We start from the raw sequence: 56568 nt of genomic DNA, 5'->3' as shown, positions 1-56568 counted from the left end.
CGTCGAACGTGCGCCGGTCCCAGCTCTGGCGCCGGTGCCACGGCATCGGGGTACGCGAGCCCTCCCCGTTCGTGCCGGTCAGGCCCAGCTCGTCCCCGGCGAAGACCACAGGCGTGCCGGGCATGGTGGCGAGCAGTCCGGCCGCCACCTCCTGCCGGGCCGCGTCGCCGACCACGGTGCGGATCCGGGCCGAGTCGTGCGAGCCGAGCAGCTGCCACGAGTGCGTGTACGACCGCCAGGACACCAGCGACCGGTAGGTGTTCATGGTGGCGAGCACCGCGCTCGCGTCGCGCCGCCGTACCCCGCCCGGGGTGCCGAGGAAGTTCGGCACCGGCTCGTCGCCGTGGCGCAGCCAGGACCAGACCGGGTCGGTGAAGCCGACGTAGTTCATCGTCCCGTGCCAGCCGTCGCGGTCCAGGTCACCTGTGTGGTCGTGGCCGTGCTCGGCGAGCAGCAGCCCGTCCGGCCGGGTCTCGGCGACCACCTCGCGCAGCAGCCGCGCCACCTCGTGGGTGTACGCGTCCGCACCGCGCCGCCCGGTCATGTTCGCCACGTCGACCCGCCAGCCGTCCAGCCCGTACGGCGGGCGCAGCCAGCGGCGCAGCAGCGAGTCCTCGGCGGTGGCGAACCGGCGGCGCAGTTCGGCGCTGCCCCAGTTCAGCTTCGGCAGCGACTTCACCCCGTTCCACGACTCGTAGTCCGAGCCGGGCAGGTCGAAGTAGTACAGCTCGCGCTCCGGCGCGTTGACGTCGGAGACGGCGGCGGTGAACCAGTCGTGGGCGTCGCCGGTGTGGTTGCTGGTGATGTCGCCGAGCAGCCGCCAGCCCCGGGCGTGCACCGCGTCGGCGAGCCGAGCTAGCGCCGCGTCGCCGCCGAGCAGCGGGTCGACGGTGTCGAAGCTCGACGCGTCATACCTGTGGTTGGACCGCGCCGGGAAGACCGGCGTGAGGTAGACGGTGTTGACGCCGAGCCGGTCCAGGTGGTCCAGGTGCTCGGTGACGCCGTCGAGGTCGCCGCCGTAGAACTGGCGGGGCGTCTCCGGGCCGCGGCCGACGACCGGGGTGTCCCAGTCGCATGGAATCGCCCAGTCCGGCGTGGTCCGGCCGTCGGCGGCGGCCGAGCGGGCGAACCGGTCCGGGAAGATCTGGTAGATCACCGCGTCCCGGGCCCAGGCCGGCGGCGGGGCGTAGCTGACCAGCTTGAAGTCGCCGTTGTCCGGCACGTCGTGGCCGGCCAGCCCGGCCGCGTTGAGCCAGCGGGTGCCGCGTTCGCCGTCGAGCAGGAAGCGGTAGTTGCTGACCGGGTTGCGGACCTCGACGTCGGCCCGCCACCACACGTCGCCGTTCTCGGTGCGGTCGATCCGCGCCTCGGCGAAGCGCGGCTCGCCGTCGCCGGTGGTGCGCACGTGTACCTGGGAGACGCCGGTTCCGGCCGGTACCCGGACGAAGACCGGCACGGTCTGCCCGAGCGCGGGCTCCTGCTCCGGGACGTAGGTTGCGGAGCCGTCGTGGTGCGGCTGAAGGGACATGGTGCTGCCTTTCGCGTCGTACCGACAGGGAGAGGGGGCGGGCACCCGCCGCGGTCGGTTCACCCGACCGCGGCGGTCCGCCCGAGAACCGCTCCGGTGTACGCCGACACGACGCCCTTGCCGCAGCGTGAGCCGAGGAGGCTCAGCCCTTGACCGCTCCGGAGGTGAGTCCGGAGACGATGTAGCGCTGGAGCAGTTGGAACACCAGCACCGTCGGGATCGCGGTGAGCAGCGTGCCCGCCGCGAACATCCCGAAGTTGTTGTTGCGCTCGCCCGCGACCAGGCCGAACATGCCGACCGCGAGGGTCTTCGACTCGGGTTCGGTGAGGAACACGTTGGCGATGATGAACTCGTTGATCGACCCGATGAACGCGAGCAGGCCGGTCACCGCCAGGATCGGCGCCACCAGCGGCAGCATGATCCGGAAGAAGACCTGCACGTGCGACGCGCCGTCCATGGTCGCCGACTCGTCCAGCTCCTTCGGCAGCGTGTCGAAGAAGCCCTTCATCAGCCAGGTGTTCGCGCCGAGCGCCCCACCCATGTAGAGCAGGAACAGGCCCCACGGGGTGTTGAACCCGATCACCGGGTAGAGGTCGGTGAGCGTGGTGAAGATCAGGAAGATCGCCACGATCGCCAGGAACTGCGGGAACATCTGGATCAGCAGCAGCGCGAGCAGGCCGACCCGGCGCCCGGCGAAGCGCATCCGGGAGAACGCGTACGCCGCGAGCGACGACAGGAAGATCGACGCGAAGCTGGCCACGCCCGCGAGCAGCAGCGAGTTGAGGAACCAGTGGCCGAACGCGGTCTTGTCGAACAGGTTCGTGAAGTTCTCCAGCGACGCCCCGGTCGGCAGCAGCTCGGTGGAGGAGAGCGTGCCGAGCGGGTTGAACGCCGCCGAGATCACGAACAGGATCGGGAAGAGGCTGAACGCCACCGCCAGCACTCCGACCAGGTGCCGCCAGCCCACCTGCGCGAACCAGCGGCCGCGCGAGCGGCGGGCCGGCCGGCGGGTGGTCGTGGGCGTCTCCGCGATGGTGGTCACGAGTACACCTCCTCCTGCTTGCGGGTCCGCCGGAAGCTGATCGCCGACACCGTCGCCACGATCGCGAAGATGAAGATCGAGACGGTGGCGGCCAGGCCGAACTCGGCGCCCTGTGCGCCGAACGCGAGCCGGTACGTGTAGGTGATCAGCAGGTCGGTGGCGCCGTTGGTCGGGTTGTCCGGCGCGAACGGGCCGCCCTCGGTGGTGAACAGGATCGCGTTGACGTTGTTGAAGTTGTACGCGAACGACGCGATCAGCAGCGGCGACAGCGCCACCAGCAGCAGCGGCAGGGTGACCGCCCGGAACGACTGCCAGGGCGACGCGCCGTCGACCGAGGTCGCCTCGGTCAGCTCCCGGGGAATGGCCTGTAACGCGCCGGTGGCGACCAGGAACATGTACGGGTAGCCGAGCCAGAGCTGCACCAGCAGCACCGCGATCCGGGCCGACCAGTTGCCGCCGAACCAGTCGACGTCCAGCCCGAACAGGTTGTTGAGCAGGCCGAAGTCGGTGTTGAACATGTCCCGCCAGATCAGCAGCATGGCGAACGACGGCATGGCGTACGGAAGGATCAGCACCATCCGGTACAGGTTGGTGCCGCGCATCCGGGGTGAGTGCAGCGCGAGCGCGATGGCCATGCCGAGCAGGAACGTCAGCCCGGTGGAGCCGATCGCGAACGCGAAGTTCCAGGCGAGCGTGCCGAAGAACGGGCCGGAGATGTTCGGGTTGGTGAGCACGGTGCTGAAGTTCTTCAGCCCGACGTCGACCTTCCATCCCTGGGCGAGGCGCTCGCCGTCGGCGGCGACGAAGGAGCCGGACTTCTCGTCGGCGGTCCACGTCCTGCCGGTCTCGCTGTCCTTGACGCAGTCGCATCCGGCGTCGTACGCCCGGATGGCCTTGCCCTCGTACGCCCGGGTCAGGCCGTTGGAGCGGATGGCGCCCTCGTCGGTGGGCACGATGAGCGCGGTGACGGCGTCGCTGCGGTTGCTGGCCTGCCCGATGTTCAGCAGGGTGTAGCCGTCCGCCGCGGTGATCTTGCCGCTGAGGCTGCTCACCTCGACGTCGGCGGCGTCGAGCTTGCGCAGCCCGTCCGCGTCGCCGGCGAAGACGTCCTTGGTCTTCGGGTCGCTGAGCAGGAAGGTCAGGGCGCCGGTCGCCGGGTCGCCCTTGGTGGCGATGGTGAGGTTGTACTCGGTCGAGCCGGGCACCTGCTTCACCGAGGCGGTCTGCACGGCGACGATCGCGTCGTCCTTGCTGCCGCGGTGGCCGTCGCCGAAGTTCGTGAACGCGGTGCTCGCGGTGTAGAGCACCGGGAAGACCTGGAACGCGATCAGGAAGAGCGTGCCGGGGACCAGGTACTTGGCCGGGATGTGCCGGCGGCTCAGGTAGAGGTAGAACAGGCCGGCGGTGGTGACCGCCAGGACGCCCAGCGCGAGCCAGTGTTCGGCCTCGATGAGCGGGAAGGCCGCCCAGATCGCGATCCCGGCCACCAGGCCGAGCAGGACCACCTTGACGACGAGGCCGGTCGCGGTGATCGGCGCGTGTTGCCGCGCGGTACGGGACGTGCGCGGGAGCCCACGGCGTACGGGCTCCCGGCCCGGGGCCTGCGGTGCAGACCCCGGGCCGGACAGCGGCGCGCTCATTACTTGATCTGACCCTGGATGGTCTTGCCGGCGGCCGTGATCGTCTTGGCCGGGTCGGCGCCGCCGATGATGGCGGCCTCCGCCTTGCCGAACGGATCCCAGATCGCGGCCATGGCCGGGATCGCCGGGAGCACCTGGCCGTTCTTGCCGGCCTCGGAGAACTTGGCCAGGTCCGGGTCCTCGCCCTTGACCTGGTCGAAGGCGGCGGTCAGCGCCGGCGGGCGCGGCTCGGCCTTGTACAGCGCGACGGCCAGCTCGGGCTTGGTCACGTAGTTGGTGACGAACTCCTGGGCCAGGGCCTTGTTCTTGCCCTTGGCGGCCACGTAGAACGCCTGGACGCCCACGAACGGCTGGGCCTCCTTGCCACCGGCGAAGCCGGGGACCGGGGAGATGTCGTAGGAGATGTTGGCCTTCTTGGCGTCGGCCACGGCCCACGGGCCGGAGACCAGGAACGCGCACTTCTTGCCGGTGAAGGTGGCGATGGAGTTCTCGCCGGTGATGGAGCGCTTCAGCGCACCCTCGCCCTTCTCACCCAGCTTGGCGATCTTCTGGAAGGCAGCGATCGACTCCGGCTTGCCCACGCCCAGGTCCTTCGGGTCGTAGTCGCCGTTCGCCGCGGTGCCGAACAGGTAGCCGCCGCCCGAGGTGTAGAGCGGGTAGATGTGGTAGGCGTCGCCGTTCTGGCCGGACTGCAGGCACAGGATCTCGCTGGCCTTCTTCTCCGCCTTGAGCTTCTTGCCGGCGGCGACCAGGTCCTCGATCGTCTTCGGCGCCTCGGGGGCCAGCTCGGTGTTGCGGATCAGCGCGACGTTCTCGGTGGCGTAGGGCACGCCGTAGAGCTGGCCGTTGAACGTGACGGCCTTGATAGCGGTCTCGTTGAAGCCGGACTTCTGCTCGGCCGGGAGCTGCACCGGGTCGATGGCGCCGTTCTGGACCAGGTTGCCGATCCAGTCGTGCGCGCCGACCACGACGTCCGGGCCGCTGCCCTGCTGCGAGGCGGTGACGAAGTTGGTCTGCAGGTCCTTGGAGACGGCCTGGACCTCGACGGTCACGCCGTTCTCCTTGCCGAACTCCTCGGCGAACGGCTTGAGGGCGGCCGTGCGCTTGTCGTCGGCCCAGATGACCAGCTTGCCGCCGGTCGCCTTGGCGGACTCGCCGGCGGCCGGCTTGTCGTCGCTGCCGCTGTCACCACAGCCGGAGGCGGCGAGCGCCAGGCCGAGGACGGCGACCACACCCGCGGTACGGATGCGCATCGGTACTCCTGTCGTCATGGCGGCCCGCCGGGGGAAGGGCGGCCCGCCAGTGGAAACCTCTGAAAGTTCTTGCTGACCGGCGCCGAGATGCTGCGCCGCTGCTCTCGCATGTTGCGGGGACGTTAGCAAGAGGTTGCAGAGAATGGAAGGGCTTGCAGAAGTGTACGCAAGACTTTGCCGTTGGGCTAAAGTGCCGCACATGCGCGCTCGACTGTCCGACATCGCCCAACAGGCTGAAGTCAGCGAGGCCACGGTGTCGCGGGTGCTCAACGACCGCCCCGGTGTGGCCCCCGAGACCCGGCAGGCCGTCCTCACCGCCCTCGATGTGCTCGGCTACGAACGACCGGCCCGGCTGCGCAAGCGCAGCGCCGGGCTGGTCGGCCTGGTCGTGCCGGAGCTGGACAACCCGATCTTCCCGGCGTTCGCCCAGATCATCGAGTCCGCGCTCGCCCCCACCGGCTACACCCCGGTGCTCTGCACCCAGACCCCTGGTGGCGTCCGCGAGGACGAGTACGTGGAGATGCTGCTGGACCGGCAGGTCTCCGGCATCGTCTTCGTCTCCGGCCTGCACGCCGACACCGCCGCGGACCACGACCGCTACCGCACGCTGCTGGCCCGGCCGCTGCCGATCGTCATGATCAACGGATACGCCCCGGGCATCCCCGCGCCGTTCGTCTCCTGCGACGACCGGGAGTCAGCCGAACTCGCCGTCGCCCACCTGGTCGCGCTCGGGCACCGCCGGATCGGCCTGATCACCGGCCCGGACCGGTTCGTGCCGGTGCAGCGCAAGGTCGCCGGCTACAAGGCCGCGATGGGGCGCCTGACCGACATCAGCGAGGACGAGCTGGCCGAGCTGACGGAGCTGTCCCTGTTCGGCGTGGAGGGCGGCGAGGCGGCCGCGGGCCGGCTCATCGAGCGCGGCGCGACCGGACTGGTCTGCGGCTCGGACCTGATGGCGCTCGGCGCGATCCGGGCCGCCCGCCAGCGCGGGCTGTCGGTGCCGGGCGACATCTCCGTGGTCGGGTACGACGACTCCCCGCTGATGGCGTTCACCGACCCGCCGCTGACCACCGTGCGCCAGCCGGTCGCCGCCATGGCCGTGGCCGCGGTGCGGGCCCTGGTCGACGAGATCAACGGCCACCCCTCCCCGAACTCGGAGTACCTGTTCCGGCCCGAGCTGGTGGTACGCGGCTCCACAGCGGTGGCCCGCCCCGCCGACCCTCCGAAGCGCCAGCGCTCCGCCACCCCCACCCCGTCCCTCCCCATCCCCGCCTGACTCCCCCCCGCGCCCTTGAGCGGGGCGATCATGAGGTTGGCGGGGACAAATCGGGCGACGAAGGCCGTCAACCTCATGATCGACGGGAGTCGGCGGGCGGTGAGGGTGGGTGGGTGTCCCGGGATGCGGGAGAGGGTGCCGGAGCAGCGGCGGGTGATGGCCGTCATTTCTTGCGCAAGGAATGCTTGACTCTTGCAGTGCGATGGCGGCATTCTGCTCAGACACCCTGCGCCGCACCAGAAGCCGCCACAGAACGGGATCGACACCGATGACCTCCGTCCCCAGCACCACCCCACGCACCGCCGACGACGACTGGTGGCGGTCCGCGGTCGTCTACCAGGTGTACGTCCGCAGCTTCGCTGATGCGAACGCCGACGGTGTGGGTGACCTCCAGGGCATCCGGCAGCGCCTGCCGTACCTGCGTGACCTCGGCGTGGACGCGCTCTGGCTGACGCCGTTCTACACCTCGCCGCAGGTCGACGCCGGCTACGACGTGGCCGACTACCGCGACGTCGACCCGCTGTTCGGCAACCTGACCGACTTCGACGAGATGATCACCGACGCGCACGCGCTCGGCCTGCGGATCATCGTGGACATGGTGCCGAACCACACCTCCAGCGCGCACCCGTGGTTCGCCGCCGCGCTGGCCGCCGGACCGGGTTCGCCGGAGCGTGAGCGCTACCTGTTCGCCGACGGCAAGGGCGAGCAGGGCGAGCTGCCGCCGAACGACTGGGAGAGCATCTTCGGCGGTCCGGCGTGGACGCGCGTGGTCGACGGCCAGTGGTACCTGCACCTGTTCGACCCGGCCCAGCCCGACCTGAACTGGCGCCACCCGGAGGTGCGGGCCGAGTTCGAGGACGTGCTGCGCTTCTGGCTGGACCGTGGCGTGGACGGCTTCCGGATCGACGTGGCGCACGGGATGATCAAGGCCGAGGGCCTGCCGGACGTGGGCTTCAACTCGATGACCACCGGCCAGCGCCAGTCCGAGCTGCTGGGCAAGGGCCGGCTGCCGTACTTCGACCAGGACGAGGTGCACGACATCTACCGCGCCTGGCGGCCGATCCTGGACAGCTACCCGGGCGGCCGGATGGCGGTCGCCGAGGCGTGGGCCGAGACGCCGCAGCGGCTGGCCCGCTACATCGGCCCGGACGAGCTGCACCAGGCGTTCAGCTTCGACTTCCTCGACGCCACCTGGTCGGCCGACTCGTTCCGCAAGGTGATCGACACGGCGCTGGCCGAGTCCACGATCGTGGGCGCGCCGACCACCTGGGTGCTCTCCAACCACGACCGGCAGCGGCACGTCACCCGGTACGGCGACGGCGAGGTCGGCCTGCGCCGTGCCCGTGCCGCCGCGCTGCTGATGTTCGCGCTGCCCGGCTGCGCGTACGTCTACCAGGGCGAGGAACTGGGCCTGCCGGAGGTGCTCGACCTTCCCGACGAGCTGCGTCAGGACCCGGCGTTCCGGCGCACCGGGGAGAGCCGGGACGGCTGCCGCGTGCCGATCCCGTGGGGCGGCGAGCTGCCCCCGTACGGCTTCGGGCCGGACGGCAGCGAGCTGAGCTGGCTGCCGGCGCCGGCGACCTGGCGGTCGCTGTCGGTGACCGCCCAGACCGGGGTGCCCGGCTCGACGCTGGAGCTGTACCGGACCGCGCTGCGCACCCGGCACGAGCACCCGGCGCTGGCCGGCCTGGACGCCATCACCTGGCTGGAGACCGAGCCCGGCGTCCTGGCGTTCCGCCGCACCGCCGGGGACGCCGAGGTGACCTGCGTGGTGAACATCAGCGGCGCCGAGGTGACTGTGAGCGGCTACGGCCGCCCGCTCGTCGCCAGCGCCGAACTCACCGAGCGGGGCGACGGACACGTCCTGCCGGTGGACGCGGCTGCGTGGTTCGAACGGCGCTGAGCCGGGTAACCCGCCAACGACCTGGCCGTCCGTTGTGCCCCGCGCCGACGGGCGGCTGGGCTGCCGACCCCTTGTGGTGGGGGGTGAGGTGGCCCCGGCCCCTCGGGAGTCCGCTCCCGGGGGGCCGGCGTCCATCGGGGAGCGCGCGCGTCCTCAGCCGCCCTTGGCGGTGAGCAGCGCGGCGATCCGGGCGAACCCGGCCCGGATCTCCTCCCGGTCGGGCGCCTCCACCGGCTCGGGCTCCGGCTCGCGTTCGGCGGCCCGTTCCAGTTCCTCGTCGATGACGTCCTCGAAGTCGCCGTAGAGGTCCGCCTGGTCGATCTCGGCCGCCTCGTCCTCGGCGGCGATCTGCGCGGCCGCGATCTCGCCGCGGATCTCCTCCGGTGTGAGCGCCGGCAGCAGCGGCTCCACCACCGCCATCAACTGCTCGTCGGCCACCACCGCCTCGGCCAGCGCCAGCGCGTGCGGTCGCTCGTACGGGCCGCAGACCACCGGCTCCCAGTCGTCCTCGGCACCGAGCGGGCCGAACGTGATGATCCACGGCAGACTCCGGATCGGGGAGTCGTCCGGCAGGTCCAGTGTCACGAGTGCGCCCACCGGCCCATCATGGTCGCCGCACATCGGCCCGGGGAACGCATTCATCGGACTCTCCCCGCTTCGGGGACCACGCTCAGCCACGCGTACCGGCGTCCAGCGCCGCACGGACCAGCGCGACAGCCCGCTCCGGCGCGACACCCAGGCGCCGCGCCTCGGCGGCGTACTCGGCGGCGGCCCGGTGCAGCCGGTCGGTGGCGTCGTCCCGGCCGGGGGCCACCACCGTGCCGTGCCGGCCGCGCGTCTCCACCAGGCCGGCGCCCTCCAGTTCCCGGTACGCTCGCGCCACGGTGTTCACGGCCAGCCCCAGGTCGGCGGCGAGCTGCCGCACGGCCGGGAGCCGGGTGCCCACCGGCAGCCGCCCGTCGCCGATGCGCGCGGCGAACTGCGCCCGCACCTGCTCGTACGGCGGCACCGCCGACTCGGCGTCGATCCGGATCCGCGCGCTCATCCCGCTCCCCCCGGTGTCCCCGGTTCCGTCTCCTCGTCGAGCACGTCCGCCTCCACGTCCACCTCCCGGGCACCGCCCTCGGCCAGGTCCACCACCCGGCCGTACCGGCTGGTGGCGGCGAGCGCGGCGCCGAAGAGCACCAGCTGGTTGAGCAGGTAGAGGTAGAGCAGCAGGCCCACGGCGGTGGCGACCACTGTGTACGCGGGGTTCCGCTCGGTGCGTACCACGTAGTAACGCCCCACGGTGTTCAGCAGGGTGATACCGACGGCGATGGTCAGGATCGCCGGGCGCAGCCGGCGCCGGCTCATCCGCAGCCGCGGCACTGCGAGCAGCAGCGCGGCGGCGAGCACGGCGTTGACGAGCACGCTCAGCAGCGCGCTGATCGTGGTCAGGCCCACCGAGCCGGTGCTGCGCAGCAGGAAGCGCAGCAGCGACTCCAACGCGTCCACGGCGGCGACCGAGACGAACAGCAGCACGAAGACCGCCACCAGCACGCCCAAGTCGACAAGCCGCCGCACCACGAGGTTGCCGGGCTGCTGGTTGAAGCCGTACATCAGCCGCTGCGAGGAGCGGATCGCCTCCACCCAGCCGATGCCGGTGAAGACCAGGATGACCAGGCCGACCACGCCGACGGTGCTGCTGCTCTCGGCGATCTGTACCGGGTCGAGGAAGGGCAGGTTCTCCTCCAGGAAGTGGGCCGCGCCGCGGCTGACCTCCTCGTTGTCGCGCAGCACCGCGCCGAAGATCCAGTACGCGACGAGCGCGAGCGCGAACACGGCGAAGAAGCCGTAGTACGCGATGGCGGCGGCGAGCCGCCCGGCGAGCAGGTCGGCGTAGAGCGTCCCGGCCCGCCAGACGTGGTCGAAGACCGACGAGCGGCCCCGGGCCGCGTCGATGCGGCGCCCCACCGCCGCCTCGATCCGGCCGAAGACGTTCACCCCGTCATCCTCGCCGATCTCCGCCCGTGGCGGAGGGGCCCCGGCCGGTCGGATGTTCAGCTCCGGCCGCCGAGCCGGAAGTCGCGGCGGGGCTGCCACCGGGTCGCCCCGCTGTGCGAGAACAGCGTGAACGCGTCCACCTGGAACAACGCGGAGAAGTCGGCCAGGTCCTCGTACGCCCTGTCGAGCACCTCGGGCGGCACGTCCTGCGCCACAGTGACGTGCGGGTGGTACGGGAAGCGCAGCTCGCGCCGCAGCTCGGGGGCCGAGTTGATCGCGGCCGCCAGCAGTTCGCACTCGCTGATCCCGGCCGCCACCGCCACGAACACCACCTGGGTGACCGGGCGGAACGTGCCGGTGCCGCGCAGGTGCAGCGTGAACGGCAGGTGCGCGGCGGCGACCCGGTCCAGGTGCTCCTCGACGGCGGGCAGCGCGCGTACCGGAATCTCGGTGGGCCCGAGGAGGGTGACGTGCGCGGGGACGGCGAGCGGGTCGCCGGCCTCGACCCGGCGGCGGGTGAGCAGCCCGCCCCAGGGCTCGGGGACGTCGACCGCGATCCCGATCTGGATCGTGTCCGCGCCGCCCGGCGCCGTGTCACTGCCCGCCACGTCGCGCGCCACCCCTCCGGCCACCGGCTGCGTCACCCGTTCCCGCCCGTCCGGGCCGTTACTCGAACCGCACCGGCGGGAAGAAGCCGACCCGCTCGTACGCGTCCCGCAGCGTCCCGGCGGCCACCGACCGGGCCTTCTCCGCGCCCCGCGCCAGCAGCTTGTCGAGCTGGGCCGGGTCGTTCAGGTAGGCGTTCGTGCGTTCCTGGATCGGCGTGACGAACTCCCGCACCACCTCGGCGAGGTCCTTCTTCAGGTCGCCGTAGCCCTTGCCGTCGTACGCGGCGACCAGGTCGTCGACGGACCGGCCGGACAGCGCGGAGTAGATCGTCAGCAGGTTGGTGATGCCCGGCTTGCCCTCGGCGTCGAAGACGATCTCGCGGCCGGTGTCGGTGACCGCCGAGCGGATCTTCTTGGCCGACCGGGCCGGGTCCTCCAGCAGGTCGATGATGCCGGCCGGCGAGGACGACGACTTCGACATCTTGGCCGTCGGATCCTGCAGGTCGGTGATCTTCGCGGTGTCCTTCACGATGTGCGGGGAGGGCACTGTGAAGGTGCGGCCGAACAGCGAGTTGAACCGCTGCGCCAGGTCGCGGGAGAGCTCCAGGTGCTGCCGCTGGTCCTCGCCGACCGGCACCGCGTTCGCCTGGTAGAGCAGGATGTCCGCGGCCTGGAGGATCGGGTACGTGAACAGGCCGACGCTGGCCCGCTCGCTGCCCTGCTTCTGCGACTTGTCCTTGAACTGGGTCATCCGGCCGGCCTCGCCGAAGCCGGTGATGCAGCCGAGCACCCAGGCCAGCTGCGAGTGCTCGGGCACCTGCGACTGCACGAACAGCGTGCTGCGCTCCGGGTCCAGGCCGAGCGCGAACAGCTGCGCGGCGGCGAGCCGGCTGCGGCGCTTGAGCACCAACGGGTCGTGCCCCGCGGTGATCGCGTGCAGGTCGACGACGCAGTAGTAGGCGTCGTGGCTGTCCTGCAACGCCACCCAGTGCCGCAGCGCGCCCAGGTAGTTGCCGAGGTGGAACGAGTCGGCCGTCGGCTGGATGCCGGAGAAGACGCGCGGGCGGGCGGGTACGTCGGACATGGCGGCAATTCTGTCAGCAAGCCCCGGCGTCCGTCATGACGGGCCGGTGGATCGGGCGGGTACGGGCGGAAGCGGACCGTTCACCTCACGCCGGGGCTCGGGCAGCCGCGCGGCGGAGACCGCCAGGCGGGACACCCGCCGGCCGTCGAGCGTGAGCACCCGCAGCAGCCAGCCCGCCGGATCGGCGGGGACCGATCCGGCGGCCGGGTCGACAGCCACCGGCACCTCGTCGCCCGCCACGGGCAGCCGGCCCAGGGCGGCCATCACGTACCCGCCCACCGTCTCGTACGGCCCGGCGGGCAGCGGCACCCCGGTGCGCTCGGCGAAGTCGGTCAGGTTGAGCCGGCCGTCGACGACCGCGGGCAGGCCGGCGGGTTCCGGTTCGAGCGGGCCGTGCTCGTCGTCGCGGATCTCCCCGACCAGTTCCTCGACCAGGTCCTCGCAGGTGACGATGCCGGCCGTGCCGCCGTACTCGTCGACGACGACGGCCAGGTGGTGGCCCTCCCGGCGCATCTCGGTGAGCGCCGCCAGCACACGCTTGCTGTCCGGCAGGCGCTTCACCTCCCGGATCAGGTCGCCGACCAGGAGCAGCCGGTCCGCGTCCGGGCGCAGCAGCACGTCCCGCAGGTGCACCAGGCCGACCACGTCGTCGTGGGTGCCGTCGACCACCGGGTAACGGGTGTGCGGGTCGGCCCGGACCAGCCGCTGGGCCTGCGCCAGCGGGAGCGCCGCGCTGAGGAAGACCACCTCGGTGCGGGGCACCATCACCTCGCGGACGAGCCGGGCGCCGGCCACCAGCACCTCGTCGATGATCCGCCGCTCGTCCGGGTCGAGCAGCGTGTTCGCCGCGACCAGGTCCCGTAGTTCGGCCTCGCTGATCCGTTCCCGCCCGGCGGTGGGGCTGGCCCCGAGCAGGGCGGTGACCAGGCGGGTGGCGCCGTCGGCGCCGCGCACCACGAGACGGGCCACGGTGCGGGCCAGCGGGCCGGGTTCGCGTCGGGGCCGCCCCGACGGTCGCCGCCGGGGCCCGGGACCACCACCCTCCCGCATGAGAAGGATGGTAGACAGCGGCCACCCTACGCTCGGCTCAATGTGCGGATCTGTTCAATCATGAAGGATTATGATGGAATAGAGGCGGACTCAACTCGACAGCCGCGACACAGCCCCCGGCCGTAGGGTGATCACGGGACGGCCGCCGCGGGACGCGGCCCAGGCAGGAGGACCGACGTGAAACTGCTCGTCACCGGCGGCGCCGGCTACATCGGCAGCGTGGTGACCCGGATGCTGCTCGACCACGGCCACCAGGTGACCGTGCTGGACGACCTGCGCACCGGTCACCGGGAGGCCCTCGCCCCCGACGCCACCCACGTCGAGCTGCCGGTGCACGAGGCCGCCCGGGTGCTCACCCCCGACGCCGGGTTCGACGGCGTGCTGCACTTCGCCGCCCTCATCGCCGCCGGCGAGTCGATGATCCGCCCCGAGCTGTACTGGCACACCAACACGGTCGGCTCGATCGCGCTCATCGACGCGGTCCGCGCCGCCCGGGTGCCCCGGATGGTCTTCTCCTCCACCGCCGCCGTCTACGGCAACCCCGCCGAGCTGCCCATCCCGGAGACCGCCGTCAAGGCGCCCACCAGCACCTACGGCGCCACCAAGCTGGCCGTCGACATGGCGCTCACCTCCGAGGCGATCGCGCACGACCTGGCCGCCGTCTCGCTGCGCTACTTCAACGTCGCCGGGGCGTACCTGCGCGACGGGCTGGCCATCGGCGAGCGGCACGACCCGGAGACGCACCTCATCCCGATCGCGCTCGACGTGGCCGCCGGACGGCGGGAGAAGCTCCAGCTCTTCGGCGACGACTACCCCACAGTCGACGGCACCTGCGTCCGCGACTACATCCACGTCGAAGACCTGGCCCGCGCCCACCTGCTCGCGCTGGACGCGGCCACCCCGGGCCGGCACCGCATCTACAACCTCGGCAACGGCAACGGCTTCACCAACCGGCAGGTGGTCGACGTGGTCCGCGAGGTCACCGGGCACCCGGTGCCGGTCGAGGTGGCCCCCCGCCGCGAGGGCGACCCGGCCGAGCTGGTCGCATCCTCCGCGCTGGCCCGCGACGAGCTGGGCTGGACGCCGGCCAAGCCCACCCTGCACGACATGGTCGGCGACGCCTGGGCGTTCTACCGGGCGCACGTCGCGGGACAGCCCTCATGAATGTCGCCGACCGCGCCACGGCCGGCTTCCGGCAGCGGTACGGCGCCGAGCCGGCGGGCCGCTGGGCGGCTCCCGGACGGGTCAACCTGATCGGCGAGCACACCGACTACAACGACGGCTTCGTGCTGCCCTTCGCGCTGCCGCTGCGTACCGTGGTCGCCGCCGCGCCCGCCCCCGACGGACGCTGGACCGTCTGGTCGGAGCTGGACGACGAACCGGTCGAGTTCGGCGCGGCGGAGGCCGACGAGCCCGGCCGGGTCGACGGCTGGGCCGCCTACGTGGCCGGGGTGGTGTGGGCGCTGCGCGCCGACGGCCACGACGTGCCGGGCGCGCGGCTCGCCGTCGCCTCCGACGTGCCGGTCGGCTCCGGGCTCTCCTCGTCGGCGGCGATCGAGTCGGCGGTGCTGGCCGCGCTGGTCGACCTCGGCGGGCTCGACCTGCCCGCCGGGCGGTGGCCGCGGCTCGCCCAGCGGGCCGAGAACGATTACGTCGGCGCACCCACCGGGATCATGGACCAGTCCGCGGTGATCCGCGGCCGGGCCGGGCACGCGCTGTTCCTCGACTGCCGCACCGAGGAGGTCGAGCAGATCCCGTTCGACCTGGACGGCGCCGGGCTGGCCGTGCTGGTGATCGACAGCCGGGCGCCGCACCGGCACGCGGACGGCGAGTACGCCGCTCGGCGCAAGAGCTGCGAGCAGGCCGCCGCGACGCTCGGGGTGACAGCGCTGCGCGACGTCGACGTGACCGGCCTCGACGCCGCGCTCGCACGCCTCGACGACGACGAGACCCGCCGCCGGGTCCGGCACGTGGTGACCGAGAACCAGCGGGTGCTCGACACCGTCGCGCTGCTGCGCGCCGGCCGGGTCCGCGACACCGGTCCGCTGCTGACCGCCTCGCACGCCTCCATGCGCGACGACTTCGAGATCACCGTGCCGGAGATCGACACCGCGGTCGAGGCGGCACTGTCCGCCGGGGCGTACGGCGCGCGGATGACCGGCGGCGGCTTCGGCGGCTGCGTGCTCGCCCTGGTCGACGCCGACGCCGCCGACGCGGTGGCGGCCGCCGTGACCGAGGCGTACGCGGAGCGCGGCTTCACCGCCCCCGGCACGCTCACGGTGCTGCCCGCAGATGGCGTCACCCGGCTGTAAGGAAGGGCCCCTTATTAACGCCTGCGGTAGAGGAAGGGCCCCTTGTTAACAGCGCACTGTTAACAAGGGGCCCTTCCTTGCAACCCAGGGTCAGCCGGCCTCGACGATCATGCCGGCGCCGACCGTACGGTTCGTCGACTCGTCGATGATCACGAAGCCGCCGGTGGTGCGGTTACGGCGGTACTCGTCGGCCAGCAGCGGAACCGTGGTGCGCAGCCGGACCCGGCCGATCTCGTTGAGCTTCAGCTCACCGGCCGTCTCGTCGCGGTGCAGCGAGTTGATGTCCAGCCGGTAGTGCAGCCCGCGCACGATCGCCCGCACCGAACGGGTCGTGTGCTTGATCGCGTACTTGCCGCCGACCTGCAACGGCCGCGTCTCGTCCATCCAGCAGATCATCGCCTCGATGTCCTGCACGGCCATCGGGGCGTTGTTCGGCCGGCAGATCATGTCGCCGCGGGAGATGTCCAGCTCGTCGGTCAGCCGGACCGTCACCGACATCGGCGGGAACGCCTCGTCCACCGGGCCGTCCGCGGTCTCCACCGCGGCGATCCGGCTGGTGAAGCCCGACGGCAGCACCATCACCTCGTCGCCCGGCTTGAGCACGCCGGAGGCCACCTGACCGGCATAACCCCGGTAGTCGGTGACGGTGGTGGACTGCGGCCGGATCACGTACTGCACCGGGAACCGCACGTCGACCAGGTTGCGGTCCGAGGCGATGTGCACCCGCTCCAGGTGGTGCAGCAGCGACGGGCCCTCGTACCAGGGCATGTTCTCCGAGCGGGTGACGATGTTGTCGCCCTGCAGCGCGGACACCGGCACCACCGTCAGGTCCGGCACGTCGAGCTTCGCGGCGAACGCGGTGAACTCGTCCGCGATCCGCTCGTAGACCTCCTGCGACCAGTCCACCAGGTCCATCTTGTTCACGCACAGGACCAGGTGCGGCACCCGCAGCAGCGAGCAGAGGAACGCGTGCCGGCGGGACTGCTCCACCAGGCCCTTACGCGCGTCCACCAGGATCAGCGCCAGGTCGGCGGTGGAGGCGCCGGTGACCATGTTCCGGGTGTACTGGATGTGCCCCGGGGTGTCGGCGATGATGAACTTCCGCCGCGGCGTGGCGAAGTAGCGGTACGCCACGTCGATGGTGATGCCCTGCTCCCGCTCGGCGCGCAGGCCGTCGGTGAGCAGCGCCAGGTTCGTGTACTCGTCGCCCCGGGCCGCACTGACCGCCTCGACGGCGGCGAGCTGGTCACTGAACAGCGACTTGGTGTCGTAGAGCAGACGGCCGATCAGCGTCGACTTGCCGTCGTCGACGCTGCCCGCGGTGGCGAACCGCAGCAGGTCCATCGGCCGCGCGGTCTCGCTCTCGGCCGGGGCCAGGGTCTCGACGCTCATCAGAAGTAGCCCTCTCGCTTGCGGTCCTCCATGGCGGCCTCGCTGACCCGGTCGTCGCCGCGGGTCGCGCCGCGCTCGGTGATCCGCGTGGCGGCCACCTCCTCGATCACCTTCTCCACCGTGTCGGCGTCCGAGCGGACCGCCGCGGTGCAGGAGGCGTCACCCACGGTCCGGTACCGCACCTGGGCCTTGAACGGCTGCTCACCGGCGCGCGCCCGGAAGAACTCGTTCACCGCGTAGAGCATGCCGTCGCGCTCGATCACCTCGCGCTCGTGCGCGTAGTAGATCGACGGCAGCGGGATCCGCTCCCGCTCGATGTAGTGCCAGACGTCCAGCTCGGTCCAGTTCGACAGCGGGAACACCCGGATCGACTCGCCCGGGTGGTGCCGGCCGTTGTAGAGCGCCCACAGCTCCGGACGCTGGTTCTTCGGATCCCACTGGCCGAACTCGTCGCGGAAGCTGAACACCCGCTCCTTGGCCCGCGCCTTCTCCTCGTCGCGCCGGGCGCCGCCGAACAGCGCGTCGAAGCGGTGCTTCTCCACCGCCTCCAGCAGCACCGGCGTCTGGATCCGGTTGCGCATGCCGTCGGCCGACTCGCGGACCAGGCCCTTGTTCAGCGCCTCCGGCACGCTCGCCACGATGAGCTGCAGGCCCAGCTCGGCCACCCGCTGATCGCGGTAGTCGAGCACCTCGGGGAAGTTGTGCCCGGTGTCCACGTGCATCACCGGGAAGGGGATGTTGGCCGGCGCGAACGCCTTCTGGGCCAACCGGAGCATCACGATCGAGTCCTTGCCGCCGGAGAACAGCAGCACCGGCCGTTCCATCTCGGCGACGACCTCGCGCATCACGAAGATGCTCTCCGCCTCGAGCGCGTCGAGGTGCGACACCTGGTACGCGGCGGGGGACGTCATGACACGAACTCGATTCGCACGGATCCGTACATCGGATTCCAGACCTTTCAGGTCGGACTCGTGAAGAAGAACGCTCAGGTTACCCGGAATGCCGCTGCAACGCTGCAAGCAACCGACTCGCGAGATCCTTGCGGCAGACCAGCAGATCCGGTAGGCGCGGGTCGGCCCCGTTGTATTTCAGCGCAGAACCGTCGATCCGGGAAGCATGCAGACCGGTGGCCGTCGACACAGCGACCGGAGCGGCCGAATCCCACTCGTACTGACCGCCCGCGTGGATGTACGCGTCGATCTCACCCGTGACCACGGCGGCGATCTTCGCGCCCGCCGAGCCCATCGGAACCAGATGAGCGCCGACGTCCTCTGCCAGGTCGGTCAGGAAAACCGGCGGACGGCTACGGCTGGCCGCCAAGCGGATGACCCGCGCGCCGCCCCCGGTGGCCGCCTCCACTGTCATCGGCGGGTACGCCGGCGGGTGGTCCGTGCCGAGCACCCGGTGCTGGGCCGGCAGCGCCACCGCGCCCGCCACCAGACCGTACGGCCGCGACGCGTTACGCGACCAGAGCGCCACGTGCACCGCCCAGTCCGCGCGCCCCTCCTCCGCGTACTCCCGGGTGCCGTCCAGCGGGTCGATGATCCAGACCCGGTCCGCGGTCAGGCGCGAAAGCGCCGCGTCTGTCACCTCCGCCGTCCAGGCCAGCCGCGAGCCCTCGTCCTCCTCCGACAGCACCGCGTCCGCCGGCCGCCACTTCGCCAGCTCGGTGCGGATCAGATCGTGCGAGACCTTGTCGCCGGCCGACCGGAGCGCGCCCGCGTCGGCGAAGCCCATCTCCGCGCGCAGGGCCGTCAGCGCCTGACCGGCCCGGGACGCCAGCCACCGGGCGAACCCGCCGTCGATCATCGGAGGACTGCCCATGCTGCTCCCGTCACCCGCCTTCGCTCCCGTCGCCCGAGGCTACCGGCCGGGCTCCGCCCCGCCGCTCAACCCCCGTGGTACAGGTTCTGCGTCGGCTCCACGCCCTTCAGAACCACGGACTCCACCACGTCCGCCGCGCGGTCCACCAGGAACTCCAGCTCCTTGCGCTCCGACGAAGAGAAATCCGAGAGTACGTAGTCAGCCGGGTCCTGCCGGCCCGGCGGCCGGCCGATGCCGAACCGCACCCGCACGTAGTCCTTGGTGCCGAGCGACTTCGACATCGAGCGCAGGCCGTTGTGCCCGCCCTCGCCGCCGCCGCACTTCACCCGCACCTGCCCGTACGGGATGTCCAGCTCGTCGTGCACCGCGATCACGTGCGCCGGCGGGATCTTGTGGAACTGCGCCAGCCCGGCCACCGGACCGCCGGAGAGGTTCATGTACGTCAACGGCTTCAGCAGCACCAGCTTCGGGCCGCCGAACCCCAGCCGCCCCTCCGCGGCCTCGGCCATCGCACGCTTGTGCCGCCCGAACTTCGCGCCCACCCGGGCCGCCAGCAGGTCGGCCACCATGAACCCGACGTTGTGCCGGTTGCCCGCGTACTCCCGGCCGGGGTTGCCCAGGCCGACCACCAGCCACGGTCCCGCCTCGTCCGTCACCCGACGCCCCTTCCCGCTCGCTCGCCCGACCAGCCGTCCCGATACGCCGACAGGCGCCCCCGGGAACCGGGGACGCCTGTCGCACAGCCTTGCGGACCGGTCAGGCCTCGGTCTTCGCCTCGGCCGGGGCCTCCTCGCCCTCGGCGGCCGGAGCGCCCTCGGCACCCTCGGCGGTCTCCTCGCCGACCTCGGCCTCGGCCTCCTCGGTGGCCACCTCGACCTCGGGGAGGGTGGCCTCGAGCTGCTCGGCGGTCGGAGCGGCGGTCACCGAGGCGACAGCGGTCTCCTCGTCGGTGGCCAGCTCGACGCCGGCCGGCAGCTCGACGTCGGCGGCGGTGATCGTGGTGCCCGGCTCGGCGCCCTCGATCGACGCCTCCAGGTGGTCCGGCACCTTGGTCGCGTCGGCGGTCACCGACAGCGTGTCGTGGTCGTGCACGATCAGGGTGTCCTTCGCGGCCTCACCGGTCAGCTGGACCGGGACCTCGACGGTGACCTTCTCGCCACGGCGGACCAGCAGCAGGTCCACGTGCTCGAAGGTGTCCTTGATCGGGTCACGCTGGATCGCCTTCGGCAGCGCCAGCACCTGGGTGCCGTCGCTGACCTCGATCGCGAAGAGCTGGTTCGCGCCGCCCTTACGGATCGCGGCGGCGAACTCCCGCGCCGGAAGCGCGATGTGCTTGGGCTTCTCGCCGTGGCCGTACAGCACGGCGGGCACCTTGCCGGCCCGGCGGGTACGACGGGCACCACCCTTGCCGAACTCGGTACGGGGCTCGGCGCTGATCTTTACCTCGGACACGGGGAAACTCCTGATGCTTCGCTGCGGCGGCTTGTCGTCTGGCGGTGCTGGGGCGAGGGGCTCGCTGGGGCTAGGGTCATGAACGACCGCCCGGAGCACCGCGTCGATGACGGCGCCTCCGTGCGGTGCTTGTCAGCAGCCCGCCGGGCACCCTCGCCGTGGCAACCGCACCAGTCTACCCGAGGGAATTCCCGGCTCTCCGGCAGTCCCCCATATCACCGCCCCGCCGGTTCCGCAGGGCATCGGCCCGGCCGCCGGGAACTCCCGGCGACCGGACCGCACGCTCAGCTCAGGCCACCGAACAGGGTGGTCACCGAGCCGTCGTCGAAGACCTCCCGGATCGCCCGCGCCAGCAGCGGGGCGATCGACAGTACGGTCAGCTTGTCCAGCTGCTTCTCCGACGGCAGCGGCAGCGTGTTCGTCACCACGACCTCGCTGATCGGGCTGTTCTTCAGCCGCTCCGTCGCCGGGTCGGACAGCAGCGCGTGGGTCGAGGCGACCACGATCTCCGCCGCGCCCTGCTCCTTGAGGATGTCCGCCGCCTTGGTGATCGTGCCACCGGTGTCGATCATGTCGTCCACGATCAGGCACACCCGGCCCTCGACCTCACCGACCACCCGGTTCGCCACCACCTGGTTCGGCTTGAGCGGATCGCGGGTCTTGTGGATGAACGCCAGCGGGCAGCCGCCCAGCCGGTCGGTCCAGCGCTCGGCCACGCGTACCCGGCCCGAGTCCGGCGCGACCACCGTCATCGGCCGGCCCGCGTACTTGTGCTCCACGTACTCGGCCAGCACGTCCATCGCGAACAGGTGGTCCACCGGGCCGTCGAAGAAGCCCTGGATCTGCGCGGTGTGCAGGTCCACGGTCAGGATCCGGTTCGCGCCCGCCGTCTTCAGCAGGTCGGCGATCAGCCGCGCCGAGATCGGCTCCCGGCCGCGGTGCTTCTTGTCCTGCCGCGAGTACGGGTAGAACGGCAGTACCACGGTGATCCGCTTGGCCGAGCCGCGCTTCAGCGCGTCGACCATGATCAGGGTCTCCATGACCCAGGTGTTCACGCCGTGCGTCACGGACTGCACCACGAAGGCGTCCGAACCACGGACCGAGTCCTTGTACCGTACGAAGATCTCGCCGTTGGCGAAGTCGTACGCGTCGGCCGGCGTCGGCGCGACGCCGAGCACCTCACCGATCTCCTTGGCCAGCTCCGGAAAACCCCTCCCGGAGAAGAGCATCAGGCTCTTGCGGTTTTCGGCGACGATGCTGCCCATGGGCCCGTCTGCTCCCGTATGTCGGTGGTGCCCGGCGGCGGTGGGGCCGGGGACTGTTCGGTTGCAGTATGCCCCCGGTTCAGCGATCCACCCACGGCCCGCCGATCCCCGTGGATTCAGTCACCTTCGCTTGCGGCGCCGCCCGTGTCCGGCGCACCCTCACCGGCCCGCCGCGCCGCCTCCGCGGCGTCCGTACCGGCCCGCTTGCGCAGCACCCAGCCCTCCACGTTGCGCTGCTGACCACGCGCCACCGCCATCGCGCCCGGCGGCACGTCTCCGGTGATCACCGAACCCGCAGCGGTGTACGCGCCGTCGCCCACCCGCACCGGCGCCACGAACATGTTGTCCGCTCCGGTACGGGCGTGACTGCCGATGGTGGTGTGGTGCTTGCGTACCCCGTCGTAGTTGACGAAGACGGTGGCCGCGCCGATGTTGCTGTGGTCGCCGATCGTCGCGTCGCCCACGTACGACAGGTGCGGCACCTTCGACCCGTCACCGATCGACGCCTTCTTGGTCTCCACGAACGTGCCGACCTTCGCCTTACGGCCCAGCCGCGACTCCGGCCGCAGGTACGCGTACGGGCCGACGCTCGCCTGCGGGCCCACCTCGGCGCCGAGCGCGTGGCTGCGCACGATGCTCGCGCCCGCGCCCACAACCGTGTCCACGAGCGTGGTGTCCGGGCCGACGAGCGCGCCCTCGCCGACCACTGTCGCGCCCTGGAGCTGCGTGTTCTGGTCGATCACCGCGTCCCGCTCGACGGTCACGGTCACGTCGATCCAGGTGGTGTGCGGGTCGAGGATGCTGACCCCGGTACGCATCCAGCCCTCGTTGATCCGGTCGCGCAGCAGGCGGCGCAGCGCGGCCAGCTCGACCCGGTCGTTGCAGCCGAGCGTCTCCACGTGGTCGGCGGCGCAGTGCACGGCCACCGGCTCACCGGCGTCGCGCAGCAGCGCGAAGACGTCGGTCAGGTACTCCTCGCCCTGGTCGTTGTCCGTGGAGAGCTTGCCCAGCGCCTCCCGCAGGCGAGCCGCGTCGAATGCGTAGATGCCCGCGTTGATCTCCCGCAGCGCGCGCTGCTGGGGGGTGGCGTCGCGCTCCTCGACGATCTGCTCCAGGTGCCCCTGCGCGTCCCGCACGATCCGGCCCAGACCGGTCGGGTCCGGCACCTCGGCGGCCAGCACTGTCGCCGCCGCGGCGGCCTCCTCGTGCGCCTCGACGAGCGCCTGGACCGTCTCCGGCCGCAGCAGCGGCACGTCCCCGTTGATCACCACGACGGTGCCGGTCGCGTCCGGCACCGCGTCCAGCGCGATGCGGACCGCGTGCCCGGTGCCGAGCTGGCGCTCCTGGAGCACCGGCGTGGCACCCGGGGCGACCTCGGTCAGGTGCTCCCGGACCTGGTCGGCGCCGTGGCCGACCACGACCACCGAGCGGTCCGCGCCCAGCGGACCGGCTGCGGCCAGGACGTGACCGAGCAGGGTACGGCCGAGCAGCGGGTGCAGCACCTTGGGCAGGGACGACTTCATCCGCTTGCCCTCACCGGCGGCGAGCACGACAACGGTGCGGAGGTGGGGCTGGGACACGACGTGGCTCCCGTCGGGACGGCGACAGTCTCGCGGTCATGCTAACCACGCGGCTCGCCACAATTCGCATCCGGCCACACAAACGCCGTTCGCCCGGGAGCGATCCGACGAATGAGCTGGGGTGCCTGGATTCGAACCAGGAGCTCAAGGCTCCAAAGGCCTGCGGGTTGCCGTTACCCCACACCCCATTGCCATGTCAAGACCTACGGAGCGGCGTCTTTCCCTTGCACTTCGTCCGCGATCCGGAACAGCTCGGCGATCATACCTTCGATCCGCCAGTAGAGCTCACGACTGCGGGGCACGGTGATCACGAGGCAGCCGTGATAGGTGTCGCCGGTGTTCCGCCGTACGGTCGTCGGGTTGTGCCGCTTGAGCACCGTGCGGCGAAACCTCTCCGCGGGCAGTCGCAGCCGCCCCACCCACCAGCGCACAGCGGCCTCGGCGTCCGCCGACTCGTGGATGCTCACGCGATAGGTCGGCACCGTCCGGTCCACGCCGCAGACCTCCAGGAACCGGAGGAACAGGGCCAGCAACCCCGGATCGGTGTTGACGAACTGGATTGTCACCGCCCGCCGCCAGGGCTTGGACTTGGCTCCCTCGCACCAGTAGATCGCCGCGCCCAGCATCAGAAGATCCCGCTCACCGAGACCGCCGACCACACCGGCGGCGCGCGCGTGCTCCGCGACCTGGGCGGCGTCCCGCGCCTCCCGGTACGCGCTCCAGCGTGCCTCCGTCATCGCCTTCGAGTGCTCGCGGCGCCGCTCCGCGGCCGCGTCGTCCGGGTCCAGCGGCAGGTGGCGCACCCACTGGTACGCGGTCGACTTCGCCACCCCGAGCTGCGCCGCGATCTGGTTGACCGACCGGCCCGCCGCGCGCAGCCGCAGGGCCTCGGCACGGGTGTCGTCCCGGGCTCGCGGCCGGCGGGTCCACTCCGGCGGCGGGACGCCGCGCAGCAGCGCGTACACCCGGTCGCGGCCGATGCCCAGGCGGGCCCGGATCTCGGCGACGGAGAGCTGCTCGTCTACGCGCAGGCGCCGCGCCTCGGCGGCGAGGGGGTCGGTCACCGGAGCAGATTAGAACACCCGTACGACAGCAGCCGGTCTGACCAAGAGCGTCGCGCCTGGCAGGATGGACGGGTGACCGACGTATCCGGCAGCGACCGCGCCCGGCGGCGGCCCGTGCCGGCGGCGAAGCCCTCCCGGGTGCGGATGTCCGCGACGCAGCGGCGCGAGCAGTTGATCTCGATCGCCCGGCAGATCTTCGCCGAGAAGGGCTTCGACGCGACCTCGATCGAGGAGGTGGCGGCGCGCGCCAAGGTCTCCAAGCCGGTGGTCTACGAGCACTTCGGCGGCAAGGAGGGGCTCTACGCGGTGGTGGTGGACCGGGAGGTCCGCGCCCTGCTGGACCGGATCACCACGGCGTTGACAGCGGGCAACCCGCGGGAGCTGCTGGAGCAGGCCGCGCTGACGCTGCTGACCTACATCGAGGAGGAGACCAGCGGGTTCCGGGTGCTGGTCCGGGAGTCGCCGCTGATGTCGGCGACAGGCAACTTCAGCAGCGTGATGAACGACGTGGCGCACCAGGTGGAGCACATCCTGGCGGGCGAGTTCTCCATCCGGGGGTACGACCCGAAGCTGGCGGAGCTCTACTCCCAGGCGCTGGTGGGCATGGTGGCGCTGACCGGCCGCTGGTGGCTGGAGGTACGCAAGCCGCGCAAGGAGACGGTGGCGGCGCACCTGGTGAACCTGGCCTGGAACGGGTTGTCGCACCTGGAGTCGAAACCCGGGCCGATCCCCCGGGGCTGACGCCACGTCGGCGCAACAGCCGCTTCAGCGCTCACCGATGGGGTGGTAGCGGCGCTGCCGCTCCTCCTCGGCGTGCTCGGCGGTGCCGACCTTGTCGTAGAGGCCGGTGGCGAGCAGGACCAGCCCGAACAGCAGCGACACGATGACTGTCGACATCGAGAAGTTCAGGAAGTTCGCCGGGGTCTGGAGCACCGACATCATCAGGATGCCGGTGACCAGGAAGACCACGCCGGCGGTGAGGTTCATGTAGTGGCCGAGGTTGTCGCGGCGGGACGCCCCGATCAGCAGGACCGCGCCGAAGACCACGGAGACCAGCGAGAAGGCCAGGTTGGTACGCAGGCCGAGCGCCCAGTCGCTGTCCCGGCCGAACAGTCCTTCGCCCCAGGTCTGGAAGACGCCGAAGACGCCGAAGACCAGGATGTAGAGGCCGATGAGCCCGGACAGCACCCGGTAGAGCGGCCGCGCGGGGTGGTTCACCGGGAAGTGCGCCATGATGCCCTCCAGCCGTGTGACTGATTCGGGGCAATTGTCACCTGCGTTGTCCGGTCGCGTCCGGAAAACACCGAAGGCCCGGCGCAGCGCGCCGGGCCTTCGGTGAGAGACGGGATCAGAGCACCAGGCGGGCCTTCTGCCAGGCCTCGTGCTCGTCGTCGGAGCCGACCTTGCCGTACATGCCGACCATCAGGAGCACCAGCGCCAGGGTCAGGACCACGACGTCGGTCATGATCGAGAAGTTGAAGATGTTGGCGTCGGTCTGCAGGAACGCCAGCGCGGCCAGGCCGATCACCATCAGCGTGTAGGCCAGCCACTGGTTGATCGCCACGTCGAGGTTGCGGCCGATCGCCGTGCCGACCAGGATCACGACGCCGACCAGCACCGACAGCAGCGAGAACGCCATGTTGGTGCCCTGGCCGAGGACCTTGGTGTCGTCCTGGGCGAGGAAGTCGTTGCCGGCGCTGGCGATGATGCCGAGGCCGCCGAAGACGACGAAGTACAGACCAACGAGCCCGCCGATCGCCCGGTAGATCGGCCGCGCGGGGTGGTTGACGGGGGTGTGGGCCATCTCTGCGTCTCCAAAAGACCGTTCGGACGAGGGTTCCACAGGTGATTGTCCCGTACGCCGGTCAGTGACGCCGCACACCCCCCACCCCGGGCGGCAGGTCAGCCGCCCGGGAGCTCCTCGGCGAGGGACAGCCAGGTCTCCTCGGTGCGGTCCCGCTCGGCCCGTACCTCCTTGAGCTGGGCGTCCAGCTCGGCGACCCGGGCGTAGTCGGTGGCGTTCGCGGCGAGCTGCTCGTGCAGGCCCGCCTCCTTCTGTTCGAGCTTGGCGATCTGCCGTTCCAGCCGGTTGAGTTCCTTCTTCGCGACGCGTACCTCGGCCGCTGACATGCCCTCGCGCGCCGACGCCGCCGTGGCCGGGGTGAGATCGGCGGGTGCCGGGCCGCCGGCCGCGGCGGCGCGCGCGAGGTACTCGTCGACGCCGCCGGGCAGGTGCACCAGCCGGCCGTCGCCGAACATGCCGTACGCGACGTCGGTGACCCGCTCGATCAGGTAGCGGTCGTGGCTGGCTACCACGATGCTGCCGGGCCACGAGTCGAGCAGGTCCTCCAGCGCGGCGAGCGTGTCGGTGTCCAGGTCGTTCGTGGGCTCGTCGAGCAGGAGCACGTTCGGCTCCCCGGCGAGCAGCCGCAGCATCTGCAGGCGGCGGCGCTCGCCGCCGGACAGGTCGCTCACCGGGGTCCAGAGCCGCTTGTCGTCGAAGCCGAAGATCTCGGCGAGCTGGGCGGCGCTGATCTCCCGGTCGCCGAACTGCACACGCCGGGCCACCTCCTCGACGGCTTCCAGCACGCGCAGGTGGCCGGGGAGTTCGGCGAGTTCCTGGGACAGGAACGCGGGCCGGACGGTCTGCCCGGCGGCGAAGCGCCCGCCGTCGGGGCCGGTCACCCCGGCGAGCATCCGCAGCAGGGTGGTCTTGCCGGCGCCGTTGCGGCCGAGGATCGCGACCCGGTCGCCGGGCCCGACCTGCCAGGTGGTGTCGTGCAGGATCTCCTTCGGGCCGGCGTGCAGCCGGACGTGTTCGAGGTCGTACACCTGCTTGCCGAGCCGGGCGGTGGCGAGCCGCTGCAGCGACATGGTGTCGCGGGGTTCCGGCACGTCGGCGATGAGCGCGTTCGCCGCGTCGATGCGGAACTTGGGCTTCGAGGTGCGTGCGGGGGCGCCCCGGCGCAGCCAGGCGATCTCCTTGCGGAGCAGATTCTGGCGGCGGGCCTCGGTGGCGGCGGCGACGCGTTGCCGCTCGACGCGTGCCAGCGTCCATGCGGCGAAGCCGCCCTCGTACGCCCGGACGGTCTGGTCGGCGACCTCCCAGGTGGTGGTGCAGACGGCGTCGAGGAACCAGCGGTCGTGGGTGACCACGACGAGCGCGCCCTTGCGGGTGACGAGGTGCCGGGCCAGCCAGTCGACGCCGCCGACGTCGAGGTGGTTGGTGGGCTCGTCGAGGACGAGCAGGTCGGCGTCGCGGACCAGCAGCGCGGCGAGTGCGACGCGGCGGCGTTCCCCGCCGGACATCGGGCCGACCGGCGTGTCCAGGCCGAGGTGGGGCATGCCGAGGCCGTCGAGGATGGCGCGGACACCCGCGTCGCCGGCCCACTCGTGCTCGGCGCCCATGCTCTCGCCGAGCCAGGCGGTGCCGAGCACCACGTCCCGCACGGTCAGTTCGGGGGCGAGGTCCAGGCGCTGCGGCAGCCAGGCCACCCGCAGGTCGCGGCGGTGGGTGACGCGGCCATCGTCGGGTTCCTCGGTGCGGGTGAGCAGGCGCAGCAGCGTCGACTTGCCGGCGCCGTTGAGGCCGACCACACCGACCCGGTCGGCGTCGTCGAGGCCGAGCGAGACCTCGGTGAGCAGCGGCCCCGCGGCGCCGTACCCCTTGGACACCCGGTCCAGGTTGACGATGTTGGCCACTGACCCACCCTTCACGACTCAGGCGTCCCGGGGGCCCGGGACGCCTGAGTCAAGGGTACGGGGCGTCAGACCACGCGGGCGCCGGCGACCGGACCGTGCGCGACGCGGGCCTCCCGGCACACCCCGGCGGCGGTGATCTCGGCGGCGATCCGGACGGCGTCGGCCTCGCCGGTGGCGAGGAAGACGCAGGTGGGTCCGGAGCCGGAGACGATGCCGGCGAGCGCCCCCGCGGCCTCGCCGGCCTTGAGCGTCTCGGCCAGCGAGGGGCGCATGGTCAGCGCGGCGTCCTGGAGGTCGTTGCCGAGCGTGGCGGCGAGCACCCGCGGATCGCGCTGGCGCAGCGCGGCGAGCAGCGCGTCGGTGCTGCCCAGCGGCGTGCCGGCGGCTCCGGCGTCACGCAGCCGGTCCAGTTCCCGGTACGCGGCCGGGGTGGACAGGCCGGCGTCGGCGATCGCCACCACCCAGTGCCAGGAGGTGGGGCGGGCCAGCACCGGGCTGACCGCCTCGCCGCGGCCGGTGCCGAGCGCGGTGCCGCCGTGGATGAGGAACGGCACGTCCGAGCCGAGGTCGGCGGCGATGCCGGCGAGCTCGTCGCGGGACAGCCCGGTGCCCCAGAGCGTGTCGCAGGCGACGAGCGCGGCGGCGGCGTCGGCGCTGCCACCGGCCAGCCCGCCGGCGAGCGGGATCTGCTTGCGCAGGTGCAGCCGGGCGTGCGGGGCGACGCCCGCGTAACCGGCCAGCGCGTGCGCGGCGCGCAGCGCCAGGTTGGTGTCGTCCAGCGCCAGCTCGCCGGCGCCCTCGCCCTCCATGGTGAGGGTGAGCGTGTCGCCGCGACGGGCGGTCAGCTCGTCGTAGATCGAGATCGCGTGGTAGACGGTGTTCAGCTCGTGGTAGCCGTCACGCCGCAGCGGTCCGACCCCGAGATGCAGGTTGACCTTGGCGGGCACCCGCACCTTGACCGGGCCGCCGGCGCCGCGCCGCTGCCCGTCCTCGTCCCCCGGTCGCCATGCCTCGGTCACCGGGTGGACTCCACCGGACGTGGGCGGATGTCGAACGGCTTCGGCACTGTCAGCTCCTCGGCGAGGGGTCGGGCAACGGCGCCAGCCTACTGCTCGCCGCCGGGGGCGTCCGGGGCCGACGCGGCGATGGCGGCGAACTGCTCGACGGTGAGCGATTCGCCCCGCGCGGACGGGTCCACGCCGGCGGCGGTGAGCGCCGCGGCGGCCCGGTCCGCGCCGCCGGCCCAGCCGGCCAGGGCGGCGCGCAGCGTCTTGCGGCGCTGGGCGAACGCGGCGTCGACGACGGCGAAGACGGCCTTCCGGGGTACGTCCGGCCGGGGCGGCTCGCGCCGGGTGAACGCGACCAGGCCGGAGTCGACGTTCGGCACCGGCCAGAACACGTTCGGCGGGACCTTGCCGGCGGCGCGGGAGCGGGCGTACCAGGCGAGTTTGACCGACGGGATGCCGTACACCTTGGAGCCGGGACCGGCGACGAGCCGGTCGGCGACCTCCTTCTGCACCATCACCAGGCCGTGGCGCAGCGTGGGCAGCTCGGCGAGCAGGTGCAGCACGACCGGCACGGCGACGTTGTAGGGCAGGTTCGCCACCAGCGCTGTGGGCGCCGGGCCGGCCAGGTCGTCGGCGGTGACCCGCAGCGCGTCGGCCGGATGGACGGTGAGCCGCTCGGCGGCCGCCCCGGCGAAGCGGGCGGCGGTCTCCGGCAGCGCGGCGGCGAGCGCCGGGTCGAGTTCCACAGCGTGCACGTGCGCGGCGACCGGGAGCAGGGCGAGCGTGAGCGAGCCGAGCCCGGGGCCGACCTCCAGCGCCACGTCGTCGGGGGTCAGCCCGGCGGTGGTGACGATCCGGCGCACGGTGTTGGGGTCGTGCACGAAGTTCTGGCCGAGTTTCTTGGTCGGCGTGACGCCGATGCGCGCGGCGAGTTCCCGGATCTCCGCCGGGCCGAGGAGTCCGGTCACGCCCCGTAGCGTAAGCGCCCCCGCCCGCGGGGAAGGAAGGGCCCCTTCTTAACGCCTCGCGATATGGAGGGGCCCCTTCTTAACGCCACGGACCGAACGCGCTCACCGCCACGGGCCGAACGCTCGCTCACCGTTCGTGGAGAGGGCGGCGCAGAGGGCGTCCACGTCGGTGCCGGTGGTCTCGGCGAGGAAACGGACCGTGAGCGGGATCAGGTACGACGCGTTGGGCCGTCCCCGGTACGGCATCGGGGTCAGGTAGGGCGCGTCGGTCTCCACGAGCATCTGCGCGGGCGGGGTGACGGCGGCGGCCTCGCGCAGCGCGGCGGCGCTGCCGAACGTGACGGTGCCGGCGAAGCTGAGCAGGAAGCCGCGCCGGACGCACTCGCGGGCGAAGTCGGCGTCGCCGGAGAAGCAGTGCATGACCACGGTTTCCGGGGCGCCCTCGTCGTCAACGATGCGCAGCACGTCGGCGTGCGCGTCCCGGTCGTGGATGACGAGCGCCTTGCCGTGCCGCTTGGCGATGGCGATGTGCGCCCGGAAGCTCTCCTCCTGCGCGGCCCGCCCGTCGTCGCCGGTACGGAAGAAGTCCATCCCGGTCTCGCCGACGCCCCGGACCCGGTCCCGGCCGGCGAGCGTCTCGATCTCGCGCAGCGCCTCGTCCAGGTCGGCCAGCCGGGGCGCCTCGTTCGGGTGCAGCGCGACGGTGGCGAGCACCGGGGCGTACCGGTCGGCGACGTCGGCGCTCCACCGGGACGAGTCGACGTCCACCCCGACCTGGACGAGCCGGTCCACGCCGGCCCGGGCGGCGACGTCGATCGCGGCGGCCACCGGGTCGTCGCCGGTGGTGCCGCCGGGAGGCGTGCCGAACTCGCCGACGGTGATGTCGAGGTGGGTGTGGCTGTCCGGCACGGGTACGGGCAGCGGCTCGGGGGCGGGCGGGAACTCCCCGGCCCGGCGGGCGGCGCGCTGCTTGCGGGTCTCGGTCTGCTCGGTCATCGCGGCCAGCATCACACACCCGCCCGGGGCTGCGTTCCCGGACCGCCACCGGCTGTTCACATGCCTCACATCTGGCGGGCTTAGCGTCCTGGAGTGACAGTCACCGACCAGGCCGGCGGGCCCGCCTCCGACCGGGCCGGGTTGCGCGTGACGTACGGCGGCCGGGTGCATCCGGCGGAGGAGATCGCCCGGGGCGCGGCGTACGAGTTGTTCAGCGCCGACGAGGCGCCCGGGTTCGAGTGGTGTCCCCGGCCCGGCAACGGCTATCCGTGGCGCCGGTTCGTGCACGCGACCGAGGTCGACGCGGTGCACGGGGGCGCCGGTTCGGCCGACGACACGGACGCGCCGCTGCTGATGCCGGTGCACCGGGACCGGGGCTGGGCGTACGTACACCAGCTCAGCCAGCAGCCGGGCGCGGCGGCGGATCCGACGCTCGCCGCCGTACGGGCGTCGGCGGTGATCCGGCCGGGTACCCGGATGGTGAAGGTGCTCTCCGCCCGGCAGCTCGCCGGGTACGTGCGGGGCGTGCTGCCGCACGGCTTCTGCTACCGGGAGCACGACGTCGCGCACCTGCGGACACCGGCCGGGATGGCGGTGCTGCGGGGCGACTCCGAGGGCGGCGACGTGGCGTACGCGGTGCGCTGGCGGGCCGCCGACCCGGCCGACTACGACGTGCCCGTGGGCCCGGCGCACCGGGGACTCATGGCGTTGCCGCCCCGGGACCGGCTGGGGCCGCCGGTGCTGGGTACCGGGTTCGTGCCGAGCAGCGCGCAGCTCGTACCGGAGTTCGTCACCCGGGAGTTCGCCGACCTGCCGATGCCGGCGAACGCCACCCTGCTCGCCTACCCGGCCGACGGGGTGGAGGTGGTCCTCTACACCTACCAGGCGGAGCAGCGGGGCTGGCTGCGCCTGGCCGGCCCGCAGTGGCGGCACCTGCTCGCCGCGGTGCCGGGTCTCTCCGCCGACCAGGAGTACGTGCCGACCGGCGAGGCGCCGCGCTCCACCCGGCTCGTCGGCACGTACGCGGGTTCGGAGTACGAGGCGGTGGCCGACCAGCCGGGCGGGTTCCGGGTGCTGGCGATGACCCGGGCGGCCCGGTACCCGGTGGACGCGGCGGCCCGGCGGGTGCGCACGGCGGCCTGGCGCGGGGTGCCCTGCCTGGTGCTGCGGGAGGAGGGCGGCTGGCTGCGGTTGCGGCTGCGCCGCCCGGATCCGGACGCGGTGGCCGCGACCGGCGCGCAGTGTCTGGAACGCGGCGTGTACGAGGTCTGGGCGCCCGGCGCCGAGCTGGCCGACGACCGGGTGGTGGACCTGCCCTATCCGGCCCGACACGAATAGACGAGGGCAGGTCGGGAAGGCGTGGGGTGTCCGAGAAACCCGCGCGAGGGGGAATCCCGACATGCCTTTCGTCACCGTCGGTACGGAGAACTCCGCACCCATCGACCTGTACTACGAGGATCACGGTTCCGGTCAGCCGATCGTGCTGATCCACGGTTTCCCGTTCAACGGGGCGACCTGGGAGAAGGTGAGCGGTCCGCTGCTGGACGCCGGATACCGGGTGATCACGTACGACAGGCGTGGATTCGGCAACTCCGCGCAGCCGGCCATGGGCTACGACTACGACACGTTCTCCGCCGACCTCGACGTGCTGATGACCGAACTGGACCTGCGGAACGCGATCCTGGTCGGGCACTCCATGGGCACCGGTGAGGTGACCCGCTATCTGGGCGCGTACGGGTCGGACCGGGTGGACCGGGCGGTCCTGATGGCCCCGTTGGCGCCGTACCTGCTCAAGGCGCCCGACGACCCGGAGGGCGTCGACAAGAGCATGTTCGACGGGTTCCAGAAGGCGATCATCCAGGACCGGTTCGCCTACCTGACCCAGTTCTGCGACGCGTTCTTCAACGCCAGCGAGAACCGGGGGACGCTGGTCAGCGACGAGGCGTACCACGCGCACTGGCAGATCGGCGCGCAGGCGTCGGCCAAGGGCACCCACGACTCGGTGGACGCCTGGCAGACCGACTTCCGCGGTGACCTGCCGAACATCAACGTGCCGGTGCTGATCATCCAGGGCGACAAGGACAACGTGCTGCCGTACCCGGTGACGGGCCAGCGGCTGGTGAACATGCTGTCCGACGCCAAGCTGGTCACGCTGAAGGGTGCGCCGCACGGCACGCCGTGGACCCATCCCACCGAGGTCAACAAGGCCATCATGGAGTTCATCGGCAAGCCGAGCATGGCCCGCGCCTGACCGGCGCGCACGACCGCGGCCCGGGGAGAGATCCCCGGGCCGCGGTTCGCGCGCGTGTTCAGCCGGCCAGGCGGGCCAGCTCCTCCTCGACGATGGACGGGTCGAGCTTGCGGAACACCGGCTTCGGCGCCGCGAGCGGCCGGCCCACTTCCAGGGGTACGGACTCCCAGCGCGCCCCGACCGTGTAATCACCGGTCAGCACCGGGTACGACGGCCCGCCGTCGAGGTCGTCGACCTCCTCGATGACGGGCATCGGCGCGTGCACGCCGGTGCCGCCGAGCAGCTCGTGGATCTTCTGGGCGGAGTGCGGCAGGAACGGGGTGAGCAGCGTGTTGGCGTCGCTGACCACCTGGAGCGCGACGTGCAGGACGGTGCCCATGCGGGGCTTCTCGTCCTCGCCCTTGAGCTTCCAGGGCGCCTGCTCGGAGAGGTACTTGTTGGCCTCGGCGACGACCTTCATGGCCTCGCCGATGGCCTGCTTCTGCCGGTGCCGGGCGATCAGGTCGCCGACGGTGGCGAAGCCGGCCTTCGCGATGTCCAGCAGCGCCTGGTCGGCCTCGGTGAGCCCGGCCGGGTCGACCGGCGGGATCGCGCCGAAGTTCTTCGCCGCCATGGACACGGACCGGTTGACCAGGTTGCCCCAGCCGGCGACCAGTTCGTCGTTGTTGCGGCGCAGGAACTCGGCCCAGGTGAAGTCGGTGTCGTTGCTCTCCGGGCCGGCCACCGCGATGAAGTACCGCAGCGCGTCGGCGTCGTAGCGCTCCAGGAAGTCCCGGACGTAGATGACCACCTTGCGGGAGGAGGAGAACTTCCGGCCCTCCATGGTCAGGTACTCGCTGGAGACGACCTCGGTGGGCAGGTTGAGCCGGCCCAGCTCGCCCGGTTCGCCGTCGCGGGCGCCCTCACCGGAGTAGCCGCCGAGCAGCGCCGGCCAGATCACCGAGTGGAAGACGATGTTGTCCTTGCCCATGAAGTAGTAGGAGCGGGCGTCCTTCCCCTCCCCGTCCGCCGACCACCACTTGCGCCAGGCCTCCGGGTCGCCGGTGCGCCGGGCCCACTCGATGGACGCGGACAGGTAGCCGATGACCGCGTCGAACCAGACGTAGATCCGCTTGTCCGGGCGGTCACGCCAGTCGTCGAGCGGGATCGGCACGCCCCACTCCAGGTCGCGGGTGATGGCCCGGGGCTGGAGGTCGTCGAGCAGGTTGCGGGAGAACCGCAGTACGTTCGGGCGCCAGCCGTCGCGGGTGTCCAGCCACTGCCGCAACGCGTCGGCCAGGGCGGGCAGGTCGAGGAAGAAGTGCTCGGTCTCGACGAACTCCGGGGTCTCCCCGTTGATCTTCGACTTGGGGTCGATCAGGTCGATCGGGTCGAGCTGGTTGCCGCAGTTGTCGCACTGGTCGCCGCGCGCGCTGTCGTAGCCGCAGATCGGGCAGGTGCCCTCGATGTAGCGGTCGGGCAGCGTCCGGCCGGTGGACGGGGAGATCGCCCCGATGGTGACCTTCGGGACGATGTAGCCGTTGCGGTGCAGCCCGGTGAACAGCTCCTGCACCACCGCGTAGTGGTTGCGCGTGGTGGTGCGGGTGAACAGGTCGTACGACAGGCCCAGCGCCCGCAGGTCCTCGGCGATCACCCGGTTGTAGCGGTCGGCCAGCTCGCGCGGGGTGACCCCCTCGGCGTCGGCCTGCACCTGGATCGGGGTGCCGTGTTCGTCGGTGCCGGAGACCATGAGCACGTCGTGACCGGCCATCCGCATGTACCGGGAGAAGACGTCGGAGGGAACGCCGAATCCGGATACGTGGCCGATGTGGCGCGGGCCGTTGGCGTAGGGCCAGGCGACCGCGGCGAGAACGTGACTCATGAGCAGCAAGCCTAGTGATTGCCGTGGGCGTGCCGCGAACCAATGGGGTGCGCGCTCCGACCGTACGTCCGATTTGTCGCCGACACGCGGCGTGAGCTGCCCGACAAGCCAGACGTACCGGTGTGAAATGAACATCGTGACCAGCAGACCAGCGGCGCCCGAGCCGTCGGCGGCCGCCACGCGGCGGGCGGCGCGGCCCACGCCGCCCGGCGGGCCCGTCGCTCCCCAGCCACGGCTCGACCCGGCGGACCCGCCGGTGGAGGTGGAGCCGACCACCGGAGCGCCGGTGGACGCGGTGCCGAGCCGGGTGCCGGTACGCCAGCCGCGCTGGCAGCGCGAGGCCGCCCCGTCCGGCGGCTGGGCGCCGATCGAGGAGGTGCACTGGGACGGCACGCCGCTGCGCGACGAGCCGCGCCCACGTCCGGGCCGGCCCCCGGCGCGACGGGAACGCGCCCGCCCGGCCGCGCCGCCGAGCCCGCCCGCCGGGCTGGCCGTGCTGCTGACGCTGAGCCTGCTCGCCGCGTTCTTCGCCTGGGTGAGCGCCGGGCCGTTCTGGCTGGCGGTGGGGCACTCGACCGGCGGCACCGTGATGATCACCGAGTGCGCGGGCGGCGGGCTCACCCAGCGCTGCCGGGGCATCTTCTCCGCCGACGGCGACCGGTTCCAGGCCCACGGGGTACGGGTCAGCGGCGTACCGGCCGGGCGCACCGACACCGGCAGCTCGCTGCGGGCGCGGATGACCGGGCCGGACGGGTCCACCGCCTACGCGGACACCGGCGTCGGAAGGCACCTGCGCTGGCTGCTGGGACTGGCCCTGGTGGCCGGCTGCGCCGCCGGGATCGCCAGGTGGACCGGGGCGACCCGGCTCGCGGACGAACGGCAGCGGCGCTGGGCGGTCGGCCTGGCGCTGGCCGGGCCGGCGTTGATCACCGTCGGCTTCCTGGCCGCCGCCTGGTGAGGTGAGGCGTTAAGAAGGGGCCCTTCCTCTACCGCAGGCGTTAAGAAGGGGCCCTTCCTTTCAGCTGTGCACGACGGCGTACACCTCGCGCCGCCGCAGCCCGTACGCGGTGGCGACCTCGGTGATCGCGTCCCGGCGGGACAGCCCGGCCGCCTCGCGCTCGGCCACCGCCGCGCGCAGCGTCTCGTCGTCCGGCCGGACCGCGGGCGTGGCCGGTGCGCCCGCAACGACGAGCGTGATCTCGCCCCGCGGATCGCCCTCGGCGGCCCACTCGGCCAGTTCGCCAAGCGACCGGCGGACGACCTCCTCGTAGGTCTTGGTCAACTCGCGGCAGAGCGCGGCGGGCCGGTCCCTGCCGAACGCCTCGGCCAGGTCGGCGAGCGCACCGGTGATGCGGTGCGGCGCCTCGAAGAACACCAGCGTGCGGTCCTCGGCGGCGAGCGCGCGCAGCCGGGAGCGGCGGGCGCCGGGGGTACGCGGCAGGAAGCCCTCGAAGCAGAACCTGTCACAGGGCAGCCCGGACAGTGCCAGCGCGGTGGTCACCGCGCTCGGCCCGGGCGCGGCGGTGACCGGCACACCGGCGTCCAGTGCGGCCCGGACCAGCCGGTAGCCGGGATCGGAGACGCTCGGCATGCCGCCGTCGGTGACCAGCGCGACCGTGTAGCCGGCGGCGAGCACCTCGGCCAGCTCGGGGGTACGCCGCTCCTCGTTGCCCTCGAAGTACGAGACGATCCGGCCGGGCACAGTCACGTCCAGGTCGCGGGCCAGCCGGGTGAGCCGCCGGGTGTCCTCGGCGGCGACCACGTCGGCGGCGGCCAGCACCTCGCGGAACCGGGCGGACGCGTCGGCCGGGTTGCCGAGCGGCGCGCCGAGCAACACGAGCCGCCCTACCTCGGACATTTCCCCCACGGCGTGCGCTCCCTCATCGACGGTCGTACCAATTTCGGAGACGAGAGACGCCACCGGGCACCCTCGCAGCCTACGATCGCCGGGTGACGAGTGCGTCGACAGCACAGAGCGCGAACCCGGACCCTTCCACCACCGACCGGGGCGACGGCGCCGGGCGCGGGCTTCCCGCCGCCGTGCGGCGCCGGCTCGCCGCCGTCGATGATCGCATCGGTCGAGGTCAGGCGTGGCTGGCGACAGCGGTGGTGGTGGCCGTCGCGGCGATCCTGCGCTTCGTGGGGCTCAGCTTCCCGCCCGGGAAGATCTTCGACGAGACCTACTACGCCAAGGACGCGTACGGGCTGATCGACCGCGGCTTCGAGTGGAACTACAAGGACAACGGCCCTTCGTACGTGGTGCATCCACCGCTGGGCAAGTGGATGATCGGCATCGGCGAGTGGGCCTTCGGCTACCAGGACGCGGACAGCGGCGTCTCGGTGCCGGGCCACCTGATCACCACCTCGCCGGAGTTCGGCTGGCGGTTCGGAGCGGCGGTGGCGGGCACGCTGTCGGTGCTGCTGCTGGTCCGTATCGGGCGGCGGATGTTCCGCTCCACGGTGCTCGGCTGCGCGGCCGGCCTGCTGCTCGCGCTCGACGGCTACCACCTGGTGCTTTCCCGCACGGCCATCCTCGACATCTTCCTGCTGCTGTTCGTGCTCGCCGCGTTCGGCGCGCTGGTGCTCGACCGGGACGCCCGGAGGCGGCGCTGGGCGCGGGCGCTGGAGGGCGGGCTCGACCCGACACAGCCGGGCCGGGCCGGCCGTCCGTCGTCGGGCTGGCGGGACTGGCCGTGGTGGCGGCTGGCAGCAGGTGTGCTGCTCGGCTGCGCCTGCTCGGTGAAGTGGAGCGCGCTCTACTTCGTACCGGCGTTCGCGTTGCTGGTGCTGCTCTGGGAGGTGGGCGTCCGCCGCTCGTCCGGGGTACGCCGGCCGTGGCGCGACGCCGTGCTCGACGAGCTGCCGTGGCTGCTCGCCGCGGGCGTGCTGATGCTCGTGACCTACGTGGCGACCTGGTCGGGCTGGCTGCTCGGCCAGGACGGCTACTACCGCCTGGCGGAGCGCTACCCGAACAACCCGGAGCTGAGCGACACCCCGATCATCGGCGCGCTGATCAACCTGTGGGAGTACCACAAGGCGGCGTACGGCTTCCACACCCAGCTCGACGACCCGCACAAGTACCAGTCCTGGCCCTGGCAGTGGCTGCTGCTCGGCCGCCCGGTGGCGTTCCACTGGTCCGGCGACGGCAGTTGCGGCGCACCGAGCTGCGCCTCGGAGGTGCTGCTGCTGGGTACGCCGCTGCTGTGGTGGTCGTTCCTGCCGGCGCTGGCCGCGACCGCCTGGCTCGGGCTGGCCCGGCGTGACTGGCGGGCGGGCGCGATCCTGCTCAGCGCCGCCGCCGGCCTGCTGCCCTGGTTCTGGTTCGCCCTCGACGGCCGGACGATGTTCTCCTTCTACGCCGCGCCGGCGGTGCCGTTCCTGGTGCTCGCGGTGGTCTACGTGCTCGGCGCGATCGCCACTCCCGCGCCGGTGTCGAACACGGCCGCGCCACCGGACCCGCAACAGGTCCACGACCGCCGGCTGGTGGGCGGGATCATCGCGGGCGCGTACGTGTTGCTCGTGGCGCTCTGTTTCGCGTACTTCTACCCGATCTTCGTGGGCCGGGTGCTGCCGTACGCGGACTGGTCGGCGCGGATGTGGCTGGACGGCCGCTGGATCTGACGCGGGACGCCGGGCACTGCGCGGCGCCGGGGCACCAAAAAAGCGCGCCCCGATCGCCTGCCACGGGGGAAGCGGGCGATTGGGGCGCGCAAGAAAGAGCTTAACCACACTCCGGCAACGGCACAACGGGTGCGGGCCGGTCAGATTTCCGACGAGTGCACCACCGGCCGAAAGGTTTACATGGTGCAGCTAACGGTGGGTGGCCGAGCGCGACCGTGACGGCCCCGGCGGACGCCGGAGACGGACCTCCGGCGGGCACCTCCGACCCGGATGATCTTCCAATGTGGATCTCACTACACTTCGCCCGGTGATCAACAAGAGACGATCGACGGCCGTCCTCATCGGACTGCTGGCGGCGGCCGCGCTGATCGGGCCGAGCCCCGCCGGGGCCGACGACGAGACCACCGAGCCCGTCGCCGAACCACCCAAGGTCGAGCTGGTCCTCGACGTCAGCGGATCGATGCGGGCCCGCGACATCGACGGGCGCAGCCGGATCTCCGTCGCCCAGCAGGCGTTCAACGAGGTGGTCGACGCCCTGCCGGACGAGACACAGCTCGGCATCCGGGTGCTCGGCGCCACCTACCGGGGCAAGGACAAGAAGCAGGGCTGCCTGGACACCCAGCAGATCGTGCCCGTCGGCCCGGTGGACCGCACCCAGGCCAAGGCCGCCGTGGCCGGGCTGCGGCCGACCGGTTTCACACCGGTCGGGCTGGCCCTGCGCTCCGCCGCGCAGGACCTGGGAACCGGCAGCACCGCCCGCCGGATCGTGCTGATCACCGACGGTGAGGACACCTGCGCGCCGCCCGACCCGTGCGAGGTGGCCCGCGAGCTGGCCGCCCAGGGCACCCGCCTGGTGGTCGACACGCTCGGCCTGGCGCCGGACGAGAAGGTACGCAAGCAGTTGCTCTGCATCGCCGGCGCGACAGGGGGCACCTACACCGCCGCGCAGAGCGCCGACGAGCTGACCGGCCGGATCAAGCAGCTCGTCGACCGCGCCCGGGACACGTACACCGCCGCTCCGGCTGTGGTCGGCGGCGGCACGGCGTGCGAGGGCGCGCCGCTGCTCGCCCCCGGCGTCTACAGCGACCGGGAGGCGTTCTCCGAGCACCGCTGGTACCGGGTGCCGGTGCGTCCCGGGCAGGAACTGCGCGCCTCGGTGAGCGTCGCGCTGGACCGGCCGGTCAACCCGGACTACGGCGTGCTGCTGCGCGCCACCGCGCCGGACGGGCGGGAACTGGTCCGGGGCGTCGACGCCGGCAGCGGGCGTACCGACGTGGTCTCCGCCGGGCTGCGCTGGTCGGCCGCCGAGGAGGAGGAGGACGGGCCGAGCCCGGAGCCGAGCGCCAGCGCGGAGCAGTCCGTACGGACCGTCTGCCTGGTGGTCAGCAACTCGTTCGCGGCCAAGCCCGGCACCCAGGCCCGGCCCGGCATGCCGGTGGAGCTGACAGTCGACGTGGTGGCCGCCTCCCCCGCGCCGGACGGGCCGGATCTGGGCCGCGGCTGGGTGCTGCTGCTCCTGCTCGCGCTCGCCGGACTGCTCACCGGGCTGGTCGCCGGACTGCTCACCCGCTGGTGGGTGCACACGTGGAGGGTGAACTGAGCATGCGTACGCTGATCCGCTCCGCGGCGGCGATCACCGCCGCCGGACTCGCCCTCACCCCGGCGGCGGCCCTGGCCGCGCCCAGCCCGTCACCGGGCGCGACCACGGTGACCAAGGCGGGCACCTCGTTCCTCACCGCCACCACAGTCGCCGCCGGCCAGCCGGTGCAGGTGGGCGCGTCGACCGGCGACCACCTGTACTGGTCGTTCCGCGCCGACGCCGGGCAGGTGCACGAGGTCACCGCCACCGTCACGTTCCCGAAGCCACGCAGCGGCGCGTCCACCTGGACCGTCGACGTCTTCGACGGGCTGCGCCGCCGGCAGGCGTGCACCGCTGGCGCGCAGACCCCCACCGCCGGCGCGTCGGCGACGAGCGTCGCGCTGGGCTGCACGCTGCGCCGGGTACGGCCGTGGGCCGAACCCTGGTCGGGCGACCCGCTGCCCGGCACCTACTACATCCGGCTCTCCGTCACCGACCTGCCGGAACCCGACCTCGGTCTGCCGATCGACGTGGAGATGCTCGTCGGCGCGACCGACGAGGGCGGCGCGTCCGGCGACGACGGTGAACTGGCCGCGCCGCTGGTGCCGAACACCAGGGCCGGCACCGTGCTCAGCGCCGAGCCGACGCCCGAGCCGGTGGCCGACGAGGAGACCGACCTGACCGGGTGGCTCCCCGAGGCCGGATCGCGCTGGGTGTGGACCACAGTGGGCGGCGTGCTCGCCGCCGTGGCCGGCGTGGTCGGCTTCGGGCTCACCCGGCGGCCGCGCCGCCCCTGAGGACCGCAGCCGGTGGCCGCCGCGAACCCGACGCGGCGGCCACCGGACGCGCTCATGCCTCGGCGATACGCGGGCCGCGCGGCACCCAGCCGATGAACCGGTCCTGGAGCGCGGTGACCGGCACGGAGCGCAGATCCTGCGTCGCCGCGGCGAGGCAGGACCCGAGATAGACGCTCAACGATGCCCGGTCCACCTGGTACTCGCGCAGCAGGTGGTGACGTTTCGTGGCGCAGGGCCAGTCGTCACCGCACGAGCCGCAGGTCCAGTCGGGGGTCACCGGCACGTGCTCGCCGCCGGTACTTCCCGAAACCTCCGCGCCAGGCGTCATCGGCCGCTCCTTCCGAGTCAGGAATGGTGGTGATGGACCGGTTGCCTCCCCGCAACATTCCTTCAGCGCAGCGGCACGCCCAAGCGTTACGGTACGTTCACCGCGTGTCCCCGTCATCCACCTCTCGTGCGTGATCTGCTCCCGGCCGAGGTCGCCGTGGCGGTGGCCGACGCGGCCGACTGGGCCGGTGAGCTGCTCCCGGCCGAGCTGGCCGCCCTGGGTGAGCGCGCGGTACCCGGCCGGCGCCGAGACTTCACCGCCGGGCGGGTCTGCGCCCGCCGGGCACTCGGCGCGCTCGGCCTGCCCGCCACGCCGGTACCGGCCGGCGCCGACCGGGCCCCGATCTGGCCGCCCGGCGTGGTCGGCGCCATCACCCACACCCGCGACTACTGCGCCGCGGCCGCCGCCCGCGCCACCGACGTGCGCGCCGTCGGTATCGACGCCGAGCGCTACCGGCCGCTCTCCCCGGGGGTACGCCGGAAGGTGTGCCGCCCCGACGAGGAGGCGGACCTGGCCCGGCTGCCGCCCGGCACGCCCTGGCCGACCGTGTTGTTCAGCGCGAAGGAGACCGTCTACAAGGTCTGGCACCCGCTCGTCGGCACGTGGCTGGGCTTCGCCGACGCGCGCGTCGTGCTCGACCCGGAGACGGGCACGTTCCACGCCGCCATCGCCCCGGCCCGGCTCGCCGCCGCCCCGGTGCCCGATCCGCCGTCAGCGGTGACCGGACGGTTCGCCGTGGACGACGACCTGGTCCGCACCGCGGCCGTCCTGCTTCGTCGATGAGGCGCTGCCGGGCGGGTTGTGCCCGGCTTGTACCGTCGTTCCGACTGAAAATTCCGAAGGCGCCCAAGGAGTACGGTGAGCCACCCTCAGCCTCCGTCCGGGTCACCGGACCCGAACCAGCAGCCGCAGGAACCGCCGACGCAGGCGTTCCCCACCGCCCCGATGCCGCCGGTGCCGGGCAACCCGTACGCGCCACCGCCCGCTCCGACGTCGGGCTCGCCCTACCCGCCGCCCTCGGACGCGCCGCAGCCGCCCGTCTCGGGCGCGCCGTACCCGCCGCCGGGCAGCGAGTACCAGCCGCCGGGTGCCGCGTACCAGCCGCCGGGCGGTGCGTACCCGCCGCCGGGGTCCGAGTACCAGCCGCCGGGTGCGGCGTACCCGCCCCCGGGCGGCGAGTACCAGCAGCCGGGTGGCTACCCGCCCCCGGGTGGTTACCCGCCGCCGGGTGGTGGCGCGTACCCGCCGCCGCCCGGAGCGCCCTTCGGACCGCCGGCGAAGAAGTCGAACAAGAACGTCTGGATCACTGTCGGCATCATCGCGGTGATCCTGCTGCTGCTGTGCTGCGGTGGCGGCATCTTCGCCATCTACAGCGGCGCGAAGAAGACCCAGGAGGCGATCGACTCGCTGCCCACCCCGGGCGTCACCTACGGCCAGCCCACAGGTGACACCCCGACGGGCGCTCCCACCGGCACGCCGCAGCCGGGCAACACCGACGACAAGACGTTCAACATGCCGGCCGGCGACAAGCTGGTCGTCAACGACGACCGGGGCACCATCGAGATCACCGTCGGCAACTTCCGGACCAGAAACGCCGCCTGCAGCGAGGTCATGCCCGGCCCGAAGAACGGCATGTTCCTGATCGCCGACGTGACCGCCGAGATCACCAAGGGCACCGGCTCGATCAACCCGTTCTACTTCACCTGGGTCGCTGCGGACGGCACCGAGGAGAGCGGCATCGGCGGCGCCTTCTCGGGTTGCGGCAAGCTGATGACCTCGGGCAACAACCTGCCCGAGGGTTCCAAGCGCAGCGGCCAGCTCATCTTCGACGTCAAGGACCAGAACGGCGTCGTGGAATACAAGCACCGCTTCCGTTCCGCCGGGTCCTGGAAGCCCTGACCCGAACGAAACCCCGCACGGGGGCCGGTCCACTACGGACCGGCCCCCGTGTCCGTTCGGACGGCGCCAGAAGCCGAACGGACATTTCCATGTGCACGAGCCGGCCCTCGGTCGCCAGGCTCGGAGCATGGCTAACGAGACGACGATCCCGCTGCTGCCGTGCCGCTCCCTGGACGATGTGGCGCCCTTCTACCAGGCCCTCGGCTTCGAGATCACGTACCGGCAGGAGCGCCCGAACCCGTACCTGACACTGCGGCGGGAGGATCTCCATCTGCACTTCTTCGGGATGCCGCAGTTCGATCCCGCCGACTCGTACGGCTCCTGCCTGGTGGTGGTGGACGACCTGGTCGACATCCACCGGGCCTTCACCGACGGCCTGCGTGCCACGTACGGCAAGGTGCTCGTCTCCGGCGTGCCCCGGATGACCCGGCCCCGGCCACGCCGCAACCAGGAGGGCCACTTCGGGTTCAGCATCGTCGACCCCGGCGGCAACTGGATCCGGTTCGTCGGCCGGAGCGATACCGCGGAGACCGACGACAGGGGCGGGCTGGCCCGTACGCTGCAGAACGCGGTGGTGCAGGCGGACTCTCGCGGCAATCCCCAGCAGGCCGCGCGGATCCTCGACGGCGCGCTTGCCCGCCCGGATGCCGCCGACGACCCGGCCGTCCAGGTGGAGGCGCTGGTCTACCGGGCGGAACTGGCGCTGCAACTCGACGAGCCGGAGTCCGCGCGGGAGCTGGTGCGGCAGGCCCGCTCGATCCCGCTGGACGACGGACCGCGCGACGCGCTGGCCGACACGCTGCGGCACGCCGAGGACCTGATCACCGCACTGCCGCCCGCATGACCGCACGGCGGGCGGGCGCCCGGCCGGTGGCGGCGGTTTGCCGGCCGGGTCAGCGGGGACGCGCCTCGGCAGGCGGCGAGGGCCGCCACGCGACGATCCGGGGAGGCGGCAATGAGCGTCGAGCGCGCGAAGAACGACCTGGAGGACCTGGCCGGTCCGGCCCGGGCGCGGCTCGGTGACCTGAACCAGGACGAACACGCCGAAGCGGGCCGGGTACGCGAACAGGATGAGATCCGGGGCAAGCGCCCCGGCGAGCACATCCAGGCGGACGCCCGCGACGCCGACGACGACTTCTCCGCCTGACCCCGTCCTGCCGGAGATCCGAGGTCGGGCCGCGCCGCACGCGCGGCGGGCGTGCGCTGTCGGGGTTGGCTCCTATCCTGGGACGATGGTTCTCACCGACGTCACCGGGTCCTGGGCAGGCACCAACGGCTTCCGGCTGATGCCCGCCGATCCGCTCGCCGAGTCGCCGGCCGCGCTCACAGTCGCCACCGCGGCCGGCGGGCACCTGACCACCGTGTCGTACTCGTGGGAACATCCCGACGACGGCCCGCAGGACGGCCTGCTGGTGGTCGGCGCCGGCGACCGGCCGGGCTCGCTCGTCGCCTGGTGGGGCGACTCGTGGCACCAGCAGCCGACCCCGATGACGCTCACCGGTGCGGCGGGCGGGGCGGCGGTCGAGCTGACCGCCGAGTACGGCGGCGGCTGGGGGTGGCGGATCGTCCTCGACACCGCCGACCCGGCCCTCCTGCGGCTACGGATGGAGAACGTCGTCCCCGCCGACCAGGCCGGGCCCGGCACACCGGCCGGGCCCTACCCGGCGATGGTCACCGACGTGCGCCGGGCCTGACCGTCGCGGGCATCCGCGACGCGGCGACGCCGCGGTCAGGCGTCGAGGATCTCCCGCAGCCGGCGCGCGAACGCCTCCGGCTGCCCGGCGTGGCCCATTCCCTCGCCGAGGAACCCGCCGTGGTGGCTCGGGAAGACCGCGGCCTGTCCGCCGAGCAGCTCGGCGGTGGCCACCGACGTCCGCGCGGTGAGGGTGTCCGCCGACTCCTCGCCCACCGCCACCACGACCCGGGTGGGCGCGGCGCGCAGCGCGTCGGCGTCCGGCCGGTAGACGGTGACCGCCGCGGACCGGTCGGAGAGCAGCGGGTCGTCGCGGCTGCCGTCGTCCTCGGCCGGCATTCCGAACGCGGCGGGGTCCGGCGCGGGCTGGGCGAAGTAGTCGTCGCTGAACTCGCCCCGCCACGACGTCAGGCCGATGAACGCCGCCATGCCGGCACCCCAGCCGTTCTTCCGGTACGCCTCCTGGCAGGCGGCCATGGCCCGGCCGGCCGCCTCGGCGTCGGGGAGCAGCGTGGTCAGCGGCGGCTCGTGCGCCACCAGCGTGGTCACCACGTCCGGGTGGGCGGCCACCAGCGCGAGCGCGGTCACCGCGCCGCCGCTGCTGGCGAACATGTCGACCGGGCCCATGCCGAGGGCGTCGACGATGTCGCGGACGTCCCGGGCCTGCACCTCGGGCAGCGAGTCGTTCCGGCCGTCCTTGCGGACGCTCCGGCCGAGCCCGCGCGGGTCGTACGTGATGACTGTGCGGTCCGGGAAGTACGACGCGAGCGTGGTGAAGCCGTCGGCGCACATCGGCTGGCCGATCATGAACAAGGGGCGGTGCCCGGCCTCGGCCGCCTCGGGGGCGTGGACGTCGTAGACCAGGTCGACCTCGGGCGTCTGGAGAGTGAGCGTCTTCATGCCTCTGTCGACCGGCGCCGACCTCGGAAATCATCGGTCCGGCGGAAACTCGTGCCGGGCACGGCTCGCGGCGGTGTCGACGCCCACCGCCGCGAGCCGTGCCGTCGCGGTCAGCTCACCGTGCCGGTGACGGTGCTGCCGGACTTGGTCACGTAGTAGGTCAGCTTCGTGCCGCTCCAGAAGTGGAACGTCAGCGTGACCCGCTGGCCGTCGTTGACCTCGGCGAAGAACTCCGGCTTCAACGCGATCGTGTTGCCGGTGTAGTTCGGCGCGAACGTCACGTCGAACTCCTTGTACGAGGTCCAGTTGTGCGGCCCGGCGTTGCTGCCGTCGGCGTACTTCGCCTCCATCGTGGCCAGCTGGTCACCGCGGAACTGCGCCGGGAGCGTGAACGCCGCCGTGGTGCCCGTGGCGTTCGACAGCACCGGCGGGTCGTACGTGATGATGCTGATCCGCCACGGCACGCCCGTGGAGAAGCGGGCCTGGAGGTTGGCGTTCACCCCGTACGCGCGGGAGCCGACCAGCCGGGTCAGCGCCGACGCGGTGAGCGTCAGGGTGCTGCCGGAGACCGTGTAGTCGGTGCCGTTCACCAGGTCGGTGGTGCCCTGGCGCAGCCCCTGGAACGTGGTGCCGTTCAGGTTGAGCGTCAGGCTCTTGGCGGTGATCGTGCCGGTACGCGGCACGTACACCTGGTCGCTGGACGCGGTGCCGGAGCGGGTCGTCCAGCTCGACTTGATCTGCGCGAACAGCTCGGGGTCCTTCCACACGAACGACGTGCGGTCGAAGTGCTGGCCGTTGTCCCAGAGCTGGGTGGTCAGCTTGCGGCTACGCGCGTAGTGGCCGAGGAACTCAAAGAACTTGAGCTTCTCGCCCTGCTCGATGGTGCCGGTGTGGCGGTCGAAGCCGAGCAGCCCGTACTCGCCGATGATCACCGGGATGTTGCGGGTGACGAAGGCGTTGTAGACCCGGTCGAACTGGTCGGTCAGGTCCTGCTGGACCGTCGCGTCGAACCGGGTGCCCCCGGCGACGTTCACGCTGAACGGCCAGTACCCGTAGAAGTGCACGGTGGCGATCAGGTTCGGGTCGTTGAGCGTGTTGAACGTGCTGACCAGCTCGTTCACCCGGGCCTGCTCGGCGGAGGTGTGCAGGGTCGGCAGGACCAGCAGCCGGGTGGCGTTGCCCCCGCCGGACTGACGGACGATGCGGTGGAACGAGGTGTTCAGCTCGTTGAGGAGCGTGGCGTTCTGCGCGTCGCCGGAGCTTCCGGTGAACTGCGGCTCGTTGACGCTCTCGAAGGTCAGCTTCGGCGAGGAGTCCTTGAACGCGGCGGCGATCTGGGTCCAGAGCGCGTTGTAGCGGTTCAGCACGTTGGTGCGGTCGGTGGGCATCGTGTTGATCCACTGCCACGAGTCGTGGTGGATGTTGAGCACCACGTAGAAGCCGTCGGCGAGCGCCCAGCCGACCACCTCGCGTACCCGGTTCAGCCAGGCCGCGTCGATCGTGTAGTTCGGCGCGGCGCCGTGGTGGTTGCTCCAGGTCACCGGGATGCGGATGCTGTTGAAGCCCTGCGCCCGGACGTTGTCGAGCAGCGCCTCGGTGACCCGCGGGTTGCCCCACGCGGTCTCGTCCGCGCCGACCGCGTCGAAGGAGTTGCCGAGGTTCCAGCCGGGCTGCATGGCGGCGACGGCGGCCATGGCGTTGCCGGCGGGCGGCGGGGTCGTGGGCGGTGGCGTGGTGGGCGGCGGGGTGGTCGGGGGCGGAGTGGTCGGCGGTGGCGTGGTGGGCGGCGGCGGGGTGGTCCCGCCGACGCCGCCGGTGCAGGCCACACCGTTGAGCGAGAACGCGGTGGGCGCGGTGTTCGCGCCGGACCAGGAGCCGTTGAAGCCGAACGAGACGCTGCCGTTGGTGGCGATGGAGCCGTTGTAGCCGACGTTCGTCGCGGTGACGTCGGCGCCGGAGGAGGTGACTGTGGCGCTCCAGGCCTGGGTGACCCGCTGGCCGGACGGGAACGTCCAGCGCAGGTTCCAGCCGTTGATCGGGTCACCGAGGTTGGTCACGTCGACGTTCGCGGTGAAGCCGCCGGGCCACTGGCTGGCGGTCGTGTAGGTGACGCGGCAGCCGGCCGCCGCCTGGGCGTTCGTCGCCATCACGGCGGTGCCTGTCACGAGTGCCGCGGCGGTCGCGGCGACCAGGCCGACCCGCAATCGGGCGGTACGGGGAGAGCGGAACATGGTGGTTCCTTCGTGGTGGGGTGGGGCGCGTGGACGGGGAAGGCGGGGCGCGCACCCGCCCAGCGCGAGAGTAAGTTTGGATTCCAAACATTGTCAATCGGTAGCCGTGGATGCGAGAGGCCGACGGGGCATCAGGCGGCCGGCGGCGTCTCGACGGTGAGGTGCGCCGACAGCGCGCCCAGGAAGTCCGGCGCGTCGAAGATCCGGCCGGCCGACGCGACACCGGTCGCCCGCGTCTGCCCGGTCAGGATCCGGTGGACCGCCTCGACCGCCAGCGGCGCGCTGATCGCGTAGATGTCCTGCCCGTGGGCCACCACCCGCCGGCGGACGTCGCCCGAACGCACCACCACGTCGACGGTGAACGTCTGCGCGGACCGGCCACGCTCGTCCACAGCGGCCGGCGCCTCCCCGGCGGCCAGATCCCCTGCCGCGTTCGCGGTCATGTACGTGCACACCTCCGGAATGTCCAGGTGGCTCGGCACCGTCACCACGTCGGCCATGGTGAACTCGCCGAGCACCGGCCGGACACCGAGCGGCGCCGGGAACTCCCAGTCCCGCCGGGGCAGGTCGCCGTCGGCGTACACCAGGCGCCCGTCGGTGAAGCGGACCCGCCGGCCGTCGCGGCGCTCGCGCGAGACGACGCCGGAGGCGACCGTCCCGGCCGTCGGGTGCCAGCTGCTCAGCCCGTACGCGACGTGCGCCTCGTCGGCCGCCGCCCAGTCCCCCATCGCGACGGTGACCAGCAGGTCGCCGAGCCCGCCGAAGAACGCCATGGCGGGCACCACCGCGACTCCGGCGGCCTCGGCACGCTCGGCGTAGTGCGCGAACGTGTCCCGGTTCGCCTCGATCTCGGCCGCCACGTCGACGTAGGGGATTCCGGCCCGCAACGCGGCCTCGATCAACGGGCCGGCGGTCGAGGCGAACGGCCCGGCGCAGTTGACCACCGCCGCCGCCCCGGCCAGCGCCCGGTCCAGCGAGCCCGGGTCGTCGACCGACGCCACCCGCTGCGCCACCCCCGGGAAAGCGGCCGCGAGCTTCCCGGCGTCGCGTCCCACCGGCAGCGGCTCGTAGCCCCGCTCGCGCAGCTCCGCCACCACGAACCGTCCGGTGTGCCCGTACGCCCCGAACACCGCCACCTGCATGACGTTCCCCCTCGAAGATCGACTGGAATGATCCTCGCCGGAATCCGAGAGCCGGGACAGTGGCGCAAACGCCAATGCCCGTACAGTTTCGGACATGACCCTGATCGCGCTCGCCGCCACCGACGGGATGCTGCACTTCGAGCTGGCGGCGGCGTGCGAGATCTTCGTGCGCGACCCGACCGGCCTGGCCGATCCCTGGTACGACCTGGTGGTCTGCGGTCCCGGCCCGGTCGGCGTCGGCCGGTTCGCGGTCACACCCGACCACGGGCTGGACCACCTCGCCCGCGCCCACACGGTGATCGTCCCGGCGATCGAGGACACCGACGCCGAGCCGCCGTCCGACCTGGTCGACGCGGTCCGCGCCGCGCACGAGGCGGGCGCCCGGATGGTCTCGTTCTGCACCGGCGCGTTCGTCCTCGCCGCCGCCGGCATCCTCGACGGGCTGCGCGCCACCACCCACTGGGCGCACACCGACGCGCTCGCCGCCCGCTACCCACGCGTCCAGGTCGACCCGGACGTGCTCTACGTGGACAACGGTGACGTGCTCGCCTCCGCCGGCAAGGCCGCCGCGCTCGACCTGTGCCTGCACCTGATCCGCCGCGACCACGGCTCCACAGTCGCCAACGCCGTCGCCCGCCGCCTGGTGGTGCCGCCGCACCGCGCGGGCGGCCAGGCCCAGTACGTCACCACACCGGTCCCGGCCCGCGAGGACCACCCGCTCGCCGCGCTGCTCCCCTGGGCGATGGCACGGCTGGACCGCCCGCTGACGGTCGCCGACCTCGCCCGCCAGGCCACCATGAGCACCCGCAACCTGGTCCGGCACTTCACCGCCGCGACCGGCGCCACGCCGTCGCAGTGGCTGGCCACGCAGCGCATCCGGCGGGCGCAGGAGCTGCTGGAGAACACCGACGACGGCATCGACGCCGTCGCCGAGGCATCAGGCATGGGTACGGCGACGACGCTGCGCCGCCACTTCCAGCGCACCGTCGGCGTACCCCCGGACACCTACCGCCGGACGTTCCGCCGCGGCTGACCGGGTTGCCCGGCGGTTGTAGCGTCGGCCACCCGACCACCGGGAGCAGACCATGGCTGAGCAGGTACGAATGCCCGACGACGGCGCCGGCGGCAGCGAGTTCTTCGAGGCCCGCGCGTTCCGGCACGGCGGCTATGGTCGATTCGACCACCAGCCGATCGTCGCTGCGCTCGTGGCACGCATCCGCGCCCTCTCCGGCGGCTTCGTGCCGCCGAAGGGGACGGTCGCCTGACACTCGGCACGGGGGAAGATGTGTTCGACGTGATCGTGGTCGGCGGTGGGCCGACCGGCATGATGCTGGCGAGCGAGTTGCGCCTTCAGGGCGTCGGCGTGCTCGTCCTGGAACGCGACGCCGAGCCGCCGCCGTACGTGCGCTCGCTCGGCCTGCACGTCCGCAGCATCGAGGTGATGGACCAGCGCGGGCTGCTGGAGCGGTTCCTCGAACACGGCGGCACGCACCCGATCCGGGGCTTCTTCGCCGGCATCGACAAACCCGCGCCCGCCGACCTGGACACCGCACACCCGTACGTCCTCGGCATCCCGCAGACGCTCACCGACCGGCTGCTCGCCGACCACGCCGCCGAGGTCGGCGCCGAGATCCGGCGCGGCAGTGCGGTGACCGGGCTGGAGCAGGACGACGACGGCGTGACAGTCCACCTCGACGACGAGAGCGCGTCACCGCTGCGGGCGCGGTTCGCCGTCGGCTGCGACGGCGGGCGCAGCACCGTCCGCAAGCTGCTCGGCGTCGGCTTTCCCGGCGAGCCGTCGACGATCGACACGCTGCTCGGCGAGATGGAGGTGACCGCGTCCGCGGACGAAATCACCGCGATCATGACCGAGGTACGCCGCACCGAGAAGCGGTTCGGGCTCGGACCGTCCGGCAGGCCCGGCGTGTTCCGGGTGGTCGTACCGGCGGCCGACGTGGCCTCGGCGCCGCCGACGCTCGACGACTTCAAGCGGCAACTTCACGCGTACGCGGGCACCGACTTCGGCGTGCACTCCCCCCGCTGGCTGTCGAGGTTCGGCGACGCGACCCGCCTGGCCGAGCGCTACCGGGCCGGGCGGGTGTTCCTGGCCGGCGACGCCGCGCACGTCCACCCGCCGCTGGGCGGGCAGGGGCTCAACCTGGGCATCCAGGACGCGTTCAACCTGGGCTGGAAGCTGGCGGCGACGGTGAACGGCTGGGCGCCGGACGACCTGCTGGACACCTACGAGACCGAGCGGCGCCCGGTCGCCGCCGACGTGCTGACGAACACCCGCGCGCAGATGCTGCTGACCACGAACGAGCCCGGACCGCAGGCCGTGCGTCAGATGCTGGCGCAGCTCATGGACTTCGACGAGGTCAACCGCTTCCTGATCGAGAAGGTCACAGCGATCAGCGTCCGGTACGACGTCGGCGAGGGGCATGCGCTGCTCGGGCGGCGGCTGCGCGACGTACCGCTGCGGGAGGGACGCCTGTACGAGCTGATGCGTACCGGCGGCGGGTTGTTGCTGGACGGGACCGGGAAGCTGTCGGTGGACGGCTGGGCCGACCGGGTCGGGCACGTCGCCGGCACCGGCGACGAGCTGGACGTGACGGCGGTGTTGCTGCGGCCGGACGGGCACGTGGTCTGGGTGGGTGACGATCAGCAGACGCTGGAGGATGCGCTGACCAGGTGGTTCGGTGGCGCGACGAGGTGAGCTGCCGCCGACCGCCCGAGGGCGTTCAGGGTCCGGTCGTCTGGTAGCTGCGGAGCGCGGCTTCGGCGAGCCGGGGGAGGTGATCGTCGCCGCCGGGCTCGTTGCCCTGCTCATGAACGACCACCAGGGTGGCGCCGATCCGGACGAGGATGCTGTCCCATTCCAGGGTGATCGATCCGGAAGTCGTGCTGGCGTCGACGCGCATGCTCTCGTCGCCCAGTCGCGGCCCCGGTACCACCGCGAAACGGTAGCTGTCTCCGTCCTGGCCCGGTGACGCGACGGCAGGGCATCGGCCGATGAACGTCCGCAGGTCCGCCATCGCCTCTCGGGCGCCGTCGTCGGCGTACGTCCTGAGCACTTCGCTCGCCACCCACGGGTAATCGGGGCCCTCGCCAGAGCTGACGGTGGCGGCGGCCATCGCCGACGGAGCACCGGTCAGCCGGTTGGCCGACAACAGCGGAATCATGTCCGCACAGGGCACCTCGGGGCCGGGGCGCTGCCGGCCCGCATCCGGAGCCATGACCGTCGCGATGTCCAGTGTGAAACCTGGTGGTAGCGCGTCCGTGGTCACCAGCCGCGCCGACAGTGCCGCGGAGTAGCCGGCGCCGCCGGTCGCCGGAATCGCGGACGGCTTCCGGGTGGTGGGCGTGCCGGTCGCCTGGGCCGTGGAGGGGACAGCTTCGCCCGCCGAACCATCCGCTGGATCAGCAGTAGAGGGTCCGCACGCAGCCACCACGCAGACCGCGCCCGCCGCGCCCAACCTCCGCAGCACCGTCCTGAGCACCGGGCAGACTCCATCTGTCGTACGGACGCGTCAGGCTACCAACGGACGTGACTCCGATCGGCCGCCCGGCTGCGGGCCGGGTGCCGGACGGACCCGGGCACATCCGAGCGCTGCGAGAGATCGTCAACTCCCCTACGCTGCGCCGCGTGACGATTCTGATGATCTACAACGGTGACACGGCACCAGACGCTCCCGGCACGCGTACCGGCGGTGTTCCGCTCGTGCCTGCGGGCTTCGACTGGCCGGTGTGCGACGAGTGCGACGGACCGATGCAGTTCCTGGCCCAGGTCCGACTCGACGACATCGACGCGGACGACGCCGCGCTCTTGTCGATCTTCATGTGCCAGAACGATCCGGGCCTGTGCGACGAGTGGGATGCGACAGCCGGCGGCAACCGCGCGTTCGTCTTCCCTTCCGGGGCGCTGGCTCCGTCTGCCGTGCCCCCGGGCGACACCGTCCTGGCGGCCGAGACGTCCGCCGTCACGTACGTGCCGATGCACGACTCCGACGGCTACGACGAGGCGCGCGAACGCTGGCGCGGTGAGTCCGGCCGACCGCTGCGAGACGTCCTCGGGCAACTCGGCCGACTGCCGGCGTGGCTCCAGTTCGACCAGACGCCCACCTGTCCCGCCTGCGCTCTGCCCATGTCGTTCGTCGTCCAGCTCGAGGAAGGCCACGATCACCGCACCGGCTTCAACTTCGGTGGCGGTGGCTGCGGGTACGGATTCCGCTGCCGGCCGTGCTCGACGGCGGCGTTCCTGTGGCAACAGTGACCTGCTTTTCATCGCTTGACGAACGCCAATGGTAAGCCGTAGCTTACCGTTCGTGGGAACTTACCGAACCGAGGACGGGTGGGACGCCCTGGGCGACCCGACTCGGCGGGCGATCATCGCGTGTCTCGCGGAGCAGCCGCGGGCGGTCGGCGAGCTGGCCGCGGTGCTGCCGGTCAGCCGGCCGGCGGTGTCGCAGCATCTGCGGGTGCTGAAGGACGCCGGCCTGGTGACGGACCGCACGGCGGGCACAAAGCGTGTCTACCGGCTCAATCCCGCCGGCGTGGCCGCCTTACGAGATCAGCTCGACACCTACTGGAGCCGCGCGTTGGACGGCTTCAAGGACGTCGCCGAGCGTCCTGACGAGGAGGAATCATGAGTGGAGCGGATGCGGTGGTGCGGCGGCAGATCGTGGTCGACGCGCCGGTCGAGCGTGCCTTCGCGGTGTTCACGGAGCGGTTCGGCGACTTCAAGCCGAAGGAGCACAACCTGCTGTCGTCGCCGATCACCGAGACGGTGTTCGAGCCGAAGATCGGTGGGCACATCTTCGACCGCGCCGAGGACGGCAGTGAGTGCGCCTGGGCGCGAATCCTCGTCTTCGAGCCGCCGGACCGGCTCGTCTTCAGCTGGGACATCAGCCCGGCATGGCAGCTCGAACAGGATCTGGAGAACGCCAGCGAGGTCGAGGTCCGGTTCGTCGCCGAGACACCGCAGCGCACCCGGGTCGAGTTGGAGCACCGCAACCTGGACCGGCACGGTCCGGGTTGGGAGTCGGTTCGTGACGGCGTCGGCCACGATCAGGGCTGGCCGCTGTACCTGGACCGCTACGCCGGACTGTTCACCGAGGCCGGATAGCACGCGCCTTGGCAACCGCCGGCACGATCATTCACGAGCCTCGAAAGGCTCGGAGAGAGGCACTGGCAGACTGCCGTCATGCCGTCCGAACCGCCGTCGTGGACAATCAAGCACTTCTCGCAGGCCAACCCGGCGGGACCGGGTCAGGACAGCGTCCCGGCCTTGCTACGCCGCATCGCCGACAGCATCGAGCAACGGCCTGGTATCGAGGTTCAGGACGTCGTCATTCAAAGCGAGATCACTGCCGACGGTGACTGGTGGTCGGCCACCGTCTACTTCCACGAGCCGTCGCCGTAACGCATCCGGCCGGCCGCTCGACCGCGTCGCCGCCGACGGGCGGCAGCCTTCCCGTAGTCCGGCCACGAGTGGGCCAACACTCGTCGGGGTGTAGGCAGGCGGGATGGCGGGTACGTCGCGCCCTACCCCTTACCCCTGCTCAGGAGGACGCTATGACCGTCGTACTCGCCGTTGTCTGCAAAGACGGGGTGGTGATCGGCGCCGACTCCCAGATCACCGAGAGCGACCGCGGTCTGAGCTTCCCCGCCCAGAAGCTGCACCCGCTGGGCGACTGCGCCGCCTGGGGCGGCAGCGGTGCGCGGGGGGTACTCAACGACCTGCGCCCCCTCCTCCAGGACTCGGCCACCGCCATCCTCGAAGCACCCGACATCGGCGACGAGTTGCAGGAGCGCGTCCTGCCCGTCTTCAAGAAGCACTACGAGAACTACATCCCGGACGTACCAGGCGAGGGCGCCGGCGGCGGGGTGTCGGCGTACCTGCTCGCGGCCGGCTTCAGCCAGGGCGGCCCGTGGATCGTGGAGATCAACCCCAACGGACTCATCGGCCGCTACGAGGACGTGGGCTTCCACGCCATCGGCTCCGGCGCGCCCATGGCCCAGCAGGCCGGCGCGCTGCTGTCCCACTTCCGGATGACCACGCGCACCGTCGAGTACGGCGTGGTCGGCGTGGTACGGGTGCTGGAGGCGCTGGAGCGGACCTCGCCGTCGGTCGGCGGGCCGTTCAGCGTCGCGTGCATCCGCGAGGAGGGCGCCCACCACCTCGACGAGAAGGAGATCGCCAAGGCGCTGAAGGACGCCGAGCGCTGGCGCGATCTCGAACAGAAGGCGCTCGACGGCCTGTTCGCCTGACGCCGGCGCGTGCGAGCAAACCGTCATCCGCGCGGAGGAGCCCGGACAACAGTCCGGGCTCCTCCGGTCAATGCGGTGTCGTCAGGCAGGGATCGCGGTGAGGTACCAGAGCTGCCCGGTCACGTTCTGGCACTTGTCGGTGAACGCCGCACCCTTCAGGACGGACGTCGGCGCGAATCGGTTACCTTCCAGGCATTCGCCTTCCTTCTCCCGGAACTTCGTCTGCAGCCGGAAGAGGTTGTCTCCGGCCTTGACCAGCTTCCACTGCTGTCCGGTGACCTCGCGGCACGTGTCCAGGAACGCGGCGCCGCCGAGGACCTTCCCGGCGATCTGGTTGCCTTCGAGGCACTTCTGCTCGCCGAGGAACTTCGTCCGCAGCGTGTAGTAGCCGTCGGGGCGCTTGGTGAGACTCCAGGCCTGCCCGTCAACGTCCTTGCAGGTGTTCTGGAACGCGGCGCCGGCGAGGGTTGAGTTGCCGTCGACGCGGTTGCCTTCCAGGCACTCGTTCTCACCGCGGAACACGGTATTGAGCTTGTAGTATCCCCCCGCCGAGGCTGGGGCCTGGGCCGCCGGCTGCGCCGCGACATCCACCGTCTTCACGGCAGCGGCGTCTGAACCGTCCACAGGCTTCTCGTTGATGGACGTGTCGACCGCCACCGCGGGCGCGGACGCGGCGGCGGATGCAGAGGCGGATGCCACGCTCGTCGGCGTGGCCGACTCGGACGCAGACGGGCTTGACTCACTGGCCTGCTCGCATCCCGCCGCAGCCATGGCCAGAACCGCCAAGACCACCACAGACTTTCGCATTTTTTTCACTGTCGTTCCCATCAAAGACGATTTTCGATACAATCAGCGCGCCTGCAATTGCCGCAATTCATCTGGCCAATCACACGGAACGCTGGTGCCGCAACGGTACGGGTGCTCCTGGCAGCCAAAACAGGTCGAGCGGGTGGCAAAATCGCGCCCGTTCGGGGCGGCCCGACTGGTGTGTCGGCTCATTGTGGGGCGCTGGCCGACGACGCCCGGATCCCCCGGTCGGCCGGAACTCTAAACGCGATTAACAATAAGGA

Annotated in this window: 55 protein-coding genes, 1 tRNA gene and 1 pseudogene (1 of these 57 cut by a window edge); 24 read left to right on the top strand and 33 right to left on the bottom strand. The window is 72.0% G+C overall.

All coding sequences use genetic code 11. From position 1 onward, the window contains the following. The 4 genes from ML5_RS05100 to ML5_RS05085 all read right to left on the bottom strand — a co-directional run. Positions 1-1528 carry the 5' portion of a glycoside hydrolase family 13 protein gene (locus ML5_RS05100; RefSeq protein WP_013473960.1) on the bottom strand. 284 nt of this gene lie to the left of the window's left edge, so the window shows 1528 of its 1812 coding nt (coding positions 1-1528); the start codon lies at positions 1526-1528; its stop codon lies off the left edge, out of view. 142 nt (positions 1529-1670) lie between these two features. Continuing rightward, positions 1671-2570: a sugar ABC transporter permease gene (locus ML5_RS05095; protein WP_013283974.1), complete on the bottom strand. Its 900-nt coding sequence runs from the start codon at positions 2568-2570 to the stop codon at positions 1671-1673. Further along, positions 2567-4210, bottom strand: coding sequence for an ABC transporter permease subunit (locus tag ML5_RS05090; protein ID WP_013283973.1), 1644 nt, complete (start codon positions 4208-4210; stop codon positions 2567-2569). The genes ML5_RS05095 and ML5_RS05090 overlap by 4 nt, the downstream gene beginning before the upstream one ends. Then, positions 4210-5463 (bottom strand): maltose ABC transporter substrate-binding protein, encoded by a 1254-nt coding sequence (locus ML5_RS05085; protein ID WP_013283972.1) that lies wholly within the window; start codon positions 5461-5463, stop codon positions 4210-4212. Before ML5_RS05085 ends, ML5_RS05090 begins: the two co-directional genes overlap by 1 nt. A gap of 199 nt (positions 5464-5662) precedes the next feature. Here ML5_RS05085 and ML5_RS05080 point away from each other — a divergent pair, with 199 nt between their 5' ends. Both ML5_RS05080 and ML5_RS05075 read left to right on the top strand, forming a co-directional pair. Further along, positions 5663-6739 carry a LacI family DNA-binding transcriptional regulator gene (locus ML5_RS05080; RefSeq protein ID WP_013473959.1) on the top strand — a complete coding sequence of 359 codons (1077 nt, stop codon included), beginning with the start codon at positions 5663-5665 and terminating at the stop codon, positions 6737-6739. Between the two features lie 268 nt (positions 6740-7007). Further along, positions 7008-8642 (top strand): glycoside hydrolase family 13 protein, encoded by a 1635-nt coding sequence (locus ML5_RS05075; protein ID WP_013473958.1) that lies wholly within the window; start codon positions 7008-7010, stop codon positions 8640-8642. A gap of 153 nt (positions 8643-8795) precedes the next feature. On the opposite strand, the gene ML5_RS05070 is transcribed toward ML5_RS05075, so the two are convergent. From ML5_RS05070 to ML5_RS05045, 6 genes are all read right to left on the bottom strand, one after another. After that, entirely contained in the window at positions 8796-9239 is a 444-nt protein-coding gene (locus ML5_RS05070; protein WP_030274101.1) for a hypothetical protein, read from the bottom strand. A gap of 73 nt (positions 9240-9312) precedes the next feature. Then, on the bottom strand, positions 9313-9687 hold the full coding sequence (locus tag ML5_RS05065) for a GntR family transcriptional regulator (protein ID WP_013283968.1): 375 nt from the start codon (positions 9685-9687) through the stop codon (positions 9313-9315). Beyond that, entirely contained in the window at positions 9684-10625 is a 942-nt protein-coding gene (locus tag ML5_RS05060; protein WP_013283967.1) for a YhjD/YihY/BrkB family envelope integrity protein, read from the bottom strand. The genes ML5_RS05065 and ML5_RS05060 overlap by 4 nt, the downstream gene beginning before the upstream one ends. Positions 10626-10681: 56 nt before the next feature. After that, positions 10682-11269, bottom strand: coding sequence for a 2'-5' RNA ligase family protein (locus tag ML5_RS05055; RefSeq protein WP_013283966.1), 588 nt, complete (start codon positions 11267-11269; stop codon positions 10682-10684). A gap of 22 nt (positions 11270-11291) precedes the next feature. After that, on the bottom strand, positions 11292-12317 hold the full coding sequence (gene trpS / locus ML5_RS05050; RefSeq protein WP_013283965.1) for a tryptophan--tRNA ligase: 1026 nt from the start codon (positions 12315-12317) through the stop codon (positions 11292-11294). A gap of 33 nt (positions 12318-12350) precedes the next feature. Then, complete coding sequence (locus tag ML5_RS05045; protein WP_174361694.1) at positions 12351-13367, bottom strand: hemolysin family protein; 1017 nt, start codon at positions 13365-13367, stop codon at positions 12351-12353. 231 nt (positions 13368-13598) lie between these two features. Here ML5_RS05045 and galE point away from each other — a divergent pair, with 231 nt between their 5' ends. Together galE and galK are read left to right on the top strand one after the other, a co-directional pair. After that, on the top strand, positions 13599-14531 hold the full coding sequence (gene galE / locus ML5_RS05040) for a UDP-glucose 4-epimerase GalE (protein WP_236619427.1): 933 nt from the start codon (positions 13599-13601) through the stop codon (positions 14529-14531). Beyond that, positions 14528-15679, top strand: coding sequence for a galactokinase (gene galK, locus ML5_RS05035; RefSeq protein WP_013473956.1), 1152 nt, complete (start codon positions 14528-14530; stop codon positions 15677-15679). The genes galE and galK overlap by 4 nt, the downstream gene beginning before the upstream one ends. A 90-nt stretch (positions 15680-15769) precedes the next feature. Here galK and ML5_RS05030 read toward each other — a convergent pair whose 3' ends face one another. From ML5_RS05030 to ML5_RS04990, 9 genes and pseudogenes are all read right to left on the bottom strand, one after another. Then, a complete protein-coding gene (locus ML5_RS05030; RefSeq protein ID WP_013473955.1) occupies positions 15770-17071 on the bottom strand; it encodes a sulfate adenylyltransferase subunit 1 in 1302 nt (433 codons plus the stop codon). Beyond that, entirely contained in the window at positions 17071-17982 is a 912-nt protein-coding gene (cysD, locus tag ML5_RS05025; RefSeq protein ID WP_013283960.1) for a sulfate adenylyltransferase subunit CysD, read from the bottom strand. The genes ML5_RS05030 and cysD overlap by 1 nt, the downstream gene beginning before the upstream one ends. A gap of 79 nt (positions 17983-18061) precedes the next feature. After that, a complete protein-coding gene (locus ML5_RS05020; protein WP_013473954.1) occupies positions 18062-18895 on the bottom strand; it encodes a 3'(2'),5'-bisphosphate nucleotidase CysQ in 834 nt (277 codons plus the stop codon). Between the two features lie 65 nt (positions 18896-18960). Continuing rightward, positions 18961-19551 (bottom strand): aminoacyl-tRNA hydrolase, encoded by a 591-nt coding sequence (gene pth / locus ML5_RS05015; RefSeq protein ID WP_013473953.1) that lies wholly within the window; start codon positions 19549-19551, stop codon positions 18961-18963. Between the two features lie 100 nt (positions 19552-19651). Then, positions 19652-20347 carry a 50S ribosomal protein L25/general stress protein Ctc gene (locus ML5_RS05010; RefSeq protein WP_013473952.1) on the bottom strand — a complete coding sequence of 232 codons (696 nt, stop codon included), beginning with the start codon at positions 20345-20347 and terminating at the stop codon, positions 19652-19654. Between the two features lie 284 nt (positions 20348-20631). Next, positions 20632-21612: a ribose-phosphate diphosphokinase gene (locus tag ML5_RS05005; RefSeq protein WP_013283956.1), complete on the bottom strand. Its 981-nt coding sequence runs from the start codon at positions 21610-21612 to the stop codon at positions 20632-20634. Positions 21613-21668: 56 nt separating this feature from the next. Continuing rightward, a pseudogene (gene glmU / locus ML5_RS05000) lies at positions 21669-23192 on the bottom strand (bifunctional UDP-N-acetylglucosamine diphosphorylase/glucosamine-1-phosphate N-acetyltransferase GlmU); the annotation flags it as partial. Positions 23193-23308: 116 nt separating this feature from the next. Further along, positions 23309-23380, bottom strand: a tRNA-Gln gene (locus tag ML5_RS04995). A 15-nt stretch (positions 23381-23395) separates the two neighbouring features. Continuing rightward, a complete protein-coding gene (locus ML5_RS04990; RefSeq protein WP_013473951.1) occupies positions 23396-24256 on the bottom strand; it encodes a helix-turn-helix domain-containing protein in 861 nt (286 codons plus the stop codon). Positions 24257-24328: 72 nt separating this feature from the next. Between ML5_RS04990 and ML5_RS04985 the strand changes: the two genes are divergently transcribed. Continuing rightward, positions 24329-24997 (top strand): TetR/AcrR family transcriptional regulator, encoded by a 669-nt coding sequence (locus tag ML5_RS04985; protein ID WP_013473950.1) that lies wholly within the window; start codon positions 24329-24331, stop codon positions 24995-24997. Positions 24998-25021: 24 nt separating this feature from the next. Here ML5_RS04985 and ML5_RS04980 read toward each other — a convergent pair whose 3' ends face one another. The 6 genes from ML5_RS04980 to ML5_RS04955 all read right to left on the bottom strand — a co-directional run bounded on the left by ML5_RS04980 (position 25022) and on the right by ML5_RS04955 (position 30941). Then, entirely contained in the window at positions 25022-25489 is a 468-nt protein-coding gene (locus ML5_RS04980) for a DUF4383 domain-containing protein (RefSeq protein WP_013283951.1), read from the bottom strand. Positions 25490-25604: 115 nt separating this feature from the next. Next, a complete protein-coding gene (locus tag ML5_RS04975) occupies positions 25605-26060 on the bottom strand; it encodes a DUF4383 domain-containing protein (protein ID WP_013283950.1) in 456 nt (151 codons plus the stop codon). A 98-nt stretch (positions 26061-26158) separates the two neighbouring features. Further along, positions 26159-27958: an ABC-F family ATP-binding cassette domain-containing protein gene (locus ML5_RS04970; RefSeq protein WP_013473949.1), complete on the bottom strand. Its 1800-nt coding sequence runs from the start codon at positions 27956-27958 to the stop codon at positions 26159-26161. 65 nt (positions 27959-28023) lie between these two features. After that, positions 28024-28977 carry a 4-(cytidine 5'-diphospho)-2-C-methyl-D-erythritol kinase gene (locus tag ML5_RS04965; RefSeq protein WP_013473948.1) on the bottom strand — a complete coding sequence of 318 codons (954 nt, stop codon included), beginning with the start codon at positions 28975-28977 and terminating at the stop codon, positions 28024-28026. Between the two features lie 86 nt (positions 28978-29063). Further along, positions 29064-29933: a 16S rRNA (adenine(1518)-N(6)/adenine(1519)-N(6))-dimethyltransferase RsmA gene (rsmA, locus tag ML5_RS04960; protein WP_013473947.1), complete on the bottom strand. Its 870-nt coding sequence runs from the start codon at positions 29931-29933 to the stop codon at positions 29064-29066. 102 nt (positions 29934-30035) lie between these two features. Then, positions 30036-30941, bottom strand: a complete 906-nt coding sequence (locus ML5_RS04955; RefSeq protein ID WP_013473946.1) for a TatD family hydrolase — start codon at positions 30939-30941, stop codon at positions 30036-30038. 81 nt (positions 30942-31022) lie between these two features. On the opposite strand from ML5_RS04955, the gene ML5_RS04950 reads away from it, so the two are divergent. Both ML5_RS04950 and ML5_RS04945 read left to right on the top strand, forming a co-directional pair. After that, entirely contained in the window at positions 31023-32267 is a 1245-nt protein-coding gene (locus ML5_RS04950) for a hypothetical protein (protein ID WP_013473945.1), read from the top strand. 61 nt (positions 32268-32328) lie between these two features. Beyond that, the gene (locus tag ML5_RS04945) at positions 32329-33180 is read left to right on the top strand and encodes an alpha/beta fold hydrolase (RefSeq protein WP_013473944.1); all 852 of its coding nucleotides are present in this window, start codon (positions 32329-32331) and stop codon (positions 33178-33180) included. Between the two features lie 58 nt (positions 33181-33238). Here the strand turns inward: ML5_RS04945 and metG are convergent, their stop codons facing one another. Next, complete coding sequence (metG, locus tag ML5_RS04940) at positions 33239-35041, bottom strand: methionine--tRNA ligase (protein ID WP_013473943.1); 1803 nt, start codon at positions 35039-35041, stop codon at positions 33239-33241. Positions 35042-35168: 127 nt separating this feature from the next. Here metG and ML5_RS04935 point away from each other — a divergent pair, with 127 nt between their 5' ends. Then, positions 35169-35999, top strand: coding sequence for a hypothetical protein (locus ML5_RS04935; RefSeq protein ID WP_221488154.1), 831 nt, complete (start codon positions 35169-35171; stop codon positions 35997-35999). A 60-nt stretch (positions 36000-36059) separates the two neighbouring features. Here ML5_RS04935 and rsmI read toward each other — a convergent pair whose 3' ends face one another. Continuing rightward, positions 36060-36899: a 16S rRNA (cytidine(1402)-2'-O)-methyltransferase gene (gene rsmI, locus ML5_RS04930; RefSeq protein WP_041784123.1), complete on the bottom strand. Its 840-nt coding sequence runs from the start codon at positions 36897-36899 to the stop codon at positions 36060-36062. A 92-nt stretch (positions 36900-36991) separates the two neighbouring features. Between rsmI and ML5_RS04925 the strand changes: the two genes are divergently transcribed. From ML5_RS04925 to ML5_RS04915, 3 genes are all read left to right on the top strand, one after another. Then, the gene (locus ML5_RS04925) at positions 36992-38662 is read left to right on the top strand and encodes a dolichyl-phosphate-mannose--protein mannosyltransferase (RefSeq protein WP_013473940.1); all 1671 of its coding nucleotides are present in this window, start codon (positions 36992-36994) and stop codon (positions 38660-38662) included. Positions 38663-38969: 307 nt separating this feature from the next. Continuing rightward, positions 38970-40262, top strand: a complete 1293-nt coding sequence (locus ML5_RS04920) for a VWA domain-containing protein (protein WP_013473939.1) — start codon at positions 38970-38972, stop codon at positions 40260-40262. 2 nt (positions 40263-40264) lie between these two features. Continuing rightward, positions 40265-41038: a hypothetical protein gene (locus tag ML5_RS04915; RefSeq protein WP_013473938.1), complete on the top strand. Its 774-nt coding sequence runs from the start codon at positions 40265-40267 to the stop codon at positions 41036-41038. Between the two features lie 52 nt (positions 41039-41090). Here ML5_RS04915 and ML5_RS04910 read toward each other — a convergent pair whose 3' ends face one another. Beyond that, the gene (locus ML5_RS04910; protein WP_013283937.1) at positions 41091-41366 is read right to left on the bottom strand and encodes a hypothetical protein; all 276 of its coding nucleotides are present in this window, start codon (positions 41364-41366) and stop codon (positions 41091-41093) included. Positions 41367-41492: 126 nt separating this feature from the next. On the opposite strand from ML5_RS04910, the gene ML5_RS04905 reads away from it, so the two are divergent. The 5 genes from ML5_RS04905 (at position 41493) to ML5_RS04885 (ending at position 44959) form a co-directional block, all read left to right on the top strand. After that, positions 41493-42149: a 4'-phosphopantetheinyl transferase gene (locus ML5_RS04905; protein WP_041784121.1), complete on the top strand. Its 657-nt coding sequence runs from the start codon at positions 41493-41495 to the stop codon at positions 42147-42149. A 75-nt stretch (positions 42150-42224) separates the two neighbouring features. Next, positions 42225-43265 (top strand): hypothetical protein, encoded by a 1041-nt coding sequence (locus tag ML5_RS04900; RefSeq protein ID WP_013473936.1) that lies wholly within the window; start codon positions 42225-42227, stop codon positions 43263-43265. A 127-nt stretch (positions 43266-43392) separates the two neighbouring features. Then, on the top strand, positions 43393-44109 hold the full coding sequence (locus ML5_RS04895) for a hypothetical protein (RefSeq protein ID WP_013473935.1): 717 nt from the start codon (positions 43393-43395) through the stop codon (positions 44107-44109). 111 nt (positions 44110-44220) lie between these two features. Next, entirely contained in the window at positions 44221-44412 is a 192-nt protein-coding gene (locus ML5_RS04890; protein WP_013473934.1) for a hypothetical protein, read from the top strand. An 85-nt stretch (positions 44413-44497) separates the two neighbouring features. Next, positions 44498-44959 carry a hypothetical protein gene (locus ML5_RS04885; RefSeq protein WP_013473933.1) on the top strand — a complete coding sequence of 154 codons (462 nt, stop codon included), beginning with the start codon at positions 44498-44500 and terminating at the stop codon, positions 44957-44959. Between the two features lie 35 nt (positions 44960-44994). Here the strand turns inward: ML5_RS04885 and ML5_RS04880 are convergent, their stop codons facing one another. From ML5_RS04880 to ML5_RS04870, 3 genes are all read right to left on the bottom strand, one after another. After that, positions 44995-45858 (bottom strand): alpha/beta fold hydrolase, encoded by an 864-nt coding sequence (locus ML5_RS04880; RefSeq protein ID WP_013473932.1) that lies wholly within the window; start codon positions 45856-45858, stop codon positions 44995-44997. Between the two features lie 110 nt (positions 45859-45968). After that, the gene (locus ML5_RS04875; RefSeq protein WP_013473931.1) at positions 45969-48089 is read right to left on the bottom strand and encodes a cellulase family glycosylhydrolase; all 2121 of its coding nucleotides are present in this window, start codon (positions 48087-48089) and stop codon (positions 45969-45971) included. A gap of 131 nt (positions 48090-48220) precedes the next feature. Beyond that, entirely contained in the window at positions 48221-49231 is a 1011-nt protein-coding gene (locus tag ML5_RS04870; protein WP_013473930.1) for a trans-acting enoyl reductase family protein, read from the bottom strand. Positions 49232-49325: 94 nt separating this feature from the next. Between ML5_RS04870 and ML5_RS04865 the strand changes: the two genes are divergently transcribed. Genes ML5_RS04865 through rox form a run of 3 tightly spaced genes read left to right on the top strand, consistent with a single transcriptional unit; the run spans position 49326 to position 51944 of the window. After that, a complete protein-coding gene (locus ML5_RS04865; RefSeq protein WP_013473929.1) occupies positions 49326-50264 on the top strand; it encodes a helix-turn-helix domain-containing protein in 939 nt (312 codons plus the stop codon). A 52-nt stretch (positions 50265-50316) separates the two neighbouring features. Beyond that, complete coding sequence (locus ML5_RS04860; protein WP_013473928.1) at positions 50317-50496, top strand: hypothetical protein; 180 nt, start codon at positions 50317-50319, stop codon at positions 50494-50496. A gap of 20 nt (positions 50497-50516) precedes the next feature. Beyond that, positions 50517-51944, top strand: a complete 1428-nt coding sequence (gene rox / locus ML5_RS04855) for a rifampin monooxygenase (RefSeq protein ID WP_013473927.1) — start codon at positions 50517-50519, stop codon at positions 51942-51944. A gap of 25 nt (positions 51945-51969) precedes the next feature. Here the strand turns inward: rox and ML5_RS04850 are convergent, their stop codons facing one another. After that, positions 51970-52728: a hypothetical protein gene (locus tag ML5_RS04850; protein ID WP_013473926.1), complete on the bottom strand. Its 759-nt coding sequence runs from the start codon at positions 52726-52728 to the stop codon at positions 51970-51972. A 146-nt stretch (positions 52729-52874) separates the two neighbouring features. Between ML5_RS04850 and ML5_RS04845 the strand changes: the two genes are divergently transcribed. The 5 genes from ML5_RS04845 (at position 52875) to ML5_RS04825 (ending at position 55498) form a co-directional block, all read left to right on the top strand. Then, a complete protein-coding gene (locus ML5_RS04845) occupies positions 52875-53501 on the top strand; it encodes a DUF1963 domain-containing protein (protein WP_041784118.1) in 627 nt (208 codons plus the stop codon). A gap of 28 nt (positions 53502-53529) precedes the next feature. Further along, the gene (locus ML5_RS04840) at positions 53530-53877 is read left to right on the top strand and encodes a helix-turn-helix transcriptional regulator (protein WP_013473924.1); all 348 of its coding nucleotides are present in this window, start codon (positions 53530-53532) and stop codon (positions 53875-53877) included. Further along, positions 53874-54353, top strand: a complete 480-nt coding sequence (locus ML5_RS04835) for an SRPBCC family protein (RefSeq protein WP_013473923.1) — start codon at positions 53874-53876, stop codon at positions 54351-54353. The genes ML5_RS04840 and ML5_RS04835 overlap by 4 nt, the downstream gene beginning before the upstream one ends. Before the next feature lie 78 nt (positions 54354-54431). Then, on the top strand, positions 54432-54650 hold the full coding sequence (locus ML5_RS04830) for a hypothetical protein (protein ID WP_013283921.1): 219 nt from the start codon (positions 54432-54434) through the stop codon (positions 54648-54650). A gap of 152 nt (positions 54651-54802) precedes the next feature. Beyond that, the gene (locus tag ML5_RS04825; RefSeq protein ID WP_013473922.1) at positions 54803-55498 is read left to right on the top strand and encodes a 20S proteasome subunits A and B; all 696 of its coding nucleotides are present in this window, start codon (positions 54803-54805) and stop codon (positions 55496-55498) included. Between the two features lie 81 nt (positions 55499-55579). Here ML5_RS04825 and ML5_RS04820 read toward each other — a convergent pair whose 3' ends face one another. Then, positions 55580-56326, bottom strand: a complete 747-nt coding sequence (locus ML5_RS04820; protein WP_013473921.1) for an RICIN domain-containing protein — start codon at positions 56324-56326, stop codon at positions 55580-55582. Between the last annotated feature and the right edge of the window lie 242 nt (positions 56327-56568).

Origin of the sequence: Micromonospora sp. L5 (assembly GCF_000177655.2) — a bacterium.
GTDB lineage: Bacteria > Actinomycetota > Actinomycetes > Mycobacteriales > Micromonosporaceae > Micromonospora > Micromonospora aurantiaca.
The sequence above is the reverse complement of the archived record's forward strand: the minus strand, read 5'-3'. Positions and strand labels throughout refer to the sequence as shown.

Coding starts and splice junctions, on each gene's coding strand:
- ML5_RS05030 (WP_013473955.1), bottom strand. CDS start 17,071: ATGAGCGTCGAGACCCTGGCCCCGGCCGAGAGCGAGACCGCGCGGCCG.
- galE (WP_236619427.1), top strand. CDS start 13,599: ATGCTGCTCGACCACGGCCACCAGGTGACCGTGCTGGACGACCTGCGC.
- ML5_RS04895 (WP_013473935.1), top strand. CDS start 43,393: ATGGCTAACGAGACGACGATCCCGCTGCTGCCGTGCCGCTCCCTGGAC.
- ML5_RS04975 (WP_013283950.1), bottom strand. CDS start 26,060: ATGGCCCACACCCCCGTCAACCACCCCGCGCGGCCGATCTACCGGGCG.
- ML5_RS04910 (WP_013283937.1), bottom strand. CDS start 41,366: ATGACGCCTGGCGCGGAGGTTTCGGGAAGTACCGGCGGCGAGCACGTG.
- ML5_RS04830 (WP_013283921.1), top strand. CDS start 54,432: ATGCCGTCCGAACCGCCGTCGTGGACAATCAAGCACTTCTCGCAGGCC.
- ML5_RS05065 (WP_013283968.1), bottom strand. CDS start 9,687: ATGAGCGCGCGGATCCGGATCGACGCCGAGTCGGCGGTGCCGCCGTAC.
- ML5_RS04865 (WP_013473929.1), top strand. CDS start 49,326: ATGACCCTGATCGCGCTCGCCGCCACCGACGGGATGCTGCACTTCGAG.
- ML5_RS05005 (WP_013283956.1), bottom strand. CDS start 21,612: ATGGGCAGCATCGTCGCCGAAAACCGCAAGAGCCTGATGCTCTTCTCC.
- ML5_RS04860 (WP_013473928.1), top strand. CDS start 50,317: ATGGCTGAGCAGGTACGAATGCCCGACGACGGCGCCGGCGGCAGCGAG.
- ML5_RS05075 (WP_013473958.1), top strand. CDS start 7,008: ATGACCTCCGTCCCCAGCACCACCCCACGCACCGCCGACGACGACTGG.
- ML5_RS04890 (WP_013473934.1), top strand. CDS start 44,221: ATGAGCGTCGAGCGCGCGAAGAACGACCTGGAGGACCTGGCCGGTCCG.
- ML5_RS04915 (WP_013473938.1), top strand. CDS start 40,265: ATGCGTACGCTGATCCGCTCCGCGGCGGCGATCACCGCCGCCGGACTC.
- ML5_RS04980 (WP_013283951.1), bottom strand. CDS start 25,489: ATGGCGCACTTCCCGGTGAACCACCCCGCGCGGCCGCTCTACCGGGTG.
- ML5_RS04945 (WP_013473944.1), top strand. CDS start 32,329: ATGCCTTTCGTCACCGTCGGTACGGAGAACTCCGCACCCATCGACCTG.
- galK (WP_013473956.1), top strand. CDS start 14,528: ATGAATGTCGCCGACCGCGCCACGGCCGGCTTCCGGCAGCGGTACGGC.
- ML5_RS04835 (WP_013473923.1), top strand. CDS start 53,874: ATGAGTGGAGCGGATGCGGTGGTGCGGCGGCAGATCGTGGTCGACGCG.
- ML5_RS04870 (WP_013473930.1), bottom strand. CDS start 49,231: ATGCAGGTGGCGGTGTTCGGGGCGTACGGGCACACCGGACGGTTCGTG.
- ML5_RS04885 (WP_013473933.1), top strand. CDS start 44,498: ATGGTTCTCACCGACGTCACCGGGTCCTGGGCAGGCACCAACGGCTTC.
- ML5_RS05045 (WP_174361694.1), bottom strand. CDS start 13,367: ATGCGGGAGGGTGGTGGTCCCGGGCCCCGGCGGCGACCGTCGGGGCGG.
- trpS (WP_013283965.1), bottom strand. CDS start 12,317: ATGTCCGACGTACCCGCCCGCCCGCGCGTCTTCTCCGGCATCCAGCCG.
- ML5_RS04955 (WP_013473946.1), bottom strand. CDS start 30,941: ATGCTGGCCGCGATGACCGAGCAGACCGAGACCCGCAAGCAGCGCGCC.
- ML5_RS04880 (WP_013473932.1), bottom strand. CDS start 45,858: ATGAAGACGCTCACTCTCCAGACGCCCGAGGTCGACCTGGTCTACGAC.
- ML5_RS04935 (WP_221488154.1), top strand. CDS start 35,169: ATGAACATCGTGACCAGCAGACCAGCGGCGCCCGAGCCGTCGGCGGCC.
- ML5_RS04820 (WP_013473921.1), bottom strand. CDS start 56,326: ATGGGAACGACAGTGAAAAAAATGCGAAAGTCTGTGGTGGTCTTGGCG.
- ML5_RS05080 (WP_013473959.1), top strand. CDS start 5,663: ATGCGCGCTCGACTGTCCGACATCGCCCAACAGGCTGAAGTCAGCGAG.
- ML5_RS04875 (WP_013473931.1), bottom strand. CDS start 48,089: ATGTTCCGCTCTCCCCGTACCGCCCGATTGCGGGTCGGCCTGGTCGCC.
- ML5_RS05085 (WP_013283972.1), bottom strand. CDS start 5,463: ATGCGCATCCGTACCGCGGGTGTGGTCGCCGTCCTCGGCCTGGCGCTC.
- ML5_RS05090 (WP_013283973.1), bottom strand. CDS start 4,210: ATGAGCGCGCCGCTGTCCGGCCCGGGGTCTGCACCGCAGGCCCCGGGC.
- ML5_RS04825 (WP_013473922.1), top strand. CDS start 54,803: ATGACCGTCGTACTCGCCGTTGTCTGCAAAGACGGGGTGGTGATCGGC.
- rsmI (WP_041784123.1), bottom strand. CDS start 36,899: ATGTCCGAGGTAGGGCGGCTCGTGTTGCTCGGCGCGCCGCTCGGCAAC.
- ML5_RS04840 (WP_013473924.1), top strand. CDS start 53,530: ATGGTAAGCCGTAGCTTACCGTTCGTGGGAACTTACCGAACCGAGGAC.
- cysD (WP_013283960.1), bottom strand. CDS start 17,982: ATGACGTCCCCCGCCGCGTACCAGGTGTCGCACCTCGACGCGCTCGAG.
- ML5_RS05020 (WP_013473954.1), bottom strand. CDS start 18,895: ATGGGCAGTCCTCCGATGATCGACGGCGGGTTCGCCCGGTGGCTGGCG.
- metG (WP_013473943.1), bottom strand. CDS start 35,041: ATGAGTCACGTTCTCGCCGCGGTCGCCTGGCCCTACGCCAACGGCCCG.